This window comes from Diaphorobacter sp. B2A2W2, from assembly GCF_056730635.1.
Genome location: NZ_JBWZOR010000004.1, coordinates 55,878 through 112,041 on the forward strand (window position 1 = coordinate 55,878; position 56,164 = coordinate 112,041).

The 56,164-nt window shown below is 68.8% G+C and carries 51 protein-coding genes (2 of these 51 only partly in view); 16 read left to right on the top strand and 35 right to left on the bottom strand.

Annotation, left to right across the window (positions count from 1 at the left end):
• The 8 genes in view from AC1PPL_RS08955 to AC1PPL_RS08990 are tightly spaced (at most 33 nt apart) and all read right to left on the bottom strand, a layout consistent with a single transcriptional unit that may run on beyond the window.
• A protein-coding gene (locus AC1PPL_RS08955; protein ID WP_479973101.1) for a nucleotidyltransferase family protein crosses the window boundary here: on the bottom strand, nt 1-443 show its 5' portion. Its footprint begins 313 nt before the window's first position; only the first 443 of its 756 coding nucleotides appear in the window; its start codon is at nt 441-443; its stop codon lies beyond the left edge, outside the window.
• Between the two features lie 33 nt (nt 444-476).
• Nucleotides 477-1,196 (bottom strand): two-component system response regulator KdpE, encoded by a 720-nt coding sequence (gene kdpE / locus AC1PPL_RS08960; RefSeq protein WP_103738485.1) that lies wholly within the window; start codon nt 1,194-1,196, stop codon nt 477-479.
• A gap of 6 nt (nt 1,197-1,202) precedes the next feature.
• Complete coding sequence (locus tag AC1PPL_RS08965) at nt 1,203-3,962, bottom strand: DUF4118 domain-containing protein (protein ID WP_047351178.1); 2,760 nt, start codon at nt 3,960-3,962, stop codon at nt 1,203-1,205.
• Nucleotides 3,963-3,974: 12 nt separating this feature from the next.
• Complete coding sequence (locus AC1PPL_RS08970; RefSeq protein ID WP_157497510.1) at nt 3,975-4,118, bottom strand: hypothetical protein; 144 nt, start codon at nt 4,116-4,118, stop codon at nt 3,975-3,977.
• Nucleotides 4,108-4,728, bottom strand: a complete 621-nt coding sequence (gene kdpC, locus AC1PPL_RS08975; RefSeq protein WP_454536557.1) for a potassium-transporting ATPase subunit KdpC — start codon at nt 4,726-4,728, stop codon at nt 4,108-4,110. Before kdpC ends, AC1PPL_RS08970 begins: the two co-directional genes overlap by 11 nt.
• 11 nt (nt 4,729-4,739) lie before the next feature.
• Entirely contained in the window at nt 4,740-6,833 is a 2,094-nt protein-coding gene (gene kdpB, locus AC1PPL_RS08980) for a potassium-transporting ATPase subunit KdpB (protein WP_047351177.1), read from the bottom strand.
• Between the two features lie 7 nt (nt 6,834-6,840).
• Entirely contained in the window at nt 6,841-8,643 is a 1,803-nt protein-coding gene (gene kdpA / locus AC1PPL_RS08985; protein ID WP_047351176.1) for a potassium-transporting ATPase subunit KdpA, read from the bottom strand.
• Between the two features lie 2 nt (nt 8,644-8,645).
• Nucleotides 8,646-8,744 carry a potassium-transporting ATPase subunit F gene (locus tag AC1PPL_RS08990; RefSeq protein ID WP_084002077.1) on the bottom strand — a complete coding sequence of 33 codons (99 nt, stop codon included), beginning with the start codon at nt 8,742-8,744 and terminating at the stop codon, nt 8,646-8,648.
• A gap of 318 nt (nt 8,745-9,062) precedes the next feature.
• On the opposite strand from AC1PPL_RS08990, the gene tkt reads away from it, so the two are divergent.
• From tkt to AC1PPL_RS09005, 3 genes are all read left to right on the top strand, one after another.
• Entirely contained in the window at nt 9,063-11,099 is a 2,037-nt protein-coding gene (gene tkt / locus AC1PPL_RS08995) for a transketolase (protein ID WP_454536556.1), read from the top strand.
• 52 nt (nt 11,100-11,151) lie between these two features.
• A complete protein-coding gene (gene gap, locus AC1PPL_RS09000; protein WP_123675538.1) occupies nt 11,152-12,153 on the top strand; it encodes a type I glyceraldehyde-3-phosphate dehydrogenase in 1,002 nt (333 codons plus the stop codon).
• A 144-nt stretch (nt 12,154-12,297) separates the two neighbouring features.
• The gene (locus AC1PPL_RS09005) at nt 12,298-12,858 is read left to right on the top strand and encodes a DUF924 family protein (RefSeq protein ID WP_047351172.1); all 561 of its coding nucleotides are present in this window, start codon (nt 12,298-12,300) and stop codon (nt 12,856-12,858) included.
• Between the two features lie 97 nt (nt 12,859-12,955).
• On the opposite strand, the gene AC1PPL_RS09010 is transcribed toward AC1PPL_RS09005, so the two are convergent.
• Nucleotides 12,956-13,300: an HPF/RaiA family ribosome-associated protein gene (locus AC1PPL_RS09010; protein WP_015914545.1), complete on the bottom strand. Its 345-nt coding sequence runs from the start codon at nt 13,298-13,300 to the stop codon at nt 12,956-12,958.
• Between the two features lie 172 nt (nt 13,301-13,472).
• Here AC1PPL_RS09010 and AC1PPL_RS09015 point away from each other — a divergent pair, with 172 nt between their 5' ends.
• Nucleotides 13,473-14,390, top strand: a complete 918-nt coding sequence (locus AC1PPL_RS09015; protein ID WP_011807048.1) for a gamma-glutamyl-gamma-aminobutyrate hydrolase family protein — start codon at nt 13,473-13,475, stop codon at nt 14,388-14,390.
• A 57-nt stretch (nt 14,391-14,447) separates the two neighbouring features.
• Here the strand turns inward: AC1PPL_RS09015 and AC1PPL_RS09020 are convergent, their stop codons facing one another.
• The 7 genes from AC1PPL_RS09020 to AC1PPL_RS09050 form a co-directional block, all read right to left on the bottom strand.
• The gene (locus tag AC1PPL_RS09020; protein ID WP_479973102.1) at nt 14,448-14,921 is read right to left on the bottom strand and encodes an FKBP-type peptidyl-prolyl cis-trans isomerase; all 474 of its coding nucleotides are present in this window, start codon (nt 14,919-14,921) and stop codon (nt 14,448-14,450) included.
• Nucleotides 14,922-15,032: 111 nt separating this feature from the next.
• Entirely contained in the window at nt 15,033-16,076 is a 1,044-nt protein-coding gene (locus AC1PPL_RS09025) for a pirin family protein (RefSeq protein ID WP_088888166.1), read from the bottom strand.
• A 268-nt stretch (nt 16,077-16,344) separates the two neighbouring features.
• Entirely contained in the window at nt 16,345-16,773 is a 429-nt protein-coding gene (locus AC1PPL_RS09030) for a VOC family protein (protein WP_312844396.1), read from the bottom strand.
• 42 nt (nt 16,774-16,815) lie between these two features.
• A complete protein-coding gene (locus tag AC1PPL_RS09035; protein WP_424295684.1) occupies nt 16,816-17,217 on the bottom strand; it encodes a hypothetical protein in 402 nt (133 codons plus the stop codon).
• 179 nt (nt 17,218-17,396) lie between these two features.
• Nucleotides 17,397-18,401 carry an SDR family oxidoreductase gene (locus AC1PPL_RS09040; protein WP_015914548.1) on the bottom strand — a complete coding sequence of 335 codons (1,005 nt, stop codon included), beginning with the start codon at nt 18,399-18,401 and terminating at the stop codon, nt 17,397-17,399.
• Between the two features lie 171 nt (nt 18,402-18,572).
• Nucleotides 18,573-19,133: a DUF1439 domain-containing protein gene (locus AC1PPL_RS09045; protein WP_479973103.1), complete on the bottom strand. Its 561-nt coding sequence runs from the start codon at nt 19,131-19,133 to the stop codon at nt 18,573-18,575.
• Between the two features lie 64 nt (nt 19,134-19,197).
• Nucleotides 19,198-19,959 carry a tRNA-uridine aminocarboxypropyltransferase gene (locus tag AC1PPL_RS09050; RefSeq protein ID WP_172208876.1) on the bottom strand — a complete coding sequence of 254 codons (762 nt, stop codon included), beginning with the start codon at nt 19,957-19,959 and terminating at the stop codon, nt 19,198-19,200.
• A gap of 219 nt (nt 19,960-20,178) precedes the next feature.
• Here AC1PPL_RS09050 and AC1PPL_RS09055 point away from each other — a divergent pair, with 219 nt between their 5' ends.
• The 5 genes from AC1PPL_RS09055 (at nt 20,179) to AC1PPL_RS09075 (ending at nt 26,038) form a co-directional block, all read left to right on the top strand.
• Nucleotides 20,179-21,048, top strand: coding sequence for an IclR family transcriptional regulator (locus tag AC1PPL_RS09055; RefSeq protein WP_103738415.1), 870 nt, complete (start codon nt 20,179-20,181; stop codon nt 21,046-21,048).
• On the top strand, nt 21,045-22,196 hold the full coding sequence (locus tag AC1PPL_RS09060) for a thiolase family protein (protein ID WP_015914551.1): 1,152 nt from the start codon (nt 21,045-21,047) through the stop codon (nt 22,194-22,196). The genes AC1PPL_RS09055 and AC1PPL_RS09060 overlap by 4 nt, the downstream gene beginning before the upstream one ends.
• A gap of 5 nt (nt 22,197-22,201) precedes the next feature.
• On the top strand, nt 22,202-22,579 hold the full coding sequence (locus tag AC1PPL_RS09065) for a Zn-ribbon domain-containing OB-fold protein (protein WP_479973104.1): 378 nt from the start codon (nt 22,202-22,204) through the stop codon (nt 22,577-22,579).
• A 181-nt stretch (nt 22,580-22,760) separates the two neighbouring features.
• Nucleotides 22,761-23,747 (top strand): tripartite tricarboxylate transporter substrate binding protein, encoded by a 987-nt coding sequence (locus AC1PPL_RS09070; protein WP_479973105.1) that lies wholly within the window; start codon nt 22,761-22,763, stop codon nt 23,745-23,747.
• A gap of 203 nt (nt 23,748-23,950) precedes the next feature.
• Nucleotides 23,951-26,038 (top strand): acetate--CoA ligase family protein, encoded by a 2,088-nt coding sequence (locus AC1PPL_RS09075; RefSeq protein ID WP_479973106.1) that lies wholly within the window; start codon nt 23,951-23,953, stop codon nt 26,036-26,038.
• Nucleotides 26,039-26,241: 203 nt separating this feature from the next.
• Here AC1PPL_RS09075 and AC1PPL_RS09080 read toward each other — a convergent pair whose 3' ends face one another.
• The 8 genes from AC1PPL_RS09080 to AC1PPL_RS09115 all read right to left on the bottom strand — a co-directional run bounded on the left by AC1PPL_RS09080 (nt 26,242) and on the right by AC1PPL_RS09115 (nt 35,730).
• Nucleotides 26,242-26,940 carry a glutathione S-transferase N-terminal domain-containing protein gene (locus tag AC1PPL_RS09080; RefSeq protein WP_479973107.1) on the bottom strand — a complete coding sequence of 233 codons (699 nt, stop codon included), beginning with the start codon at nt 26,938-26,940 and terminating at the stop codon, nt 26,242-26,244.
• Between the two features lie 14 nt (nt 26,941-26,954).
• Entirely contained in the window at nt 26,955-27,716 is a 762-nt protein-coding gene (locus tag AC1PPL_RS09085; protein WP_479973108.1) for a 3-oxoacyl-ACP reductase, read from the bottom strand.
• A gap of 25 nt (nt 27,717-27,741) precedes the next feature.
• Nucleotides 27,742-28,143, bottom strand: coding sequence for a VOC family protein (locus AC1PPL_RS09090; protein ID WP_123675528.1), 402 nt, complete (start codon nt 28,141-28,143; stop codon nt 27,742-27,744).
• 341 nt (nt 28,144-28,484) lie between these two features.
• On the bottom strand, nt 28,485-29,168 hold the full coding sequence (locus AC1PPL_RS09095) for a hypothetical protein (RefSeq protein ID WP_479973109.1): 684 nt from the start codon (nt 29,166-29,168) through the stop codon (nt 28,485-28,487).
• 5 nt (nt 29,169-29,173) lie between these two features.
• Nucleotides 29,174-30,211, bottom strand: coding sequence for a ParA family protein (locus AC1PPL_RS09100; RefSeq protein WP_479973110.1), 1,038 nt, complete (start codon nt 30,209-30,211; stop codon nt 29,174-29,176).
• Between the two features lie 136 nt (nt 30,212-30,347).
• A complete protein-coding gene (locus tag AC1PPL_RS09105) occupies nt 30,348-32,120 on the bottom strand; it encodes a DEAD/DEAH box helicase (RefSeq protein WP_479973111.1) in 1,773 nt (590 codons plus the stop codon).
• Between the two features lie 309 nt (nt 32,121-32,429).
• Entirely contained in the window at nt 32,430-32,780 is a 351-nt protein-coding gene (locus tag AC1PPL_RS09110; protein ID WP_479973112.1) for a DUF4124 domain-containing protein, read from the bottom strand.
• Between the two features lie 4 nt (nt 32,781-32,784).
• Nucleotides 32,785-35,730, bottom strand: a complete 2,946-nt coding sequence (locus tag AC1PPL_RS09115) for a DNA topoisomerase III (RefSeq protein WP_479973113.1) — start codon at nt 35,728-35,730, stop codon at nt 32,785-32,787.
• A 110-nt stretch (nt 35,731-35,840) separates the two neighbouring features.
• Between AC1PPL_RS09115 and AC1PPL_RS09120 the strand changes: the two genes are divergently transcribed.
• From AC1PPL_RS09120 to AC1PPL_RS09130, 3 genes are read left to right on the top strand one after another with little or no spacing between them, the layout of a single operon-like run.
• Nucleotides 35,841-36,491 carry an SET domain-containing protein gene (locus AC1PPL_RS09120; RefSeq protein ID WP_479973114.1) on the top strand — a complete coding sequence of 217 codons (651 nt, stop codon included), beginning with the start codon at nt 35,841-35,843 and terminating at the stop codon, nt 36,489-36,491.
• Complete coding sequence (locus AC1PPL_RS09125) at nt 36,488-37,345, top strand: biotin--[acetyl-CoA-carboxylase] ligase (protein WP_479973115.1); 858 nt, start codon at nt 36,488-36,490, stop codon at nt 37,343-37,345. The genes AC1PPL_RS09120 and AC1PPL_RS09125 overlap by 4 nt, the downstream gene beginning before the upstream one ends.
• A 59-nt stretch (nt 37,346-37,404) precedes the next feature.
• The gene (locus tag AC1PPL_RS09130) at nt 37,405-38,133 is read left to right on the top strand and encodes an SPOR domain-containing protein (protein WP_479973116.1); all 729 of its coding nucleotides are present in this window, start codon (nt 37,405-37,407) and stop codon (nt 38,131-38,133) included.
• A gap of 128 nt (nt 38,134-38,261) precedes the next feature.
• Here AC1PPL_RS09130 and AC1PPL_RS09135 read toward each other — a convergent pair whose 3' ends face one another.
• The 3 genes from AC1PPL_RS09135 to AC1PPL_RS09145 all read right to left on the bottom strand — a co-directional run bounded on the left by AC1PPL_RS09135 (nt 38,262) and on the right by AC1PPL_RS09145 (nt 41,486).
• Nucleotides 38,262-39,230, bottom strand: a complete 969-nt coding sequence (locus AC1PPL_RS09135; RefSeq protein ID WP_123675520.1) for a tripartite tricarboxylate transporter substrate binding protein BugE — start codon at nt 39,228-39,230, stop codon at nt 38,262-38,264.
• A gap of 333 nt (nt 39,231-39,563) precedes the next feature.
• The gene (locus tag AC1PPL_RS09140; RefSeq protein ID WP_479973117.1) at nt 39,564-40,502 is read right to left on the bottom strand and encodes an N-formylglutamate amidohydrolase; all 939 of its coding nucleotides are present in this window, start codon (nt 40,500-40,502) and stop codon (nt 39,564-39,566) included.
• Nucleotides 40,503-40,520: 18 nt separating this feature from the next.
• Complete coding sequence (locus AC1PPL_RS09145) at nt 40,521-41,486, bottom strand: Bug family tripartite tricarboxylate transporter substrate binding protein (RefSeq protein WP_011807079.1); 966 nt, start codon at nt 41,484-41,486, stop codon at nt 40,521-40,523.
• 110 nt (nt 41,487-41,596) lie between these two features.
• Between AC1PPL_RS09145 and AC1PPL_RS09150 the strand changes: the two genes are divergently transcribed.
• Nucleotides 41,597-42,523, top strand: coding sequence for a LysR substrate-binding domain-containing protein (locus AC1PPL_RS09150; RefSeq protein WP_015914570.1), 927 nt, complete (start codon nt 41,597-41,599; stop codon nt 42,521-42,523).
• 80 nt (nt 42,524-42,603) lie between these two features.
• Here AC1PPL_RS09150 and AC1PPL_RS09155 read toward each other — a convergent pair whose 3' ends face one another.
• From AC1PPL_RS09155 to AC1PPL_RS09165, 3 genes are all read right to left on the bottom strand, one after another.
• Nucleotides 42,604-44,049 carry a sensor histidine kinase gene (locus AC1PPL_RS09155; RefSeq protein ID WP_088888101.1) on the bottom strand — a complete coding sequence of 482 codons (1,446 nt, stop codon included), beginning with the start codon at nt 44,047-44,049 and terminating at the stop codon, nt 42,604-42,606.
• A gap of 79 nt (nt 44,050-44,128) precedes the next feature.
• Entirely contained in the window at nt 44,129-44,803 is a 675-nt protein-coding gene (locus AC1PPL_RS09160; protein ID WP_011807082.1) for a response regulator, read from the bottom strand.
• 49 nt (nt 44,804-44,852) lie between these two features.
• The gene (locus AC1PPL_RS09165; RefSeq protein ID WP_287924337.1) at nt 44,853-45,347 is read right to left on the bottom strand and encodes a MarR family winged helix-turn-helix transcriptional regulator; all 495 of its coding nucleotides are present in this window, start codon (nt 45,345-45,347) and stop codon (nt 44,853-44,855) included.
• Nucleotides 45,348-45,501: 154 nt separating this feature from the next.
• On the opposite strand from AC1PPL_RS09165, the gene recA reads away from it, so the two are divergent.
• Together recA and recX are read left to right on the top strand one after the other, a co-directional pair.
• Entirely contained in the window at nt 45,502-46,623 is a 1,122-nt protein-coding gene (gene recA / locus AC1PPL_RS09170) for a recombinase RecA (RefSeq protein WP_011807084.1), read from the top strand.
• An 81-nt stretch (nt 46,624-46,704) separates the two neighbouring features.
• Nucleotides 46,705-47,160, top strand: a complete 456-nt coding sequence (gene recX / locus AC1PPL_RS09175) for a recombination regulator RecX (RefSeq protein WP_011807085.1) — start codon at nt 46,705-46,707, stop codon at nt 47,158-47,160.
• A gap of 241 nt (nt 47,161-47,401) precedes the next feature.
• Here recX and AC1PPL_RS09180 read toward each other — a convergent pair whose 3' ends face one another.
• The 4 genes from AC1PPL_RS09180 to yajC form a co-directional block, all read right to left on the bottom strand.
• Nucleotides 47,402-49,756: a DUF1631 family protein gene (locus AC1PPL_RS09180; protein WP_479973118.1), complete on the bottom strand. Its 2,355-nt coding sequence runs from the start codon at nt 49,754-49,756 to the stop codon at nt 47,402-47,404.
• Nucleotides 49,757-49,839: 83 nt separating this feature from the next.
• A complete protein-coding gene (gene secF, locus AC1PPL_RS09185; RefSeq protein ID WP_015914575.1) occupies nt 49,840-50,793 on the bottom strand; it encodes a protein translocase subunit SecF in 954 nt (317 codons plus the stop codon).
• A 14-nt stretch (nt 50,794-50,807) separates the two neighbouring features.
• Nucleotides 50,808-52,706, bottom strand: a complete 1,899-nt coding sequence (gene secD / locus AC1PPL_RS09190; protein WP_479973119.1) for a protein translocase subunit SecD — start codon at nt 52,704-52,706, stop codon at nt 50,808-50,810.
• A gap of 94 nt (nt 52,707-52,800) precedes the next feature.
• Complete coding sequence (gene yajC, locus AC1PPL_RS09195) at nt 52,801-53,133, bottom strand: preprotein translocase subunit YajC (RefSeq protein WP_015914577.1); 333 nt, start codon at nt 53,131-53,133, stop codon at nt 52,801-52,803.
• Between the two features lie 390 nt (nt 53,134-53,523).
• Here yajC and AC1PPL_RS09200 point away from each other — a divergent pair, with 390 nt between their 5' ends.
• Complete coding sequence (locus AC1PPL_RS09200; protein WP_123675518.1) at nt 53,524-54,654, top strand: mechanosensitive ion channel family protein; 1,131 nt, start codon at nt 53,524-53,526, stop codon at nt 54,652-54,654.
• Between the two features lie 76 nt (nt 54,655-54,730).
• Here AC1PPL_RS09200 and AC1PPL_RS09205 read toward each other — a convergent pair whose 3' ends face one another.
• Nucleotides 54,731-56,164 carry the 3' portion of an indolepyruvate ferredoxin oxidoreductase family protein gene (locus AC1PPL_RS09205; RefSeq protein WP_479973120.1) on the bottom strand. 2,184 nt of this gene lie beyond the right edge of the window, so the window shows 1,434 of its 3,618 coding nt (coding positions 2,185-3,618); its start codon lies beyond the right edge, outside the window; its stop codon occupies nt 54,731-54,733.

Genomic DNA, 56,164 nt, shown 5'->3' on the forward strand with positions numbered 1-56,164 from the left:
AGATGGGCCAGGGCATCGCCGGCCACGAACCGCTGCACGGCCTGCGCCTCGAAGGTGAAGTCGGGCGCGAACACATCGCCCGCCGCCAGCCAGAACACCGGCCCGAGCTGCGGCAACGCGCGTGCGATACCGCCGGCCGTCTCCAGCGCGCGACCGAAATCCCGGCCTTCATGGGAGTATGAAATTGATAGCTGTTCGCGCTTGTCCTGCTTGCCTTCGACGGCAAAAACATCTGAAAACCGGTGGCCAATCTGCTCGCCCAGCCACGCGGTGTTGATCACGGCGCGCTCGACACCCGCTTCGACCAACGCACGCAGGTGCCACTCCAGCAGCGGCCGCCCGCGCACTTCGAGCAATGGTTTGGGACAGGCATCGGTCAGCGGGCGCATGCGCTCGCCGCGGCCGGCGGCCAGCAGCATGGCGGGGAACTGGGGCATCGTCATGGGCCCGCAGTGTAGGGGCCGCAGCGCCCCCGGTCAGGGCAGCAGGCGGTAGCCCACCGCCGTCTCGGTGAGCAGGTGGCGTGGCTGCGCCGGGTCGACCTCAAGCTTGCCGCGCAGGTGGCCCATGTAGACGCGCAGGTAGTGGCTCTGGTCGCTGTGCGCCGGCCCCCAGACCTCGCGCAGCAACTGGCGCTGGGTGAGCACGCGCCCGGCGTTGGCCACCAGCACGGAGAGCAAACGGTACTCGGTGGGGGTCAGGTGCACCTCGTCGCCGGCGCGGCGCACCACGCGCCGGGCGCGGTCCACCTCCACCGCCCCGGCCTCCTCGCCAAAGCGGAACACCGCATCGGCCGGCGCGGGCGCCTCGCCCGCCGCGGCACGCGGACGCCGCAGGTTGGCGCGCACGCGTGCCAGCAGCTCGCCGGTGCCGAAGGGCTTGGTGAGGTAGTCGTCCGCTCCCGCGTCCAGCGCGGCGATCTTGTCGGCCTCGTCGGCGCGCGCCGAGAGCACGATGATGGGCACGCTGGACCAGCCGCGCACGTCGCGGATCAGCTCCACGCCGTCGCCGTCGGGCAGGCCCAGGTCGAGCACCAGCAGGTCGGGGTGGCGCGTGCCGGCGGCCACCAGGCCCTCGCGCTGGGTGGCGGCCTCGTGCACCAGCCAGCCCTCGTCCTCCAGCGCGCCGCGCACGAAGCGGCGGATCTGGGGTTCATCCTCGATCACGATGGCGGTGAGGCTAGGGGGAGAAGACATAGGATTTCATTCGGTAACGGCGGGCGGCGGACGGCGCGGCAGCTCGATGGTGAACGCCGCACCGCCGCTGCCATGCGCATCGGCGGCGGCGTTCGTGGCCGAGATCTCGCCGCCATGCGCCTGCACGATGGCCTTGCAGATAGCCAGGCCCAGCCCCACGCCGGGCGTGGTGGACTCTGCCTGGCCGCGGGTGAACTTGTCGAACAGCACCTGCTCGCGCCCGCGCAGGTGGGGCGGCAGGCCCGGGCCGTGGTCGCGCACGGTGATGCGCAGCGCCTGCGGCAGCGCGCTGGCCGCCACGACGATGGGCGGCGCGCCGTAGCGCGCGGCGTTCTCCAGCAGGTTGACCAGCACGCGCTCGATCAGCACGGCGTCGAACTCCACCAGCGGCAGCTCGGGCGCCAACTCGGTGCGCACCGCCATGCCGCCCAGGGCCGGCTGCGCGGCGCGGATGGCCGCGCCCACGACCTCCTCCACCGACTGCCACTCGCGCCGCAGCTGCACGGCGCCGCTGGCGCTGCTTTCCAGCCGCGCCATGTCCAGCAGGTTGCCCACCAGCGTGCTCAGCGCGCGCGCCTGGGCCACGATGGCCTGCGCCGCCTGCGCCTGCGCGGGCGACAGCGGCGGCGCCAGCGTGCGCAGCGACTCGGCCAGCCCGATCAGCGCCGTCAGCGGCGTGCGCACGTCGTGCGAGATGGCGCCCAGCAAGGCGTTGCGCAGGCGCTCGGACTCGATGTCCACCACCGCCTGCTGCGCCACCTCGACGTAATGCACGCGCTCCACGGCAATGGCGATCTGGCGCGCCAGGGTTTCCAGCTGCCGCGCCTGCTCGGGAATCACCAGCCAGCGCGGCTGCGCCGGACGCAGCGCCAGCACGCCGCGCACGCGCATGGGCGCCACCAGCGGCACGTAGTGCCAGGGCTGGGCCGACAGGGTGGCCGTGGTCAGGCCCGCGCTCTGGCCCTGGCGGAAGGCCCAGTCGGCCACGCTGAAGTCGAACCCCTCGGGCGGATCGGACGGGGGCACGAGCCGGTCCTGGGCGTCGGTCAGCAGCACCCGGGCCTCGCCGCCGAAATGGCGCTGCACCGCCGCCGCGCCCAGCGCCTCGACCTGGCTGGCCTGCAGCGCCGCCGACAGCTCGCGCGCCAGCTCGAACAGCGACTGCGCGCGCCGCTCGCGCCCCGCCGACACGCTGGCCGCGAAGCGCAGGCCCGCCGTGAGCTGCCCCACCAGCAGGCCTACGCCCAGCATGACGGCGAAGGTCAGCAGGTACTGCACGTCGCTCACCGCGAACGAGAAGGTGGGCAGCACGAAGAAGTAGTCGAAGGCCATGACGTTCATCGCCGCCGCGAGGGCCGCCGGCCCGCGCCCGAAACGCCACGCCACGCCCACCACGCCCAGCAGGTAGAGCATGACGATGTTGGTCAGCTCCAGCACGCCCGACAGCGGCGCGGCCAGCCCGGTGAGGGCCACGCTGCTGCCCACGGCCCAGGCAAAGCCGGGCCAGGTGGCGGCATCCGGCTCCTCGGGCAGTTCTCCACGCGCCGGGGCCGCCCAGGGCGTGCGCGCCAGGCGGCGGGCGCTGTCGGCCGGGGCCACGCTGACCAGGTCCAGCGTGGGCGCGATGCGCGCCAGCCGCAGCGCCAGCGGCGCGCACCAGCGCCCGGCCCAGCGGCGCCAGCCGGCGCGCGCGCGGCCACGGCCCAGCACCAGCATGGCGCAGTTCAGGCGCTGCGCCTGTTCGGCCAGCGCGGGCGCCACCTGCTCGTCGCTCAGTACGGCGGTTTCCGCGCCCAGCTCCTGCGCCAGGTGCAGCACGGCCAGGATGCGGTCGCGCGCGGCATCGTCCAGCCGCGCCAGGCGCGGCGTTTCCACGTAGACGGCATGCCAGCGCACATTGAGCTGGCCCGCCATGCGGGCCGCCGCGCGCACGGTCTGCGCCGCGTCCTGCTCCGGCCCCACGGCCGCCAGGATGGCGCCCGAGGTGTTCCACGCCGGGGGTGCGCCGCCCCCCGGCGCGCCGCTCTCGCCCGACTGCTCGATGCGCCAGCCCCGCACGTCGTCCTCGACGTGGTCGGCCGTGCGGCGCAGGGCGATCTCGCGCAGCGCGATCAGGTTGCCCTTGCGAAAGAAGTTCTGCGCCGCGCGCTCGGCCTGCTGGGGCAGGTAGACCTTGCCGGCGGCCAGCCGCGCCGCCATTTCGTCGGGCGTGGCATCGACCAGGGTCACCTCGTCGGCCTCGTCCAGCACGCTGTCGGGCACGGTCTCGTTCACGCGGATGCCGGTGATGGCGCCCACCGTGCCGTTCAGGCTCTCCAGGTGCTGCACATTGAGCGCGGTCCACACGTCGATGCCGGCGGCCAGCAGCTCCTCCACGTCCTGCCAGCGCTTGGCGTGGCGCGAGCCGGGCGCGTTGCTGTGCGCCAGTTCGTCCACCAGCAGCACCTGCGGGTGGCGCAGCAGCGCGCCGTCCAGGTCGAACTCGCGCAGCAGCTTGCCGCGGTAGTGCCGCTCGCACGGCGGCAGGGCCTCCAGCCCCTCGACCAGCGCGGCGGTCTCGCTGCGGCCATGGGTTTCGACCACGCCGATCACCACGTCGCGGCCGGCCTCCCGTTCGCGCCGGGCCGCGCTGAGCATGGCCCAGGTCTTGCCCACCCCGGCATTGGCGCCGAAGTAAATGCGCAGGCGGCCACGCTGCGCGCGCACCTCGTCGGCGCGCAGTTGCGCGAGCAGGGCGTCGGGGTCGGGGCGGCTGGCTTCGGGCATGGCGAGGGCAGGTTAACGCATGGGCGGTGCCGGGCGGCCACCGCGGGCGGGGCGGCGCCGGCGGCGCTGGCCCCGGCTCACCAACACCCAGGCCAGCAGCACGGGCACACCGAGCGCCGCCAGGGCGCACAGCAGGTGCAGCCAGTCATCGGCCATGGGCGGCGTCCAGCGCCAGGTTGAGCGCCAGCACGTTCACGCGCGGCTCGCCGATCAGGCCGAACAGCAGCGGCTGCTCCGTATGCTGCCCCACCAGATCCACCAACTGCTGCGGCGCCAGGCCGCGCAGGCGGGCGATGCGCGGCGCCTGGTACAGGGCGGCGGCGGGGCTGATGTGCGGGTCCAGCCCGCTGGCCGAGGCGGTGACCAGATCGGCGGGCACGGGCGCCTGGTTGCCGGGGTCGGCCGCGCGCAGGGCTTCGATGCGGGCCCGGACCGCGTCGACCAGGGCCGGGTTCAGCGGGCCCTGGTTCGACCCCGAGGAAGCCGCCGCGTTGTAAGCCATGGGCGCCGTGGCCGACGGCCGGCCCCAGAAATGGCGGGGGTCGCTGAAGGACTGGCCGATCAGCGCCGAGCCCACGACGGTTTCGCCCTGCACGACCAGGCTGCCCGCCGCCTGCTGCGGGAACACGGCGCGCGCCGCGCCGGTCACGGCCAGCGGGTAGACGATGCCGGTCAGCACGCTCAGCAAGGCAAACAGGGCCAGCACCGGGCGCAGCAGCGCGTGGCGCTGGCTCGGGCCTTGGTTGGGGTTGAGGTTGTTGTTCATCTCCGGCTCCTTCACACCAGGCCGCTGGCGGCCAGCAGCATGTCAATCAGCTTGATGCCCACGAAGGGCACGACCAGCCCGCCCAGTCCATAGACCGCCAGGTTGCGGCGCAGCAGCGCAGATGCGCCGACGGGCCGGTAGCGCACGCCCTTGAGCGCCAGCGGGATGAGCACGACGATGATCAGCGCGTTGAAGATCACGGCGCTCAGGATGGCCGAGGACGGGCTGGCCAGATCCATGACGTTCAGGGCGCCCAGGTGCGGATAGGTGCCCATGAAGATCGCCGGGATGATGGCGAAGTACTTGGCCACGTCGTTGGCGATGGAGAAGGTGGTGAGCGAGCCGCGCGTCATCAGCAGCGCCTTGCCGGTCTCCACCACCTCCAGCAGCTTGGTGGGGTTGGAGTCCAGGTCCACCATGTTGCTGGCCTCCTTGGCGGCCTGCGTGCCGCTGCCTATGGCCACGGCCACGTCGGCCTGGGCCAGCGCGGGCGCGTCGTTGGTGCCGTCGCCGGTCATGGCCACCAGCCGGCCTTCGGCCTGGTACTGGCGGATGAGGCGCAGCTTGTCCTCGGGCGTGGCCTCGGCCAGGAAGTCGTCCACACCGGCCTCGGCCGCGATGGCGGCGGCGGTGAGCCGGTTGTCGCCCGTGATCATCACCGTACGGATGCCCATGCGCCGCAGCTCGGCGAAGCGATCGCGGATGCCCGCCTTGACGATGTCCTTGAGCTCCACCACGCCCAGCACGCGCGCGCCCTCGGCCACGGCCAGCGGCGTGCTGCCCCGGCGTGCCACCGCGTCGGCGGCCTGGACCACCTCGGGCGGCAGACGCCCGCCCAGCGCCTCAACATGGTGGCGCAGCGCCTCGACGGCGCCCTTGCGCAGCAGAACCCACTCACCCGCCCCGCCCTTCGCGGCCGGCAGGTCGGCCCCGCTCATGCGCGTCTGGGCCGTGAAGGGCACGAACAGGGCCCCCGGCACCGGCTGCGAGGTCACGCCCTCGCGCCGCGCCAGCTCGACGATGCTGCGCCCCTCGGGCGTTTCGTCGGCCAGCGAGGCCAGCAACGCCGCCTGCGCCAGCTGCGCCTTGTCGACGCCCGGCGCGGGCAGGAAGGCACTGGCCTGCCGGTTGCCGTGGGTGATGGTGCCGGTCTTGTCCAGCAGCAGCACGTCCACGTCGCCCGCGGCCTCCACGGCGCGGCCCGAGGTGGCGATGACGTTGGCCTGCATCATGCGGCTCATGCCCGCCACGCCCACAGCCGACAGCAGGCCGCCGATGGTGGTGGGGATCAGGCACACCAGCAGGGCCACCAGCGCCGTCAGCGACACCACGGTGCCCGCGCCGGAAGCCTGCACGCTGAAGACCGAATAGGGCAGCAGCGTCACGGTCACCACCAGGAACACGATGGTCAACGCCACCAGCAGGATGGTGAGGGCGATCTCGTTGGGCGTCTTACTGCGCTTGGCGGCCTCCACCATGCCGATCATGCGGTCCAGGAACGACTCGCCCGGGTTCACGCCAATGCGCACCACCAGCCAGTCGGACAACACCCGCGTGCCACCGGTCACGGCGGAGAAGTCGCCGCCCGACTCGCGCACCACCGGCGCCGATTCGCCGGTGATGGCGCTCTCGTCCACCGAGGCCACGCCTTCGATCACCTCGCCGTCGAGCGGGATCATGTCGCCGGCCTCGACCAGCACCACGTCGCCCTTGCGCAGGTCGGTCGCCTGCTGGGGCAGGAAGCCGCTGTCGCGGTGTACGCCCTTGAGCTTCTTGGTCCAGGTGTCCTTGCGCAGGCTGCGCAGCGACGCGGCCTGGGCCTTGCTGCGCCCCTCGGCCAGGGCCTCGGCAAAGTTGGCGAACAGCACGGTGAACCACAGCCACACCGCCACCGCCAGGACGAAGCCGGCGCCCATGCCTGTGTCGCCGGGAGCGTTGAGCGTGTTCAGCCACAGCAGCGTGGTGAGGATGCTGCCGACATAGACGACGAACATCACCGGGTTGCGCCACTGGGCGCGCGGGCTGAGCCTGGCGAAGGCGCCGCGCAGCGCCGGCCGCAGCAGGGCGGGATCGGCAAGCGAAAGATTTTTTTGCATCGAAGTCATGGTTGACTCACTTCCAGAGCATCAGGTGCTCGACCACCGGCCCCAGGGCCAGCGCCGGCACATAGTTCAGCAGGCCCACCAGCAGCACGGTGCCGACCAGCAGCACCACGAACAGCGGGCCGTGCGTGGGCAGGGTGCCGGAGGTGACCGGCAGGCGCGGCTTGCCCGCCAGCGCCCCGGCCAGGGCCAGAACCGGCACGATCACGGCGAAGCGGCCCAGCCACATGGCCACGCCCAGCATGGCGTTGTAGAAGGGGGTGTTGGCCGACAGCCCGGCGAAGGCGCTGCCGTTGTTGTTGGCCGCCGAGGTGAAGGCGTACAGCACCTCGGAGAAGCCATGGGCCCCGGGGTTGGCGACGCCGGCGCGCCCGGCCGTGGTGCTCACGGCCACGGCCGTGCCCAGCAGCACCACCAGCGGCGTGACGAGGATGATGAATGACACCAGCTTCATCTCGAACACCTCGATCTTCTTGCCCAGGTACTCGGGCGTGCGGCCGATCATCAGGCCGGCGATGAAGACCGCCAGCACGGCGAACACCAGCATGCCGTACAGCCCCGAGCCCACGCCGCCAAAGACCACCTCGCCCAGCTGCATGAGCACCAGCGGCACCATGCCGCCCAGGGGCGTGAGCGAGTCGTGCATGGCGTCCACGGCGCCGCACGAGGCGGCGGTCGTCACGGCCACGAACAACGCCGTGCCGGAGATACCGAAGCGCAGCTCCTTGCCTTCCATGTTGCCCAGGGCCGGGTCCACCCCCAGCGCCGTCAGCAACGGATTGCCTGCGCGCTCCGCCCAGGTGACGGCCACCACGGCGGCCACGAAGATCACCGCCATGGCGGCCAGGATCGCCCAGCCCTGGCGGCTGTCGCCCACCGCCCGGCCGAAGGCGAAGCACAGCGCCGCGGGGATCAGGAAGATCGCCAGCATCTGCGCCAGGTTGGCCAGCGCCGTGGGGTTCTCGTAGGGGTGGGCCGAGTTGGCGTTGAAGAAGCCCCCGCCGTTGGTGCCCAGCAGCTTGATCGCCTCCTGCGAGGCCACGGGCCCCATGGGCAGCGTCTGCGTCTGCGTGCGCAGCTCCTGCACCACCGGCTGGCCCGCCGCGTCGAGCAGCGGCTGGCCGTCGGCGCCGGTCTGCGGCGCCAGGTAGGTGGTGGCCTCGACGGTCGCCACCCGGTGGTAGCCATCGAAGTTCTGGATCACGCCCTGCGACACGAAGAAGAGGGCGATCACGAAGGCGATCGGCATCAGCACCCACAGGGTGATGCGCGTGAGGTCCACCCACACATTGCCGACGGCGCCAAAACGCGTCCCCGCGGCCGGACGGCCCTCGCCCCGCCCGGCAAAACCACGCACCAGCACAAAGGCCACTGCAATGCCGGTGGCCGCCGACAGGAAGTTCTGCACCGCAAGGCCCAGCATCTGGCTGAGGTAGCTCATGGTGCTCTCGCCCGCGTAGCCCTGCCAGTTGGTGTTGGTCACGAAACTGATGGCCGTGTTGAACGCCGAGTCGGGCGCCACGGCGCCGAAGCCCTCGGGGTTCAGCGGCAGCCACCCCTGCAGGCGCTGCAGGCCATAGAGGGCCAGCGCACCCAGCGCGTTGAAGACCAGCAGTGCCAGCGCGTAGGCGCGCCAGCCCATGGATTCGTCCGGACGCACGCTAGCCAGCCGGTACAGCGGCGCCTCGGCCCGCAGCAGCCAGCGCGGCAGGCGCCCGTCGATAAGGGCCGCAAGCCAGCGGCCCAGAGGCCAGGCCAGCAGGGCCAGCAATGCCAGAAACAGGGCCAGCAGGCCCCAGGAAGAGGTGTTCATGGTCAGAACTCCTCGGCGCAGACCAGCGCGAACACAAGGTAGGCCATCAGGAGGACGGCCAGCAGCCCTCCCAGGCCGTAAAGAACTTCGAGCGCCATCACACCGGCTCCCCGCGCGCCCGTCCCAGGCGATCCAGGCCCACGGCCAACTGCGCCACTGCCAGCCAGAGCAAGCCCAGCCCGGCAACCCATACGATGTCCATACAACACACTCCTGCCAATCCAAACAGATGACAGGCAGTCTCCCGAAGGGCGCATCAAAACGGGGTAGAAAGGCCTCGGCGGCCTGTAAAAAAAGTGTCAATGGCCGGCAGGCCGGGCCACCGGCGCGGTCGCCCAATTCGCGGCTGGTGGGCAGGGGGGCCGCCTGCCCGGTAAAATTGCAGGTTTACCCTTACAGCCCCTTCCGGAACCGCCCCGATGGCCAATTCTCAACAAATGGCGAATGCGATCCGCGCACTCGCAATGGATGCCGTTCAACAAGCCAACTCGGGCCATCCCGGTGCCCCCATGGGTATGGCCGACATGGCCGTGGCGTTGTGGGGCCAGCACCTGAAGCACAACCCCACCAACCCCCAGTGGATGGACCGCGACCGTTTCGTGCTGTCCAACGGCCACGCGTCGATGCTGCTGTACTCGCTGCTGCACCTTACGGGCTATGACCTGCCCCTGCAGGAGCTGAAGAACTTCCGCCAGCTGCACAGCAAGACCGCCGGCCACCCCGAGCACGGCATCACCCCCGGCGTGGAGACCACCACCGGCCCGCTGGGCCAGGGCGTGACCAACGCCGTGGGCTTCGCGCTGGCCGAGAAGCTGCTGGCCGCCGAGTTCAACCGCGAAGGCCACGCCGTGGTGGACCACCACACCTACGTGTTCCTGGGCGACGGCTGCCTGATGGAAGGCATCAGCCATGAGGCCGTGGCTCTCGCCGGCGCGTGGAAGCTCAACAAGCTCATCGCGCTGTACGACGACAACGGCATCAGCATCGACGGCCAGGTGGCGCCCTGGTTCATCGACAACACCCCGCAGCGCTTCATGGCCTGCGGCTGGAACGTGATCGACGCCGTGGACGGGCATGACGTGGAAGCCGTGGCCGCCGCCATCGGCCAGGCCAAGGCCAGCGCCGACAAGCCCACGCTGATCGTCTGCAAGACCGCCATCGGCAAGGGCAGCCCCAACCGCGCCAACACGGCCAAGGCCCATGGCGAGCCCCTGGGCGCCGAGGAAATCAACCTCACGCGCGCTGCCCTGGGCTGGTCGCACGAGCCCTTCGCGATCCCCGAGTCGGTGTACGCCGACTGGGATGCCAAGGCGGCCGGCCAGGCCGCCGAAGCCGAGTGGACGCTGCGCTTTGCCGCCTACGAGGCCGCCTACCCCGAGCTGGCATTCGAGCTGTCGCGCCGCATGGCTGGCGACCTGCCCAAGCACTTCGCCCAGGTGGCGGTAGACACCGTGGTGGCCGCGCACACCAAGGCCGAGACCGTGGCCAGCCGCAAGGCCAGCCAGATCGCGCTGGAAGCCTTCACCGCCGCACTGCCCGAGCTGCTGGGCGGCAGCGCCGACCTGACCGGCTCCAACCTCACCAACACCAAGAGCACGCCCGCGCTGCGCATGGAAGCCAACGGCGCCGTGGCCAAGACCGAGGCCGGCCAGGTGGGCCGCCACATCAACTACGGCGTGCGCGAGTTCGGCATGGCGGCCATCATGAACGGCCTGGCGCTGCACGGCGGCTTCATCCCCTACGGCGGCACCTTCCTCACGTTCAGCGACTACAGCCGCAACGCCATCCGCATGGCCGCGCTGATGAAGCAGCGCGTGATCCACGTGTTCACGCACGACTCCATCGGCCTGGGCGAGGACGGCCCCACGCACCAGTCGATCGAGCACGCCGCCAGCCTGCGCCTGATCCCCGGCCTGGACGTGTGGCGCCCCGCCGACACGGCCGAGACCGCCGTGGCCTGGAGCGTGGCCCTGTCCAACCGCGACAAGCCCACCGCGCTGCTGCTGTCCCGCCAGAACCTGCCCTACGCGTCCAAGAGCGACCTGGGCGACATCTCGCGCGGCGCCTACATCCTCTCCGAGCCCGCCGCCGTGGGTCTGAAGAAGAAGGCCCAGGCCGTGATCATCGCCACCGGCTCCGAAGTGCAGCTGGCCCTGGCCGCGCAGCAACTGCTGGCCGCCAAGAAGATCGCCGTGCGCGTGGTCTCCATGCCCAGCACCACCACCTTCGACCGCGAGGACACCAAGTACAAGCGACTGGTGCTGCCCGCCGGCACGCCGCGCATCGCCGTCGAGATGGGCGTGTCCGACTTCTGGTGGAAGTACGGCTGCGCCGCGGTGGTCGGCATCGACACCTATGGCGAGTCGGCCCCGGCCGGCGTGCTGTTCAAGCACTTCGGCTTCACGGCCGAGAACGTCGCTGACACGGTGCTGGCCGCGCTGCAGCGCGCGCGCTGATCCCTCCCGGTTCTCGTTTTTTGCAATCCATCCATCCCTAGAGGCTCACACCATGACGATCAAGATTGGCATCAACGGCTTCGGCCGCATCGGCCGCAACGTACTGCGCTCGGCCGTGCAGAACTTCTCCGACATCGAAGTCGTTGGCATCAACGACCTGCTGGAGCCCGAGTACCTCGCGTACATGCTGCGCTATGACAGCGTGCATGGCCGCTTCAAGGGCGAGGTCTCGGTCGAGGGCAACACGCTGATCGTCAACGGCAAGAAGATCCGCCTGACGCAGGAGCGCGACCCCGCCAACCTGAAGTGGAACGAAGTCGGCGCCGACATCGTGATCGAGTCCACCGGCCTGTTCCTGGACAAGGCCAGCGCCGAGAAGCACATCGCTGCCGGCGCCAAGAAGGTGCTGATGTCGGCCCCGTCCAAGGACGACACGCCCATGTTCGTGTTCGGCGTGAACCACGCCACCTACGCCGGCCAGGCCATCATCTCCAACGCGTCCTGCACCACCAACTGCCTGGCCCCCGTGGCCAAGGTGCTGCATGACAAGTGGGGCATCAAGCGCGGCCTGATGACCACCGTGCACGCCGCCACCGCCACGCAAAAGACCGTGGACGGCCCGAGCAACAAGGACTGGCGCGGCGGCCGCGGCATTCTGGAAAACATCATCCCCAGCTCCACCGGCGCCGCCAAGGCCGTGGGCGTGGTGATCCCGTCGCTGAACAAGAAGCTGACCGGCATGTCCTTCCGCGTGCCCACCTCCGACGTGTCGGTGGTGGACCTGACGGTGGAGCTGGAGAAGGAAGCCAGCTACGACGAGATCAAGGCCGAGATGAAGGCCCAGTCGCAGGGCGCGCTGAAGGGCGTGCTGGCCTATACCGAGGACAAGGTGGTGGCCACCGACTTCGTGGGCGAGACCCACACCTCGGTGTTCGACGCCGACGCCGGCATCGCCCTGGACAAGACCTTCGTGAAGGTCGTGGCCTGGTACGACAACGAGTGGGGCTACTCCAACAAGTGCCTGGAGATGGTGCGCGTGATGGCCGGCAAGTAAGCCGCAGCCTCCGCCGCTCACAGAGAACGCGCCTTCGGGCGCGTTTTTTATGTCAAATATGCCTCTGGCGCTTATCCATCAAGCGCAGGTAGCTATTTATTCAATAGCAAAGCACGCCCACGGCCGGCACCCCATACTTGCGGCATGACCACCTCCCCCGCCCTCCCCACCGCCGCGGACGTGCTGCGCTTCTGGTTCGACGAGGCCACGCCGCAGCAATGGTTCGCCAAGGACGCCGCGTTCGACGCCGCCATCCGCACCCGCTTCGCCGCGCTGCATGCGCAGGCCGCGCAGGGGGAGTTGTGGCACTGGCGCGGCGATGCACAGGGCCGCCTGGCGGAAATCCTGGTGCTCGACCAGTTTTCGCGCAACCTGCACCGCGACACCCCCGCCGCCTTCGCGCAGGACGGCATGGCCCTGGTGCTGGCGCAGGAGGCCTTGGCACAGGGTCTGGACGCGCGGCTGGAGCCTGCGCAGCGCGCCTTCCTGTACATGCCCTACATGCACAGCGAGTCGCCGCGCGTGCAGGAAGAATCGGTGCGCCTGTTCACCGCGCTGGGCAACCCGGGCAGCCTGCACTTCGCACATGCGCACCGGGACATCATTGCGCGCTTTGGCCGCTATCCGCACCGCAACGCCGCGCTGGGCCGCGCCAGCACGGCCGAGGAGCTCGCCTTCCTGCAGCAGCCGGGCAGCAGCTTCTGAAGGCAAAAGGCCGCAGGAGCCAACGCCCCTGCGGCCTTGTTTATGTTGCAGCGCCCTACTGTCGGGCGCCGGCAGCTATTGCATCAATAGCGCCCGCTCACTCCGCCGTGCGGATGGTGTCGCGGCCGTTGCGGTCCTTGGCGCGCTCGATGTCGTCGCCCAGCGCGCGCACCAGCTTCTCCACGGCCGCCGTGAAAGCATCGGCCACCTTGGCCGCCTCGGCACGCGCTGCCACAGGCTGGCGGCCAGCGGGGCGCACCTCGATCACGCAGCGCTTGTCGGCCGCGCCGGACTTGCCACCGTCCACGTCGGACAGGAACACCTCCACGCGCGTCACGTGCTCGCGAAAGCGCGCCAGCTTGGCGGTGGCTTCTTCCTGCACCCAGCGGGCCAGCGATTCGCCGCCCTGGATGTGGTCGTCGGTATGCACCTGGATCTGCATGTTTTCTCCTTCGTGAAGTGGATGGGTCGATGGGGCGGACGGTAGCGCCCCTCGTCTTCATCATGCCCCAGTAAGCGCCTGCACGCTTGATTCGCATCAAGCAAAACGCACAGCCGCGCTCTGCGGCTCGTTCCTACAGCGTGCGGGCAAGCGCGGTGTTACAACTGAGCCGATGACTGTCCTGCCGCCCTGGCTACAGCCCGACCGCATGCCGTCGGTGACGCCCTCCCAGCCGCGCCTGAAGATCGGCCTGTCCGCGTGCTTTTCGCATGCGGACCCGGGCCGGCCGCTGTTCACCAACAAGACCCTGCAGTACGTGGAGCAGTCCATCGCGCACTGGATCATGTCGGCCGGCGCGCTGGTGGTGATGGTGCCCTGCCCGACGGGCGAGACCGCGCGCGGCGACGTCACGCTCAAGCACTATGCCGAGTGGCTCGACGGCGTGGTGATGCACGGCGGGGCGGACGTCTGGCCCGGCAGCTACGGCGAGGTGCCGCTCAAGGACGCATGGCTGGGCGATCGCGTGCGCGACCTGTACGACCTGGCGGTGGTGGAGGCCTTCGAGCAGGCCGGCAAGCCCATCTTCGGCGTGTGCCGCGGGCTGCAGCTCATCAACGTGGCTTTTGGCGGCACGCTGTACCAGGACATCGAGACCCAGCACCCCGGCGCGCTGCAGCACCGCAACCCGAGCACCTACGACCAGCACTTCCACGAGGTGGACATCGTGCCCGGCACGCGGCTGGCGCGGCTGTACCCGGAGCAGCCGCGCGTCACCGTGAACAGCATCCACCACCAGGGCATCAAGAACCTGGCGCCCGGCTTCGACATCGAGGCCTGGAGCTACCCCGACGGCGTGCCCGAGGCGATACGCCGCAACCCGAGCCACGGGCGCGGCTACATCGCGGCGACGCAGTGGCACCCGGAGTTCCGCGCCAGCGCGGCCGTCACGCTGGACGACTCGCCGCTGCTGCACGACTTCCTGGCCGCCTGCAGCCGGGCGCGCGTGCTGCCCCGGCCCGGCCACAGCCCGCTGCAGATCCGCGACCGCGCGGAGCGCCTGCTGCGCCGCGCATTGCTGCGCAGGCGTTAGCCCAAATGACCGCTGGCGCTTGATAGACAAGCGCTGACAGCTATCAATAACGCAGCATCAATGGTGGTGCCCGTGCCCGCCATGCACATGGCGGTGGGCGATCTCCTCGGCCGTGGCGGCGCGCACCTCGGTCACCTTGCAGGCAAAACGCAGCGCCTTGCCGGCCAGCGGGTGGTTGCCGTCCAGGTGCACCACGGGGCCCTTGATCTTGACCACGTGGAACATCTGCGGCTGGCCGTCGGCGTCGGGGCCCTGCAACTGGCCGCCCACCTTCACGCCGGGCGGGAACTCACTCTTGGGGATGGTGCGCACCAGGCTCTCGTCACGCGCGCCGAACGCGTCCTCCACCGCCAGATCCAGCGTGACGGCATGGCCCGGGGCCTGGCCTTCCAGCGCGGCCTCGACCTTGGGGAAGATGTTCTCGTAGCCGCCGTGCAGGTAGGCCACATTGCCGGCATCGAGCGGCTTGCCCGTGGCGGGATCGGTGACGCGGTAGCTGAGCGTGACGGCGGTGTCTTGGGTAATGTTCATGGCTTGGTTTCCGTGGAGGGCGGCGGCGCGGGCAGGCGCCGCCGCAAGGCCGCCATTGTCCCGCACACGCCAAGGCCACGCGGGCGGCCGGGCCGGCCGCCGTGCAGGCGTTCAGGCCTGCGGCACCTCGTCCTGCGCGCTGCCCGGGTGGCGCGCAAAGCGCCGGGGGGCGCTGCCGTGCACCGGGTCGCTCGCGTCCCAGGGCCAGCCGCCGAACTGCGTGCGGCGAAAGTCCTGCATGGCCTGCATGATTTCCTGCTGGGTGTTCATCACGAACGGGCCGTACTGCACCACCGGCTCGCCGATGGGACGGCCCTGCAGCAGCAGGCATTCCACGGTGTCGCCGCCGGTGTTGACCAGCTCCAGCGCCCGATCGGCCGCCACCTCCAGCGCCGCGTGGCCGCCCTGGGGCTCGCCGGCGATCGAGAGCCCTTCGCCCACGAACCAGTACAGCATGCGGCGCGTGCCCTGTCCGCGGGCCGCCGGCAGCGTCCAATGCGCGCCGGGCTCCATGCGCAGCGTCCAGATGGCGACGTCGGCGTCCGCCTGCGCGGCCCAGGACTCGGGGGGCGGCGGCAGCGGCGCACCGGCGCCGTCCAACGCGCCGGCGACCACCGTGACCGTGGTGCGCAGGCCGGCCGCGTCGGCATGCTCCAGGCGCGGGATGCGTTCGTTCCACAGCATGGTGAAGTGCGGCTGCACCATCTTGTGGCGCGCGGGCAGGTTCAGCCAGATCTGGAACAGCTCCAGCGGGTTGGGCGCGTCGGTGTTCAGCAGCGGGAACATCTCCGAATGCATGATGCCCGCGCCGGCGGTGACCCACTGCACGTCGCCGCCACCGAAGCGCGCGGCCGCGCCCAGCGAGTCGGCATGGTCGATCAGGCCCTTGCGCACCAGCGTGACGGTCTCAAAGCCCCGGTGCGGGTGGCCGGGAAAGCCGGGCACGTGCTCGCCGTGGTACATCGAAAAGCCGTCCTTGCGGCTGAAGTCGCTGCCCATCTGGCGCCCCTCCAGCGCCACCGCCTGCACGCCCATGGCGCCGTTGCCGGCGGGATAGGCGTCGTCATGATGGGCGCAGAACAGGAACGGATCGAGCGTGGGCCACAGTGGTCCCAGGGGCTGGGATTGCAGGACGGGACTGGCGCGGGTGTTCATGGGGTTCCTTTCCAAGGCCGGCGCGGCGACACGGCGCAGGCACTGTGCATCATGTGGGGACGGAAGGCCATTTGCCCAGCGGGCGCCGGCGCGACACTGCGGCCCATGCGTGGAACGATGGCAGCCCAATCTTCGAGCAAAAACCGTCGCAAAGGCAGTCGGGGTGAGCGCTGGCAGCTACTTTTTCATGAGCAACCTGGCGCCCTGTATGCGGGCCCGCAGCTCCCTCGGCGACGGCCCGCCGGCCCGGGGCACCTGCCTCGCGCCTTCAGCCCGGCGCGGAGTCCGCCAGCACCATCCACGACACGCCAAAGCGGTCGTTGACCATGCCGAACGCGGGCGAAAAGAAGGTCTTGGCCATCGGCGCCACCACCGTGCCGCCGTCGGCCAGCGCGTCGAACCTGCTGCGCGCCTCCACCTCGCTGGCCACCGAGAGCGTGAGCGAGATGCCGTTGAACACCGGGTGGCCGCCCGCCAGGCCGTCCGAGGCCATGAGGGTCGTCTCCCCCACGCGCAGCTCCGCATGCATGACCTTGTCGCCGGGCACGGCGGCCGACGCGGAGCATTCGCCCGCGGGCGGCTCGGGGCTGTCCCGAAAGCGCATCAGCAACTGCGTCTGCGCGCCCAGCGCCTGGGCGTAGAACGCCAGCGCCTCTTCGCAGCGGCCATCGAACATCAGATAGGGTTGGACTTGCATCGCGTTCTCCGCACAAAGGGCCGTGGGGTTGAAAGGCACCGCCTACGCCGCCGCGTCGATGGCGGGCCGGGCCTGTCCGCGCGGGTCCAGCGCCACCTGGATCTGCGGCGCCCCGCGCACGTCGGGGCGGGCGCGGTCGCCCAGGTCCTGCAGCGCGGTGAACTGCCCGTCCAGGTACAGGAAGGTGATGCTGGCGGCGATGTGGGCCAGCGCCTGCCGCGCATCGTCAAAGCCTTCGGCCTCCACGCGCCCGTCGCCATCCAGCTGGTAGGCCCAACCCTGCGCCTGCGGTGCGAGGGCGCCCAGGTCGATGAGCTTGTCGCGCACATTGCTGGCGTACACGCGCCCGCCCGACGCGTACAGCGTGAAGGTGTGGGCGGGGTGGCTTTCGGCCGGCGGTGGCGCGGCGTCGGTGGCGTCGGTGTGGGAGGGGCGAGAGGTCATGGCGGCGTCCTGGCGGTGGCAGGTGGGATGCCGCGCCACACATGGTGCGGCCCCGGCAGCGCCATCGTAGGCAGCCGGCCGCGCGCGGGCTGTAGGAAAACGCCGGGCGCTGCTGCTTTGCATAAAAAAGGCCTGCAGCGCCCGTCCATCAAGCGCTGACAGCTATGCAAATAGGAGCATCAACGCCGTCCGCGTCCCCACCACCAGCCCACCGCCAGGCCGACCACACCGAGCACCGCCACCACCGTGGCCGATCCCGCCATGCGCTGACGATGGCCGCCGTCGATGGAGGTCTGGTGCGAGGGGGCAAACAGATTGCCTTGGGTGAGCGGCGCGGGCGCTGCGCGGCGCAGCCCCAGGTCGCTGAACCAGCGCATGGCGCGCGCCGTGCCCTGCGGCGCCAGCGCATGCGCCACACGCCCGGGCATCGCGCCCAGGCCCAGCCAGGTGACGGCGCGCGGCTGGGCCGCATCGGCCAGGTCCACGATGGCCTGGGCCACCGCGCGCGGGTCCACCATGGGCAGCGGCGGGCGGATGCGCCGGCCCGTGTAGTTGGCGCCGTGCGACAGGCCCGGCGAATCGACGAACGTGGGCGCCACGTCGCACACATGCACCTGGGGCAGGTCGACCACCTCGGCGCGCAGGCTTTCGGACAGGCCGCGCAGGCCGAACTTGCTGGCCGTGTAGGCGGCCGCGTAGGGCGCGGGCACCCAGCCGCCCAGCGAGATCAGGTTCACCAGCAGGCCGTGGCCCTGCGCGCGAAAGCGCGTGAGCGCCGCGTGCGCGCCGTGCACGTGGCCCAGCAGGTTGGACTCGATCACGCGGCGGTGCGCGGCCAGCGGAACATCGTCAAAGCGCCCCACGGCTCCCACGCCCACGCCGTTGATCCACACATCGATGCGCCCGAAGTGGCGCACCGCCTTGTCGGCCAGGGCCTGCACCGCGTCGGCGTCGGTCACGTCGGTGGGAATGCCCAGCGCCTGCCCACCCTCGGCGCGGCAGGCCAGCGCCACAGGGGCCAGTGTGTCAGGGTTGCGCGCGGCCAGCACCAGGCGCGCGCCGCGGCGCGCAAACGCCAGCGCCGTGGCGTGGCCGATGCCGCTGGAGGCGCCGGTGATCACCACCACCGGATTGGGCGAGGACGCGAATACGCTGGACGGGCTGGCGGGCAAAGCTGTGGTCATGGTGCGGCGGGCCGCGCAGACGCTGCGCGGCGCAACGAAGGGCAAAACCCTATTTGTAACCGCGCTGGCGGCGCAACGGCGTAGGACAGCCGCCCTCGCGCGGCGCATTTGCATCCAAACAGCCCGCAGCGCTTGCGTATCCAGCGCGAAGCGCTATGAGTAGCGCAGCATTCACGACAGCGGCTTGGTGCCGAAGCGCACCAGCAACCCGCGCGGAGTGACGGTGATGCTCTCGGGCTGCAGGCCCATGCCGTCGGCCAGCGCCAGGTCTTTGTCGCGCAGCTGGTGCAGCACCACCTCGCGCAGCGACTGGTCGGCCAACTGCTGGCCGTAGCGCTGCAGCATGTCGGCGGCAGAGGGCTGCACACCGTCCAGGCGCAGCGCGTTCACATGCAGGTCGTGCGCGCGGATGGTGCGGTCGGTGGGTTCGTAGCGCAGGCCGAAGTCCACATCGAACGCGCCCGTGTATCGCCGCGCCTGCAGCAGCGCGCCGCTGGCCGCCACGTCCAGCACGGCGTTGAGGCGGTTGCGCTCGGGCAGCAGCGTGAGTTGCGGTGTCTGCAACTGCAGGTCCAGCAGCCCGCCCAGCGGGTAGCTGCGCGGGAAACGCTCGGCCAGCGCCTGCTGCAGCTGCTGGGTGCTGATGGTGTAGCTGGGCTGCGCGCTGGCACAGCCGGCGGCCAGTGCCAGGGCGGCGGTCAGTACGTGCGAGAGGGCGAGTCGGCGGTGCATGGCGTTGTCAGCGAAAGACTTGGCATTGTGCGCAGCGCCGCGGCCCGCGGTGCAACCAACTGCGTCAACCGGTGTGCTGCGGGCCGGCCAGCGCGCGCAGCTGCTGGTGCGCAGCGCTGTCCAGGTCCACGGGGCGCTGGTGCTTGGCCAGCAGGTAGCGCTCGCTGAACACGTCCAGCCAGGCCAGCAGCAACGCGGCCGCGTGGGTGTCGCCCGCCTGCGCCAGGCACAGCGCCGCCACCTCGGCGGTGCAGAAATGGTCGCTGCGCTTGGAGCGGCGCAGCCGGTAGCGCGAGGCCTCGTCGCTGTGCAGGCTCAGCACCGGGAAGCGGTCCAGATAGGGGCTTTTGCGGAACATCTTGCGCGCCTCGGGCCAGGTGGCGTCCAGCAGCACGAACAGCGGGCGCGGGCCCTGCGGCGCAGCGGCGGGCGCAGCCGCGTCGGCCTGTGGCGCCACGGCCTGCACCACGCGCGCGGCCTGGGCGAACTCACCCGGGAACACCACGTAGGGCTGCCACTGCGGGTCGGCCAGCAGCGCCAGCAAGGCGGGATCGACCTCGGTGCGCGCCCAGCCAAACGCGTGGGTGTCGGGCACCAGGTCGGCGATCAGCCAGCCCGTGTTGCTGGGCTTGAGCGGCTCGGTGTCCGCCATCAGCAGGCACATACCCGCGCGCACCGCGGGCTGCGGGCGCAGCGCGCACTGGCAGTGGCTCAGCGGCAGGCGGCAGCCCTCGCAACGCTCGCGGCGCGAGCCGCCGCGCGCCAGGAACGGCTTGGCGCTGCGGGCCAGGCGCGCGGCGCGCAGCAGGGAAACGGCATGGGGCATGGAAGGGCGGCGTGCGCCGCAACGGGCGCGCACAAGGGTCGGCAAGGCGGCGATTGTGGGGCATGCGCGCGGCGCGGCCGCCGCTTTCATCAGGGTAAGCCCTCGCATCGCGGCGCAACTGTTTTAGCCATTGAAATTTAAAACACGGTCTTTGACCAACCACCGCACCCACGCCTAAATTTCATGACAAATCACGTTTCATCCAAAGAAACACGCACCATGCCCCCCACCCCCTCCAGCGCACGCCCCAAGGCCGTGGTGAACCACCTGCCCGGTGGCAGCACGTCCACCGTGGAGCGCGCCATGCGCGTGCTGCGGGTGATGTCCGAAGGCGGCAACGCGCGCCTGACCGACATTGCCGCCGCGGCCGAACTGGACAAGGCCACCACACTGCGCCTGCTGGAGGTGATGGTGCGCGACGGCTTCGTCGCGCGCGATGCGCAGAGCAAGCAGTTCTCGCTGGGGCCCGAACTCATGGTGCTGGGCGCGGCCGCGCTGCGGCGCTTTGACCCGCGGCCGCTGGCGCGCCCCAGCCTGCTGCGGCTGGTGGGCCAGTTCGAGGACAGCGTGGTGCTGTCCATCCCCAGCGGCGTGGAGTCGCTGTGCATCGACGTGGAGGAAGGCACCTACCCCATCCGCGCCAACTACCTGCGCGTGGGCAGCCGCCGCCCGCTGGGCGCCGGGGCCGGCAGCCTGGCGCTGCTGGCCTGGATGCCCGAGGCCGAGCGCGAGGCGGCGCTGGAGATCCTCGCCAACCAGATGAGCCGCTACCCGCGCATCACGCCCGCGCTGCTGCGCGAGCGCATCGCCGACGCGCGCGAACGCGGCCACGTGGTGCTGCTGGACGTGGTAGTCGAGCGCATGGGCGGCATCGCCGTGCCCGTACTCGACCCCGAGGGCCGCCCCGTGGCGGCCCTGAGCATTGCCGCGCTGAACGAGCGCATCCTCGCGCGGGAAGCCGCCATGGCCCAGGCGCTGATGCGCGAATCCACCGTATGCCAGGTGCGCTGGTCCGAGGCCGTGCGCACCAGCCGCCGCCAGGCCGGCGCAGCCTCCCCCTCAAGAACCCTCCCGGAGACCCCGCGATGACCCCACCCTCCCCCGCCTACCTGCGCGGCGCGGGCAGCACACCCTTTGGCCGCCACGAAGGGCGCGGCGCGCTCGACCTGATGGCCGGCGCCGCGCACCAGGCGCTGGCCAGCGCCGGCCTGGCACGCGCCGACATCGACGGCGTGCTGTGCGGCTACGCCACCACGCTGCCGCACCTGATGCTGTCCACGCTGTTCTGCGAGCGCTTCGCACTGGCGCCGCACTACGCGCACAGCATGCAGCTGGGCGGGGCCACGGGCGCGGCCATGCTGATGGCCGCGCGCGAGCTGGTGCGCTCGGGCCGCTGCCGCAACGTGCTAGTAGTGGCGGGCGAGAACCGCCTCACGGGCCAGTCGCGCGACAGCTCCATCCAGACCCTGGCCCAGGTGGGCGACGCCGACTACGAGGTGCCCAACGGCGCCAGCGTGCCCGCGTACTACGCGCTGATGGCCTCGGAATACATGCACCGCACGGGCGTCACCAGCGCCGACCTGGCCGAGTTCGCCGTGCTCATGCGCGCCAACGCCGCGCGCCACCCCGACGCGCACCTGCGCACGCCCATCACCCATGCCGAGGTGCTGGCCGCCAAGCCCATCGCCGCGCCGCTGTCGCTGCTGGACTGCTGCCCCATTTCCGACGGCGCCATGGCGTTCGTCGTCTCGGCCGAGCCCGGCCCGCACGCCCCGGTGCGCCTGGCGGGCGCGGGCCAGGCACACCGCCACCAGCACCTCACCGCCATGGCCGACGTGATGCGGTGCGGCGCATCCGATGCCGCCGCCCAGGCCTTTGCCGAGGCCGGCCTGAGCCCTGCGGACATCGACTACCTGGGCATCTACGACTCGTTCACGATCACGCTGGTGATGCTGCTCGAAGAGATCGGCTTCGCGCCGCGCGCCGGCGCTGCCGCACGGGCCCGCGCGGGCGACTTCGCGCCCACGGGCGCGCTGCCGCTGAACACGCACGGCGGCCTGCTGTCGTTCGGCCACTGCGGCGTGGCCGGCGGCATGGCCCACACCGTGGAGGCGTGGCGGCAGATGACGGGCCAGGCGGGCGAGCGGCAGATCCGTGCGCCGCAACGCGCCTTCATCCATGCCGACGGGGGCGTGATGTCGTCCCACGTGAGCCTCATTCTTTCAACGGAGGGCTGACCGCCATGACCTCGCTGGCAACCTCTTTCAACGACGGCCTGCGCGCGGGCGTGGTGCGCTTTCAAAGCTGCGCCGCCTGCGGCCATGCCCAGACCCTGGCGCGCTACGCGTGCCAACGCTGCGGCCACGAGGGGCTGGACTGGCGCGCCGCCGCCGGCACCGCCACCGTGCGCGCCACCACGGTGGTGGCGCGCGCGCCCTCGGAGGACTTCCGCGCGCTGGCGCCCTACACGCTGGTGATCGTGCAGCTCGACGAGGGCCCGCGCCTCATGGGCCACGCGGCCGCGGGCGTGCAGATCGGCGAGCGCGTGCGCGCCGAATTCTTCGAGCACCTGGGCCGGCCGCTGCTGCGCTTCGTGGCAGATGAAGCAACACCCCCCTGAGACGCTTCGCGTCCTCCCCCCGCTCTCGCATTGCTGCGCAACGCGGGCAGGGGGACGCAGCCCTCGCTGCGGGGCGGCGCGGCCGGCCCAGGCCCTTGCTCGGCTGCCCTGGTTTCGGTTGCGCCAATTGCATCGGCCGCGCTTTTCATCCATCGACTGAAAGATCACAAGGAGACAAACCATGCCATTCACCTCTTTACACCGCCGCCGCTTCACGGGCCTGGCCTGCGCCGCGCTGTGCGCCGCCGCCACGCCCTTTGCCTGGGCCAGCGACTACCCGAACAAGCCCGTGAAGCTGGTCGTGCCCTACCCGCCCGGCGGCCCCACCGACATCGTGGCGCGCGTGGTGGCACAGAAGCTCCAGGAGCAGATGGGCCAGCCCTTCGTGATCGACAACCGCCCCGGCGCGGGTGCCAACATCGGCGCCGAAGCCGTGGCCCGCAGCCCCGCGGACGGCTACACGCTGGTGGTGGCCACCACGGCGCATGCCATCAACCCCTCGCTGTTCACCAAGCTCAACTACTCCATCACCAAGGACTTCGCGCCCGTCTCGCAGCTCACCAGCGGGCCGCTGGTCATCGTGACCCACCCCGCCACGCCCGCCAACAACGTGAAGGAGCTGATCGCGCTGGCCAAGTCCAAGCAAGGCGGGCTCAACTACGCGTCGTCCGGCAACGGGCAGTCCACGCACCTGTCGGCCGAGCTGTTCAGCGCGTCGGCCGGCGTGAAGATGGCGCATGTGCCGTACAAGGGCAGCGCGCCCGCACTCACCGACGTGATGGGCGGCCAGGCGGACCTGATGTTCGACACCATGCTCTCGTCCATGCCGCACGTGAAGGCCGGCAAGTTGAAAGCGCTGGCCGTGACCAGCAGCCAGCGCTCGCCCAGCGCGCCGGACATTCCCACGGTGGCCGAGTCCGGCCTGCCCGGCTACGAGGCCATCGCCTGGAACGGCGTGCTGGCGCCCGCGGGCACGCCCAAGGAGGTGGTGGACCGCCTGAACGCCGAGCTGAAGAAGGCGCTGGACAACCCCGAGGTGAAGCAGCGCTTTGAGGCCCAGGGCTTTGCCGCCGCCTGGAACACGCCCACCGCCTACGCCGGCTTCTTGCAGGCCGAGGTGGACAAGTGGGGCAAGGTGGTCAAGGCCTCCGGCGCCCGGATTGACTGAGGCCCGCTGAATGGCCGCGCCGCGCGCCACACGCTCGCCCCGCTGGGCGCTGCGGTGGCGGCGCGGCCGGCTTCAGGCCCCGGGCGGGTTGCCGCCGAGCTGGCGTGTGCTGGCTGCCTGCGCCGCGCCCCTGTCCCTGCCATTGCATTCCACGCCCCTGCCAGCGGCGGGGCGACTGAACGCCCAACGTCTCGCAACCCATCATGTCTGACCTTCTTACCTCCGCACTCAACCCCCGCTCGGTCGCCATCGTTGGCGCCTCCGAGAACATCCACAAGATCGGCGGCCGGCCCATCCACTACATGCAGCGCCACGGCTACCGGGGCACCATCTATCCCATCAACCCGGCGCGCGAGGAAGTGCAGGGCCACAAGAGCTACACCGGCCTGGCCGCGCTGCCCGAGGTGCCCGACCTGGCGCTGATCGCCGTGGGCGGCGACAAGACCGTCGCCGCGGTGGAGGAATGCGCCGCGCGCGGCGTGAAGTCCGCCGTGGTGATCGCCTCGGGCTTTGGCGAGACGGGCCCCGCCGGGCGCGAGCTGCAGGACCACATGGTGGCCACCGCGCGCGCCGCCGGCATGCGCCTGTACGGCCCCAACACGCAGGGCCTGGCCAACTTCGGCACGGGCGCCATCGCGGGCTTTTCCACCATGTTCATCGAGGTGCCGCCCATGGACGGCCCGGTGGGCATCGTGAGCCAGAGCGGCGGCATGAGCGCCATGGCCTACGGCCTGCTGCGCGGGCGCGGCCTGGGCGTGCGCCATGTGCACGCCACGGGCAACGAGGCCGACGTGACCGCGTCCGAGATGGCCTGGGCCGTGGCGCACGACCCCGACGTGCGACTGCTGCTGCTGTACCTGGAGAACATCGCCCACCCCGAGATGCTGGCCGCCACCGCCGCCTACGCGCGCGAGCGCGACCTGCCCATCGTCGCGGTGAAGGCCGGGCGGTCAGCCAGCGGGCAGAAGGCCGCGTCGTCCCACACGGGCGCGCTGGCCAACGAGGACCGCACGGTGGACGCGTTCTTCAAACACCACGGCATCTGGCGCGTGCGCGACCCGCATGAGCAGGCACGCGCCGCGCACGCCTACCTGAAGGGCTGGCGCCCCGAGGGCCGCCGCCTGGTGGTGATCAGCAACTCCGGCGCCAGCTGCGTGATGGGCGCCGACGCCGCCGAAGACATGGGCCTGTCCCTGGCGGAGCTGAGCCCCGCCACGCAAGCCGAAGTGGCCTCCAAGCTGCCGGGCTTTGCCACCGCCAGCAACCCCATCGACGTCACCGCCGCGCTGCTGTCCAACAGCGGCCTGTTCGGCGACGTGCTGCCCGCCGTGGCGCAGGACCCGGCGGCGGACCTGTTCTTCCTGAACATTCCCGTGGCCGGCGCGGGCTACGACGTGGACCGGTTCGCCCGGGACGCCGCGGCCTTCGAGGCCACGACGGGCAAGCCCGTGGCCGTGGCCGCGTGGCAAGAGAGCGTGGCGGCCCCCTTTCGCGCGCACGGCATCGCCACCTTCCCCAACGAGGGCGAGGCCATCGCCGTGCTGGCCCAGGTGGCCGGCCACACGGAACGGATGCGCCAGCCGCGCGCCACGTGGCCCGCATTGCCCCACGTGCAGGTGCCTGCCGGCGCACAGGGCTTTCTGAACGAGGTGGACAGCCTGGGCCTGCTGGCGCGCCACGGCGTGCCCACGGTGCCCATGCACCTGTGCCGTACCGCCGACGAGGCGCGCGCAGCGTTTGACGCCATCGGCGCGCCCGCGGTCGTCAAGGCCTGCTCGGCCGAGGTGCCGCACAAGTCCGAGCACGGGCTGGTGGCCCTCAGCGTGCAGACGCGCGAGCAGGCGGCCGAGCTGTTCGAGCGCTTCTGGGCCAAGATGGACGCGATGGGCGTGCAGCGCGACGGGGTGATCGTGGCGGCCACGCGCAAGGGCCAGCATGAGTTCATGGTCGGCGCGCGCATGGACCCGATCTTTGGCCCCGTGGTGGTGGTGGGCGACGGCGGCAAGTACGTGGAGGCGCTCAAGGACTGCGCCGTGCTGCTGCCCCCGTTCTCCGAGGCTGACGTGCAGGCCGCGCTGCGCACGCTGCGCATCGCCCCGCTGCTGGATGGCGTGCGCGGCGAGCCGCCGCTGGACGTGGCCGCCCTGTCGCGCATCGCCGTGGCCGTGGGCCAGGTGATCGCGGGTGCCGGCGGCGCCATTGCATCGCTGGACCTGAACCCGGTGATGGTGGGTGCCGCCGGCCAGGGCGCCGTGGTGGTGGATGCGCTGGTGGAAGCATCAAAAGCATAGCTGCTCGCGCTTGCCACATAAGCGCTAGAGCCGTTTTTGACCATGAACCGGCGCACTGGCCGGGGCGCGGCGCACGTCCATCCTGGTGCGTGCGCTTGCGCCGCGCCGGGCCGGATGCGTGAGGGCTCACCGCGCCACGCGTGCGCCCTGGGTGGGGTGAGCCTCCAGCGGGTCAGCCCCGCGCCGGGATGCCCCGCGCCGGATTAGCCCCGCGCCGGAATCTCCAGCCCTCGCTGCACGGCGGGGCGTGCCACGAAGGCCCCCAGCACGCGCTGCACCTGCGGGAAGGCGTCAAAGCCCACCAGATCGCCCGCGCCGTAGAAGCCCACGAGGTTGCGCACCCAGGGGAACACGGCGATGTCGGCGATGGTGTAGTCGCTGCCCATGATCCAGTCGCGGCCCGTCAGGCGCTGCTCCAGCACGCCCAGCAGGCGCTTGGACTCGGCCACGTAGCGGTCGCGCGGGCGCTTGTCCTCGTAGTCCTTGCCCGCGAACTTGTGGAAGAACCCGAGCTGCCCAAACATCGGCCCCACGCCGCCCATCTGCCACATCAGCCACTGCAGCGTCTCGTAGCGCGCGGCGGCGTCCTGCGGCAGAAAGCGCCCGGTTTTCTCGGCCAGGTAGACCAGGATGGCGCCGGACTCGAACAGCGCCAGCGGTTGGCCGCCGGGGCCGTTGGGGTCGAGGATGGCGGGGATCTTGTTGTTGGGGTTGAGCGCGAGGAACTCGGGCGAGAGCTGGTCGTTGGTCTCAAAGCTCACCAGGTGCGGCTCGTACGGCAGCCCCGTCTCTTCCAGCAGGATCGACACCTTCACGCCGTTGGGCGTGGGCAGCGAATACAGCTGCAGCCGGTCGGGGTGCGCGGCGGGCCATTTGGCCGTGATGGGGTGGGTCCATGCCATGGGCAACTCCTTTTTCAATCCTTGACGAGGCCGCAGTCCACCACGAGGTTCTGCCCCGTCACGGCGCGGCCCCAGGGCGAGAGGAAGAACAGCACCGCGTCGGCAAACTCGGCCGGCGTGGTCACGCGGCGCAGCGGGGTCATGCTGGCGATCAGGTCGAACACCGCCTCGGGCGTGGCACTGCTGGCGTCGGTGGTACGCAGCAACCCGCCCGACACCATGTTCACCGTGATCCCATCCGGCCCCAGGTCGTGCGCCGCCGTGCGCGTGAGCGACAGCAGCGCGGCCTTGGCCGCCGTGTAGTCGTGGTACGGCACCACCGGGTTCTGGAACAGGTTGGTGCCCACGTTCACGACACGCCCGAAGCCCTGCGCGCGCATGCCGGGCAGCGCGGCCTGCATGGTGTTGAGCGCGCCCTTGACCGCGCCCTCGATCTGCTGGCTGAAGCGCTCCCAGGTGATCTCGCCCAGCTTGGGGCGCGCATCGCCGTCGAACGAGAACTGCGCCAGCGCGTTGTTCACCACGGCGCTGATGGGGGCGCCGGTGCGCTCGCGCGCGGTGGCAAACAGGCGCTGCACGGCGGCGGCGTCGGTCACGTCCGCCTGCAGCGCGATGGCGCGCGGGCCCAGCTCGTCGGCCAGCGCCTGGGCGGCGGCATCGCTGCGGTGGTAGTTGACGACCACGCCCGCGCCCTCGCGCGCCACGGCGCGCGTGATGGCCTGGCCCAGGCCCCGGGCGCCGCCCGTGACCAGCACCCATTGTTCAGACAAAAGCATGCATAAATCCTAGTGAAACGCGCCGTCAGGCGGCCTTGGCTTCCTTGGGCGGGCGGTGCAGCACGCACAGCTTGTTGCCGGCCGGGTCGCGCAGGTAGGCCAGGTACAGCCGCCCGCCCGGCGCATGCTCGCGCCAGCCCGGCGGGTCTTCACACGTCACGCCGCCGCTGGCCACGCCCGCCGCGTGCGCCGCATCCACCTGCTCGGGCGACTCGGCCGCAAAGCCCGTCGTGGCGCCGTTACCAAAGCAGGCCGGCTCGCCGTTAATGGGCGCGGAGATGGCAAAGGTGTTGCCCGCGTGACGCCAGAAGGTGCGGCCCTTGGGGTCGGTGAAGCCAGGCTTGCAACCCAGGGCGCCCAGGAAGGCGTCGTAGAACTGCTTGGATTGGTCGGGGTTGCTGGCTCCCAGCATGACGTGGCTGAACATGGGGGGTGGGTCTCCTTGGTGTGAAACGCGCGAGTCAGCCCGAATGGGCATGTGCGTAGCGGCACAAGGCCGCGCGAAGGATGGTAGCGGGCAAAGGGACAAAGTGCAGGAGTGCTGCCAAAGTCAACGATTGGCTCTGTCGGCCAGGAGCGGTCTGTGGCGGCAGATGAAAGCGGACGCTCAACGCTCAGATTAACCGGCGCTCAACCCAAAGGCGGAGGGCACCAATACTGGCCATAAAAAATGCCGATGGCATGGCCAGTGTTGGCATTCGCGTTGAACCGTCAGTTAGCCAACATATTGCCTTTGTAGAAAGGCATAGGCCGTTGCCATCCCAAAACCTAGGGATAAAAGATTTCAACTCCATCCATATAGGGAGTAAGCGTCGCACCCGATAGCGCGACAATCAGGTTTTGAAGCCAACGATGCTTGGCCAATTCGTGCTCATTTCCTTCGAGGAAGGATTTTTCTGAATCATATATGGATTTTGCGAGAGAATGACACTCCGCCGATGATTTGCCAACAATATTCAGGAAATAAATTCCGTTTTCTTTGCAGATTAGTTCTTCATTATTTATTTCAATTGTTGCGGCTTCAAGCTTTTCGCCTGGCTTCATCATCTCAATGATGTTCTTGTCAATGACAATTCTAGGGTAAATTGCTTGTTTTTGCTCTATTTCGTAAGCAATCGGAAGTGCGTGACTGTAAGTGAGTGATCCGGATTTGAAGTGTGGCGCAAATGATATCCCACCTCTGATGAATAAACCATTCTTAAGAAATGATCTGTGAACACGCACGAGTGTCCGTAGAAATTCCGGAAATGGTGTTGATGGGTGCGTGCTGACGATGATTGTGTCGCTAATGGCTTGATAACTAATTTCAGTTTCATTGATACCATTCAGCACGGATAGCGCAGATTCTAGTTTTTGTTTGAAGTCTTCCTTGCCATTGTGGCGGTCATCGTTGATTTTGTTTTTGTAACCAAGGACATCAAGTAGGGAAACGAATGTGTAGGGGATTGCCATACGATTTACTCCATCGCTGCAGCAATTTTTCCAATTTCTGATTTGTATTCATCCATCCGGGTCACCCAATCGGCCCACACAGCACCACGGTAATAATCACCATCCGATGATGCGTGCACAGTATCGGGTTGCGCAATATCAAATATTGCTTTTCCTACAATCTGTGCTACAGGAGCCATTGCTCCGACGTCACGAATTGATGCGACAAAGGGATTGGAAAGCAGGGATTGCTGATTGGGTAACAACTTTTTCCCTGATCCAGATAACAGCAAGTTGACGATGCCATCTTTAATAAGCTGTTCCCATTTTAAGTACGACCCCTTCTTTTTCCCGGCTCGGTGAATTTTATAGTTATTTACAATCGCGCCGTAAAATTTTGGCGTGGTAAATGGCGCCTTGATACCATAGGGGTCAAATGTAGCGATGATTAATTCATGCCGGGTGAGCCATTCGTTCATGATCGATCCCATACCTTGTATTGCTTGGTATGAAAATCTGTCTGGGGCAGTCGGAATGAATACACCGTCGCATGAAAGGATTGTCATGCGGGTGATTGATCCGGCGCTTGGGCCAACATCGCATAGTATGTAGTCGAATCCATGCAGGGCGCCCAAATCTCTGAGCATTCTACTCATTACTGCATACGTGTTTTTATCGTGTATTGACTCGGTGACTGCCTGAGATATTGCGATGGAGAAATACTGCTCAGCTCGTGAGAAGTTGATGTCGCCACGCAAAATACTTAGATTTTTATATATTGGCGATGGGGTAATGTCTATATCTTTGACATCAACTCTCGCTCTGTCGCCATCAAATCTCGGCTGGAGTGCTTCGTATATGCTGGTTCCCGGCAGGGGGAGGTCGGGGTCATCGAAATTGTCTGCAGAACAAAAGAACAACTCCGTGCAGTTGCATTGCGGATCGCAATCCACTAGTAATACTTTCTTTTCTTGGACTTGCGCCAGATATACGGCCATATTGAATAGTGTGGTTGTCTTCGCAACGCCGCCTTTGTTGTTGTACAGGGAGACGATTTTCGTCATTTGAGTTTCCTTTTTATTTTGTTTGGTCTTGTTGGAGGCAGGTATGGCCTATGTTGTCTAACAAATAACCGGATTGTAGAGTTACGCTCAACGTCGCTTTCGGGCCGCAACCGGCCGCCGACCCTCTATTCAGAATTTATAAAACCAACAATCTCTGCATAGCCCGCGTCGTGGCCACATAAACCACCCGCGCCTCCAATATGGATTCCTGGTTTTCTGCGGCTTTTGCATCCGGGCCTTTTTCAGCCATCACCGCCACCACAGGCCACTCCAATCCTTTGCTCGCATGCATCGTCATCACCTTGATGGCGTCTTCTTCCGGCTTGTAATCGCCTGAGCGCTTGCGCACCCTGTGCGGCAGCCCCTTGCGCGCCAGAGCCGTGGAGCATTCATCCATCTCCTTGTGATGCCGGCACAGCACGGCCATGTCACCCCAGGCGTGGCCCTGAGCGTGCTGGTCGGCCAGCAGTTCGGCCATGCGTGCCACCCGCTCGGGTAGGGTGGGCAGGTCGATGACGATGGGCTCGGGGCCTTCGCGGCCGCAGCTCAGGGGTTGCAGCAGGGGGATGCCGTCGTCGCCACCCTCGGCGTCTTCGGGTTTCAGCAGGTCGCCCGCCATGCGGTGGGCCAGCTGCAGGATTTGCCGCGTGTTGCGGTAGTTGATCTTCAGGATGGTGGTGCGGCCGGCGGCCTGGATGCCCACGCTCTTCAGGCTGAAGTTCTTTTTCTTGGTGCGGTCGTAGATGCTTTGCGCGTCGTCGTACAGCAGCAGCAGGCTGTTGGTGGTGGGGTCCACCATCTGCGTGACCAGCTTGAGCCATTCGGGCGCGAAGTCGTGCCCCTCGTCGATGAGGATGGCGTGGTACTGGCCTGCGGGGATGTGGCCCGCGTCCACGCCGTTGATGACGCGCTGCACGTACTCCTGCATCAGCTTGTCCACGGGCCAGCCGCGTGTGTTGTCTGGCAGCAGGTGATAGGCGACGAGTTGGTCGCGGCACCATTTGTGGAAGTGGCGCACGTGCACGCGCTCCGCCAGCCCCTTGGCCTGCATGCTGGCGGCCAGCTTCACGGCCAGCGGCTCGTTGTAGCAAAGGATGAGGATGGGCTTGCTGCCGGGCGTCTGCGTTTGTGCCAGGTGCTCGGCGCGGTAGCCCAGGATCATGGTCTTGCCGGAGCCCGCCACGCCGTGGATCACACGGTGGCCGTCGCCCAGGCTGCGGGCCAGCTGCTCCTGCTGCAGGTCCATCACGCGCATGATGTCGGGCAGGCAGGCGTCCTCGTCGTCGCCTTGCGCGCCCGTGCCGAACAGGCTTTGCTGCTGGGGCACGCGCACTTCGGGAAAGAGAATCCAGCGCACGCGGTCAAGCTGCGGCAGCGTGATGGCGCCCTTGCCGAAGGCGTGGGGGAACATGGCCCACAGCCGCTGCTGGAAGGCTTCGGCGTCCACGTCCTCGTACATCTCGTCCTTGCAGATGGCGAGGTGCGGGGGGATGGCCTCGCCCAGGCCGGCGCCCTCGAACTGCTTGCGCGTGATGTTGGTGAAGACCACGCCATGGCCCCAGGGGAAGGCCAGCTTGCCTTGGTACGGCCCCGCGCCCTGCACGAGCTGCGGGTCGCGCTCCAGCGCGTTCACCACCTGAATGGCGCAGTGCCGCGCCTGCTGCAGTGGGCTGATGACGACCTTGAGCTGCCCGTCGGGCGCGATCTCGAAGCGCTCGCGCGTGGCGCTGCGGATGGTGTCCAGGCGCCAGTCCTTTACCTCCAGGATCAGCGCACCCCGGCGCGGGTGCAGCACCACGAAGTCGGGCCGCGTCTGCTTGGGGCCAATGGGCACGTCCCACCACAGCAGGTAGTCGTCTTCGAGTTTCTGTTCCAGCCGCTCGGCCAGCCTGCGTTCACCCGACTGCATGCGCCCCGCGCATGAGCCAAGTGCGGGTATCAACGTCGCCATTCCTCCCCCGCCCGTCCTATTTGTTTCGGATTGAAACCTTATAGGCGGCGAAGCTGATTCCAAACTGACGAGAACCCCGAGCCAGCGGCATCCGGCTGGATGGGGGCACGGTGCGCGGCCTAAGACGAAAACAGCCCCTAGCGCTTATGCAGTAAGCGCTAATAGCTATTTAATCAGGAGCAATTTGAATACAGGGCGTCAAATGCCCGACAGACATGGCGCTGCACCCAACGCAGCAGGGGAGCACCACACCCCGGCAAAGCCCGCTCAGCGCGCCGGCAGGGACGTGACCGCCCCGTCCACCGTCTGCTCCCGGCTGCCCCGCGGGCACGGCTGGTCGGTGTAGATCACGCGGCCATCGGATTGCTGGCATTTGCGCGGCTGCGCCAGGGGCGCCGACGCGGCGCCGGCCGCGCCCTGTGCGGCGGGCGTGGGCCGGCCGGCCTTGTCGCGCGGCAGGGTGTCGGGGCCGGGGCGGGTGATCTTGCGCCACATCTGCGCGGCCCAGGGGGCGGCGTGGGGCGTCCACTGGTCGGCCGTCCACCACGCGGCGGCGGCGCCGGCAATGACGACGGCGGCCAGGCCGCCCCAGAAGATGCGCTCGCCGCGGCTCAGCATGGCGTCAGGCCAGGTGCTGGCCCAGGATGCCGGCCAGCTCGAACATGCCGACGCGGTCCTTGCCGAAGACGGCGCGCAGCTTGTCGTCGGCGACGATGGTGCGCTTGTCCTGCGGGTCCTGCAGGTTGTGGGCCTTGATGTAGTCCCACATCTTCTTGACGGCCTCGGGGCGCGCCACGGGTTCAGTGCCAATCACGGCGGCCAATTGGGCGCTGGGCGCCTTGCCGGCGGCGGTGCTGGCCTTGCGCGGGGTCTTGGCGGCCGTGGTTTTGGCCGCGGCCTTCTTGGCGGCGGCCTTGGTGGCAGGTTTAGAGGCTTTTACGGCTCCAGCGCCCGTCCCACGTGCGCTGGCAGCTCCTGTTTTTGCAGCAGCCGTCTTGCGCGGCGGGTATTTGGATTCGCGCTGCTCGAACTCGAAGTTGACCTTGCCCGCCTCTTTGTCCCAGGCCAGGAAGGCCTTGAACGCGCGGCGCGTGCGCATGCTGACGAACTTGTCCAGCAGGTCGGTCTTGCCGGTGGCCAGCAGCTTTTGCATCTGCGCGCGCTCCACGGGCTGCTGCAGGATGACCTTGCCGCTCTTGAAGGTGCACGACGGCGTGGGCTGCTGGGCGGTGGGCACCGATTTGCTGCACACGTAGTTGCTGCCGTGTTCGTACACGGGGGCGCCGCAGCTGGGGCAGGCACCTAAGCTTTCCTGGCCGGCAAAGTCCACGATCTCGCCCGATTCCTCGGCGTTTTTGTCGTCGCCAAAGTCGAATTCGAGCTTGTAGTTGCCCGCCTCTTCGTCGCGGGCGATGGTGACTTCGGCCACGAAGGGCCAGCCGGCCTTGGAGCGGAAGCCCTCCAGCGGGCCGATGCGGCGGTCGCGCAATAGCTGCTCGGCCTCGGCGGTTTCAAACGTGCGGCCCGCGGGCGACTTGGTGAACGAGAAGCCGCAGCCCTCGCCCGCGCCGTTCGCGCCCGTGCAGGCGTAGCGGCGGTAGTTCTCCTTCACCACGCCGCCGCAGTTGGGGCAGGGTGTGGACAGGGTGGCGTAGTCGCCGGGAATGGTGTCGCGGTCGTATTCCTTGGCCTTCTTGACCAGCTTCTCGGTCATGGCCTGGATTTGCTGCATGAAGGCTTCGCGGCTCAGCTGGCCCTTTTCCATTTGCGCGAGCTTGAATTCCCATTCGCCCGTCAGGTCGGCGCGGCACAGCTCCTGCACATCCAGGCCGCGCAGCAGCGTCATGAGCTGGAAGGCCTTGGCCGTGGGGATCAGCTCGCGGCCTTCGCGCAGCATGTATTTTTCGGTCAGCAGGCCTTCGATGATGGCCGCGCGCGTGGCCGGCGTGCCCAGGCCTTTCTCCTGCATGGCTTCGCGCAGCTCGTCGTCGTCGATCTGCTTGCCGGCGCTTTCCATGGCACCCAGCAGCGTGGCTTCGGAGTAGCGCGCGGGCGGCTTGGTCTTCAGGCCCTTGGCCTCGGCGAACTCGGTGTGGGTCATCTCGCCGGGCTTGACGGGCACCAGCGGCTGGCCCTTGTCGCCGGCCTTGCCGTCTTCAACCTCGTTGGCGGCTTCCTTGCCGTAGATGGCCAGCCAGCCGGGCTTGACCAGCACCTTGCCCTCGGTCTTGAACGAATGGCCCACCACCTGGCTGATGCGCGTGGTGACCTGGTATTCGGCACTGGGGAAGAACACCGCCATGAAGCGGCGCACCACCAGGTCGTAGAGCTTTTGCTCGGCCTCGGACAGGCCGCTGGGGGCCTGCGTGGTGGGGATGATGGCAAAGTGGTCGCTCACCTTGCTGTTGTCGAAGATGCGCTTGGACGGGCGCAAGTAGCCGTCGTCCAGCGCCTGCTGCGCGAACGGCGCCAGGTGGCGCATGCCGCTGCCGGCCAGCATGCCGAAGGTCTGCCTGGCCACGGGCAGGTAGTCCTCGGGCAGCGCGCGCGAGTCGGTACGCGGGTAGGTCAGCGCCTTGTGGCGCTCGTACAGGCTTTGCGCCAGCGCCAGCGTGGTCTTGGCGGAGAAGCCGAACTTGCCATTGGCCTCACGCTGCAGGCTGGTCAGGTCGAACAGCAGCGGCGATGCCTGGGTGGTGGGCTTGCTTTCCTCGGTGACGGTGGCGGCCTTGCCGCGCACGGCGTCGGCGATGTCCTTGGCCTGGTGGTGCGACCAGACGCGGTCGGCGCGGGCCTCGGGGTCGTCGCTCTTCTTCCACTTGGGGTCGAACCACTTGCCCAGGTATTCGCCGGCCTCGGCATGAAAGCCCGCGTGGATTTCCCAGTAGTCGCGGCTGACGAACTTGCGGATTTTTTCCTCGCGCTCCACCACCAGCGACAGCGTGGGCGTCTGCACGCGGCCCACGGTGGTCAAAAAGAACCCGCCGTCGCGCGAGTTGAAGGCCGTCATGGCGCGCGTGCCGTTGATGCCCACCAGCCAGTCGGCCTCGGAGCGGCTGCGCGCGGCGCTGGCCAGGCCCTGCATCTGCTGGTCGCTGCGCAGGTTCTCGAAGCCGTCGCGGATGGCCTGGGGCGTCATGCTCTGCAGCCACAGGCGCTTCACGGGCTTGCCCAGCCCGCCCTTGGCGCCACCGGCGTACTGTTCGATCAGGCGGAAGATCAACTCCCCCTCGCGGCCCGCGTCACAGGCGTTGACCAGTTCGGTCACGTCCTTGCGCTTGGCCTGCTTGACCACCGCGTTCAGGCGGCTCTTGGTCTTGTCCACGGGCTTCAGGTCGAAATACGGCGGGATCACCGGCAGGTGGGCAAAGCTCCACTTGCCGCGCTTGACGTCGAATTCCTCGGGCGCCTGGATCTCCACCAGGTGGCCCACGGCGCTGGTGACCACGTAGCGCTCATTCTCGAAATGGTCCTCGTGCTTCTCGAACTTGCCGGCAACCGGCGTGAGGGCGCGCACGATGTCCTGCGCCACCGAGGGCTTTTCTGCAATTACCAGTGTTTTGGTCATTTTGTGGGTCTCTTACGCCATACCGCGCCCTGCTGGCGCTTCTACAATCCGCCTCACACGCGCGCACGCGCACGCATGTGTGCACACATTCAAAGTAACAGAGTTTCCCCATGCCCCGCACCGCTTCCACCGCCGCCCCCACGCCCGCCGCCGGTCGGCGCATCCAGACCCGGCGCTCGGGCGTGCATGGCAAGGGTGTGTTCGCCGTGCAGGACATTGCCGAGGGCGAGGTCCTCGTCGAGTACACGGGCGAGGTCATCAGCTGGCAGGAAGCCCAGGACCGCCACCCGCACGACCCCGCGCAGCCCAACCACACCTTCTACTTCCACGTGGATGAAGACCGCGTGATCGACGCAAAGTTCGGCGGCAATTCCTCGCGCTGGATCAACCACAGCTGCGACCCCAACTGCTTTGCCGACGAGCAGGGCGGCCGCATCTTCATTACCGCGCTGCGCAACATCCGCGCGGGCGAGGAACTGAACTACGACTACGGCCTGATCATCGAAGAGCGCTACACGCCCAAGCTGAAGGCCGAATACCCCTGCTGGTGCGGCAGCAAGAATTGCCGCGGCACCCTGCTGGCGCCCAAGCGCGGCTGGGCGCCGCCGGGCCTGGCGCCCCAACCTCCCACGGAGAAAGCCAGGAAGGCCCCAAAGACCCGCAAGGCCGAGGAAGCCAAGGGCAGTGACAAGGCCGACAAGGCCGGCAAGCCCGCCAAATCCGTGAAACCCCGCCAGGGCCGCAGGAGCGCCCAGCGGTGAGCCCCGCCGCCACCCCCGTGCGCTGGCCGGCCGAGGCCCTGTGGGAGGCGATTGCGCCGCTGCTGCCCGGCTTCACCGTAGAGGTCTTGCCCAGCATCGACTCCACCAACAGCGAGCTCATGCGCCGCGCGCGCGACGGCCGGCTGGAGCCCACGCTGCTGGTGACGGAGGAGCAGACCGCCGGCCGCGGCCGCCTGGGGCGCGACTGGCACAGCGCCGCCACCTACCGCGACACCGGCGTGGTGCCCGCGCTCACGTTTTCGCTGGGCCTGCCGCTGGCGCCGCACGACTGGTCGGGCCTGTCGCTGGCCGTGGGCGTGAGCGTGGCGCAGGCGCTGCAGCCCGTCCTGCCCTCCGAAGGCAGCGGGCACCCGCGCGTCCTGCTCAAGTGGCCCAACGACCTGTGGCTCCAGGATGGGCGCAAGCTCGGCGGCATTCTGGTGGAGACGGCCACCGTGACCGCGCCCGGCGCGGCCGTGCCGCCGCTGGTGGCGGGCCAGAGCCGCTACGTGGTGGTGGGCATCGGGCTGAACGTGTTGCCCGTGCTGGCCGACGGGCTGCGCACGCCTCCCGCGTGCCTGCGCGAGGTGGACACCACGCTCACCGCGGCCAGCGCGCTGCAGCGCATCGCGCCGCCGCTGGTGCATGCGCTGCTGGGTTTTGCCGAGCATGGCTTCGCCCCCTTCCAGGCGCGCTTTGCGCAGCGCGACCTGCTGGCCGGGCGCGCCGTCACGCTGAGCGACGGCACGCAGGGAACGGCCCACGGCGTGACCGAGGACGGCACGCTGCTGGTGCACACCGCGCGCGGCATGCAGCCCGTCACCAGCGCCGAGATCAGCGTGCGCCCGCAATGACCGCCACGCCGCGTTCCCAGCGCTTTTTGCGCGCCCCCCGCACCCTGAAGGACTGAGCCATGCTGCGCCTTGCCGTCGTGCTTCTGCTGCTGGCCAACGCCGGCTACTACGCCTGGTCGCAGGGGCTGCTGCGCGGCTGGGGCCTGGCGCCGGTGGATGAGTCCGAGCCGCAGCGCATGGAGCAGCAGATCGCCCCGCAGAACCTGCGCCTGCTGCCCCAGGGCGGCAAGGGGGCCGCGTCGTCCGCGGCACCGGCGGGCCCGGCGTCTTCCGCGCCGGCCTCGGCACCCGCCAGCGGGGCGGCGGCGTCCCCCGCAACCGCCGCCGCGCCCGCGGAGCCCCCGGCCTGCCTGCAGGCGGGCGCGTTCGACGCGCGCCAGGCCGACGCGCTGCGCCAGGCGGCGGCCGTCTTGCCCGAGGGCAGCTGGACCCTGGAGCCCACGCCGATCACGGGCCGCTGGATGGTGTACATGGGGCGCTTTCCCGACGAAGAGGCGGTGGCCAAGAAGCGCGCCGAGCTGCGCGCGCTCAAGATCCCCTACGACCGGCCCGGCGCGGCACTGGAGCCGGGGCTGTCGCTGGGGCGCTTTTCCACCGAGGAGGCCGCGCAGCGCGGCATGGCCCTGCTGGCCAACCAGGGCGTGCGCACCGCGCGCGTGGTGCAGGAGCGCGCCGACGCGCCCGGCTTCATGCTGCGCCTGCCGGCCGTGAACGACACGCTGCGCACACGCCTGGACACCACGCTGCAGCCGGCGCTGGCCGGCAAGACGCTGCGCCCCTGCGCCTGATCCCTGGCACGCCGCCAGCGCGGTTTGCCGACCGCCGTGGCCTGCGCGGCATGGCGCGCGGCAGCCTTGATGGATGGCGGCCTTCGCGCCGGCAGCGCCGCTGCCGGCCCGCCGTCAGCCGTCAGCCGTCAGCCCGCGTCCAAGCTGATCTGCGCAAAGCGGCTCACGCGCCGCATCTTGTCCACTTCCTTCTGGATCTGGGCCCCGAATTCCGCGGGCAGCGAACCCGAGGGGAACAGCCCGTGGTCGGCCAGCGCCTTGCGCACGGCGGGCTCCTCCAGCGCCTGTGCGACGGCATTGCGGCGCGCGCGGACCACGACGGCGGGCGTGCCGGCGGGTGCCACCAGACCGAACCACGACGGATCGTTATTGGTGAACAGGCTCAGCTCGGCATAGGTAGGCACCTTGGGCAGCACGGCCAGGCGCTGATTCCACGACACGGCCAGCGCGCGCAGCTTGCCCGCCTGGATATGAGGCAGCGACGACGCCACCTGGTCGCAGTACACCTGCACCTTGCCCTCCAGCAGGTCGGCCACGGCGGGCGCCGCGCCGCGGAAGGGCACGTGCTTCATGGACGTGCCGGTGGTGCTTTGCAGCAACTCGGCCCACATGTGGCCGATGGTGCCCGCACCGGGCGTGGCATAGGTGATCTTGCCCGGCTGGCTCTTGAGCAGCTTGATGAACTGCTCGAAGTTTTGCGCCGGCACGCTGGGGTGCACCACCAGCACGCCCGGAGCCTTGACGATCTCGGTCACCGCCGCGAAGTCCTTGATCGCATCGTAGGGCAGCTTCTTGTACACGGCGGGGTTCACGCCATGCGTGGAGAGCGTGGCCACGCCCAGCGTCATCCCGTCGGCCGCGGCCTTGGCCACCGCCTGCATGCCGGTGGCGCCGCCCGCGCCGGGCAGGTTGTCCACCTTCACGGGCATGCCGAGGATGCGCGACAGCGGCGCGGCCAGCACACGCGCGGTGATGTCGGTGGCGCCGCCCTGCGGGAAGGGGACCACCAACCGCAGGGTGCTGCTGGAGGCCTGGGCGCTCGCCAGGCCGGGGATGGCGCCAGCGGCCGCCAGTGTCAGGATGTCTCTACGCTGCATGCAATGCTCCCTCAAGGTTGGTCTTTGGTAACAAACCATTCTGGTAACCCCGCGGGCCGCTGACCAATGAGCATTGCGACACATCTCATTCCAATGCGGAATGCACTGCCGGCGCACACCGCGGCGGCGCCCGGTGGCCGCCGCGAAAGAATCCCGCATCCACCCTTGCCTGGTAAGCGCCAGCAGCTATGTTTTTTATCGCCACTGGCCTGCACAAGCGCGTGGAATGACAAAGGCCCGTCCATGGGAACGGGCCTTGCGTTGGGAACCTCGGTACAGCCGACCGCGGCCCCTTCGCTGCCGAGGCCGCCGCCTGAATGCCGCCGCCAGCGATCAGCCGCGCGGGTCGGTCGCCAGCAGAGACTCCACCAGCGCGCGCAGGTCGGCGCGCAGCCGGTCGAACCCTGCCGGCAGGATGTCCAGCGTCTGCTCATCCATGTAGAGCTTGCGGTTGATCTCCACCTGGATGCTGTGGCGGTGCTGCGCGGGGTTGCCGTAGCGGCGCACCAGTTCCACACCCTTGTAGGGATGGTTGTAGTCCACGCTGTAGCCGCGCTCGCGCAGGAACGCGCAGATCTGCTGCGACAGCGCCGGGCTGGCGGTGGCCCCGTCGCGGTCGCCCACGACGAAGTCGGCATGGTGCAGGCCCGGGTAGAGCGTGGCGTGGCTGGCGGCCACGGCGGGCATGGAGTGGCAGTTGAGGTGGATGCTGTAGCCATGGCGCGCGTGGGCGGCGTCGATCTCGGCCGCCACCGCCGCGTGGTAGGGCCGCCAGCAGCGCTCGATGCGTGCACGCACCTCGTCCACGCCCAGCGGACGGTCGTAGATGGGCTCGCCCTCGTCGGTGAACTTCCAGATCAGCCCCTTGCCCAGGCGCACCTTCTGCAGCACCACGGGGTCGGTGGTGACCGGGTCGGGCCAGGGCGCGTCCAGCAGGGTGGCGTCCAGTTCGGTGGTGTCGCGGTTGGCGTCCAGGTAGATGCGCGGGAAGTGCGCCTCCACCCAGCCCACGCCCAGCCCGGGCGCGAAGGCGTAGAGCTTTTCGACGTGGGTGTCTTCCGCACGGCGCAGCACGGGCAGGTCCAGCGCAGCGCGGAAGTCGGCGGGGTAGACGGTGCCGCTGTGCGGCGAATCCAGCACCAGGGGCGTGCGCCCCGCGATGCAGGAGACCATGCGTGCGGGTGACGCAGCGGGCGGCGCCGCAGGGGCGCCGGCTGCGCCGGGCTCGGCCTGCAGGTACTGGCTGTGGATCAGTTTCAGCACTGCTTGCATAGGCACACTCCGTGGAAATCAATCCAGTTTGATCTTGGCATAGGCTGCCACCTGTTTCATCTTGTCAATTTCACGCGCGATCTGCGCGGAGAACTCGGCGGGCGTGGTGCCCGACGCATACAGCCCCTGGGCCGCCAGGCGATCGCGCACCGCCGGCTCCTTGAGGGCCTGGGCCACGGCCTGTTGCACGCGCTGCACCTGGGCCGCGGGGGTGGATTTGGGCGCCACCAGGCCGAACCACGACGCATCGTTGGCCTGCTTGTAGCCCAGCTCGGCATAGGTGGGCACGTCGGGCAGCACGGCCAGGCGTTCGTGCCAGGACACGGCCAGGGCCTTGAGCTTGCCGGCCTTCACGTGCGGCAGCGACGAGGCCACCTGGTCGAAGTACACCGGCACCTGGCCGCCCAGCACGTCGTTGGTGGCCGGACCCGCACCGCGGTAGGGGATGTGCACCATGCTGGTGCCCGTGGCGCTCTTGAACAGCTCACCCCACATGTGGCCGATGGTGCCGTTGCCCGGCGTGGCGTATTCCACCTTGCCGGGATGGGCCTTCAGGTGCTTCACGAGGTCGGCGAAGTCCTTGACGGGCAGCACCTTGGGGTTGACCACGATGATGCCGGGCGCCTTGACGATCTCGGTCACGCCGACGAAGTCCTTGATGGGGTCGTAGGGCAGCTTGCCCAGCACGGCCGGGTTCACGCCGTGGGTGGACAGCGTGGCCACGCCGAAGGTCAGCCCGTCGGTGGCGCGCGCCACCTCGGCCATGCCGATGGAGCCGCCCGCACCGGCCTTGTTCTCGATCACCACCGGCTGGCCCAGCAGGCGCTGCAGGGGTTCCTGCAGCGAGCGGCCGGCAATGTCGGTGGCGCCGCCCGGCGGGAAGGGCACGACGATGCGCAGGGGACGGCTGTTGTCCTGGGCGAAGGTCATTCCAGAAACTACAGAGGTAACCGCCAGCGCGGCAATCAGTTTGCGACGTTGCATGGACTCACTCCTTTGATGGTGCACGAAAGATAAACGAAGGGGTGCGGACGGAAAAGCAATAGCTGTGCCTGTTATCATTCCATTGTGGAATGTTTTGATCGGCAAACCCCATGATCCTGCGCCGCCTTCACCCGCCGCTGCACCTGCTGCGGGCGTTCTGTACCGTGGCCCGCTTCGGGGGCATCTCGCGCGCGGCCGAGGCGCTGCACCTCACCCAGAGCGCGGTGAGCAAGCAGGTGCAGGAGCTGGAGCGTTGGGTGGGCGTTCCGCTGTTCGAGCGCAGCCGCAAGCGCCTGTCGCTCACACCCGCCGGTGAGCGCTACGAAAAGGCCGTGAGCGCCCTGCTCGCCCGCTTGGAGGCGGCCACGCTGGAGCTGATCACCAGCGGCGACGAGGGCGGCGCGCTGCACCTGTCGGTGCTGCCCACGCTGGCCGCCAAGTGGCTGATTCCGCGCCTGCCGCAGCTGCGTGCGCAGCACCCGCAGATCACGCTGCACTTCGTGCCCTACGTGCACGGCTACGACTTTGCCGACCCCGAGCTGGACTGCTCCATCCTGTTCGGCGACGGGCACTGGCCGGGCGCACGCGCGCACTACCTGACGGGCAACGACGTGGCCCTGATCGGCCCGCGCGCCGGGCTGGCCGGCGCGCCGCCCCTGCACAGCCCGCAGGACGTGGCACGCCACACGCTGCTGCGCCACGTGAGCGTGCCCGGCGCTTGGCAGCACTGGGCCGAGGCGCACGGCGTGAACGGCCTGGACCCGCTGGCCGGCCCGCAGTTCGACCAGTTCCAGACCATCATCCGCGCGGTGTCGGTGGGCATGGGCCTGGCCCTGGTGCCGCGCTGCCTGGTGCAGGACGAGATTGCCGCCGGCACGGTCACCGAGCCGCTGCCCGGCGGCGGCTACACGAGCGACCTGGGCTACTGGCTGTGCTACCCCGAGTCGCGTGCGCAGCTGGCCACGCTGGTGCGCTTTCGCGACTGGCTGCTGGCCCTGGCGGACCCCGCAGCGGGCACGGCCGCACCGGCTGCTTGAATCCACCTCAAAATGGCCTCCAGCGCTTTCCCATCAAGCGCGAGCAGCTATTTTATCGATAGCATCGGACAGCGGCAGCGCTATGGCCCCGATTCGCGTGCCGCGAACCGCACGCTGAAGCGCGCGCCGGGCATGGCCGCGCCGGGGCGCACGTCTTCCAGTTCCACCTCGGCGCCGTGCTGGCGCGCGATCTCGCGCACGATGGGCAGGCCCAGGCCGGAGCCGTCGGCGTCCGTCCCCAGCGCGCGGTAGAAGGGCTGGAAGACCAGTTCGCGCTCAGCCTCGGGCACGCCGGGGCCCGAGTCCTCCACCTGCAGCAGCAGCACATGGCTGAACGGGTCGGGCAGCACGCGCGCGGTGATCACGCCGGGCTGCTGCGCGCTGGACGGGGTGTAGTTGATGGCGTTGTCCACCAGGTTGCGCACCAGTTCCTTCAGCAGCGTGGGGTTGCCGTCCATCCACACGCCATTGGTGCCGGGCTCGACGCCGTCGTAGCCCAGGTCGATGTGCTTGTCCATGGCGCGCGGCACGCTGTCGCGCACCACCTCGATCACCAGCCGCGCCAGGTCCAGCGGCTGGCGCTGCACCACGGCGCTGCCGCCCTCGGCCCGCGCCAGCGCCAGCAACTGGTTGACGGTGTGCGTGGCGCGGATGGACGAACGCCCGATCTGCTTGAGCGACTGCTTGAGCTCCTCGGTGCTGGTGCCCTCGCGCTGCGCCAGGTCGGCCTGCATGCGCAGCCCGGCCAGGGGCGTCTTGAGCTGGTGCGCGGCGTCGGCCAGGAAGCGCTTTTGCGTGGCCATGGATTCCGACAGGCGCCGCAGCAGGTCGTTCACCGAATCCACCAGCGGCGCCACTTCCATCGGCACGGCCTTGTGGTCCAGCGGCGAGAGGTCGTCAGGCTTGCGCGCGCGGATGCGCTCCTCCAGCTGGTGCAGCGGCTTGATGCCGCGCGCCAGTGCCAGCCAGACCAGCAGCACCGCCAGCGGCAGGATGACGAACTGCGGCAGCATCACGCCCTTGATGATCTCGGTGGCCAGCACGCTGCGCTTGGCGCGTGTCTCGGCCACCTGCACCAGCGCGGCGGGCGCATCGGGCAGCGGCACGCGCACCCAGATGTAGGCCACGCGGATGTCGATGCCGCGCAGCTCGGCGTCGCGCAGCCGCACCTCGCCGGAGAACGCCTGCTCCTCGGGCGGCGGGCGCGGCAGGTCGCGTTCGCCCGACAGGTAGTCGCCCGTGGGCGAGAGCACCTGGTAATAAACGATGTCGGACTCGTCGGCACGCAGGATCTCGCTGGCGGGCTGGGGCAGGTTGAACAGCACCTTGCCGTCGTGCACCGTGACGAGCTGCGCCAACGCATGGGCGTTGTACTCCAGCGCGCGGTCGAAGGGCTTGTTGGCCAGGCCCTGGGCCACCAGCCAGGTCAGCGCCAGGCTCACCGGCCACAGCAGCAGCAGCGGCGTGAGCATCCAGTCCAGGATTTCGCCGAAGAGGGAGCGCTGCTCGCGCTGGAAGATTTTCAAGGTGGTGGGTGTTTTTGGCCGCTAGCGCTTATGCATCAAGCGCAAGCAGCTATCAATAACAGAGCATCCACAGGTGCCGTCAGCCGGGGATCTTTTCCAGGCAGTAGCCCAGGCCGCGCACGGTGGCGATGCGGATCGGCCCGCGCTCGATCTTCTTGCGCAGGCGGTGGATGTAGACCTCGATGGCGTTGTTGCTCACCTCCTCGCCCCACTCGCACAGGCGCTCCACCAGTTGCTCCTTGCTCACCAGGCGGCCGGCGCGCTGCAGCAGCACCTCCAGCAGGCCCAGCTCGCGCGCGGACAGCTCCACCATCTTGCCGTCGATGGTGGCCACGCGGCCCGCCTGGTCGTACACCAGGGGCCCGTGGCGGATGGCGCTGCTGGTGCCGCCCATGCCGCGGCGCGTGAGCGCACGCACGCGCGCCTCCAGCTCCGACAGCGCGAACGGCTTGGCCATGTAGTCGTCGGCGCCCAGGTCCAGGCCCTTCACGCGCTCGTCCACGCTGTCGGCCGCCGTGAGGATCAGCACCGGCAGCGCCGAGCCGCGCCCGCGCAGGCGCTTGAGCACCTCCAGGCCGTGCATCTTGGGCAGGCCCAGGTCGAGGATCAGCAGGTCGAACTCGTTGTTGGTCAGGAGCGCGGTATCGACCTCGGTGCCGCTGGCCACATGGTCCACCACGGCGCCCGAGCCGCGCAGCGTGCGCAGCAGCCCGTCGGCAAGCACCTGGTCGTCTTCGGCGATGAGGATGCGCATGGGGTGTCTCTCCTGGTTGTCGTGCGCCGGCCTGCGCTCTATCTGAATTCTAGGCCGCCGTGCCCTCGCCGCCGGCATAGGCCTCCAGACCCAGCGCGACCACCGTGGCCACGTCCTGCCCCACCTCGGCGCGGAACTCGCCCTCGGCCTGCGCCACCGCCGCGCGAAACGCCTGCAGCCACGCCAGTCCCGTGGGCGTGAAGCGCACCAGGCGCGCACGCGCATCGCGCGGATCGGGCTCGCGCGTGACCAGACCCCAGGCCGCGCACTGCTCCACCAGCGCGGCCATGGACTGCTTGGCCATGCCCGCGCGCTCGGCCAGGTCGGTGAGGCGGTCCCCCTGCAGCGACAGATGCCGCGTGATGTGGATGTGCGCGGCGCTCACCTGGTCGCGCGCCGCGAGGTTGGACAGCGCCAGCGGCACCTGCACGTCGCGCGCCATGAGCTGCAGCACACGCGCATCGAAGCGCCGCATGGCATGGCCCAGCAGGCGGCCCAGGTGGGTCTGGCGCCAACGGTCGTCGGAGCTGGGGGGAGCGGTCATCCGCATATTGTCAGCCAAACTGACCAAAAATTGATTGGATAACGCATCAACCGCCCATAAACTACTGTTCAAGCATCCAGCCTGTCATTGGAAACAGTTTCCAGGCAGGCACACGATTTCACCGTGACCCCGACCCGACCCGAAGGAGCATTTCATGGACGCCACCGTCAAAGGCAACGCAACCGCCGTCAACAGCGAAAAGGCCAAGGCCCTGCAAGCCGCCCTCGCGCAGATCGAAAAGCAGTTTGGCAAGGGCACCATCATGCGCCTGGGCGAGGGCGAGGCCATTGAGGACATCCAGGTGGTCTCCACCGGCTCGCTGGGTCTGGACATCGCCCTGGGCGTGGGCGGCCTGCCGCGCGGCCGCGTGATCGAGATCTACGGACCGGAAAGCTCGGGCAAGACCACGCTCACGCTGCAGGTCATCGCCGAGATGCAGAAGCAAGGCGGCCAGTGCGCTTTCGTGGATGCCGAGCATGCGCTGGATGTGCAGTACGCCAGCAAGCTCGGCGTTCAGCTCACCGACCTGCTCATCAGCCAGCCGGACACGGGCGAGCAGGCGCTGGAGATCGTGGACAGCCTGGTGCGCTCGGGCGCCGTGGACCTGATCGTGGTGGACTCGGTCGCCGCGCTCACGCCCAAGGCCGAAATCGAGGGCGAGATGGGCGACGCCCTGCCCGGCCTGCAGGCACGCCTGATGAGCCAGGCACTGCGCAAGCTCACCGCCACCATCAAGAAGACCAACTGCATGGTCATCTTCATCAACCAGATCCGCATGAAGATCGGCGTGATGTTCGGCAGCCCCGAGACCACCACCGGCGGCAACGCGCTGAAGTTCTACGCCTCGGTACGCCTGGACATCCGCCGTACCGGCACCATCAAGAAGGGCGACGAGGCGATCGGCAACGAGACCAAGGTGAAGGTGGTGAAGAACAAGGTCTCGCCCCCGTTCAAGACGGCCGAGTTCGACATCCTGTTCGGCGAGGGCATCTCGCGCGAGGGCGAGATCATCGACATGGGCGTGAACGCGCGCATCCTGGAAAAGAGTGGCGCCTGGTATGCCTACAACGGCGAGAAAATCGGCCAGGGCCGCGACAACGCCCGCGAGTTCCTGCGCGAGAACCCCGGCCTGGCCGTGGAGATCGAGAACAAGGTGCGCGAAAGCCTGGGCATCGCACTGCTGCCCACGGGCCACGCGAGCCCGGCGGCCGACCTGCCCGAAGACAAGCCTGCGCGCGGCAAAAAGGCCGACAAGACGGGTGAGATCGAAGCGTAACCGCGCACCGGGGTTTTTGAGCGAAATCTGCCTCCAGCGCTTGGCTATCAAGCGCTGGAAGCTCTTTTTTCAATAGCATTCATGGGATTCACCGCCCTCTCCCTCAAGGGCCGTGCGCTGCGCCTGCTCGCCCAGCGCGAGCATTCGCGCAGCGAACTGCAGGCCAAGCTGGCGCGCCACGTGCAGGAGGGCGACGATCTGCCGGCGCTGCTGGACGAGCTGCAGGCGCGCGACTTCATCAATGCAGAGCGCGTGGCCGAGTCTGTGGTGCACCGCCGCGCGGAGCGCTTCGGCACCCAGCGCGTGCTGCAGGAGCTGCGGCGCAAGGGGCTGGACGAGGATTTGGTGCGCAGCACCGCCGCCCAGCTGGCGGGCACCGAACTGCAGCGCGCCCGGGCCGTGTGGCGCCAGCGCTTTGGCGACCAGCCCGCCGACACGCCGCAGGAGCGTGCGCGCCAGATGCGCTTTCTGGCCACGCGTGGCTTCGCCGCCGACGTGGTGCGCCGCGTGGTGCGGGGTGGTGATGAATGGGAATAGAACGGGGCTTGGCGCGCTGCTGTTCAGCGTCAAAAGCTATTTCATCCATAGCAGCTGTCGACGCGCAGTCCGCCACCGGTCGCACCCCGCAACGCCGCGCCGTCGTGCAATGCCAGGCCGCGCAATACGCGCGATGGCTTCAGCGCCGCCACGGACATGCCAGAGGCTTGAGGCTTGAGGCCCGCGGCGCGGCTGTGCGCAGCCGGCCCCCGTTGTGCGCGTTGGGCCGCTGCGCGACCACTCAACCCAGCAGGCGCTCCGGGTTGGCGTCCAGCTTGGTGAGCGCATCGCGCGTGGCGCGCAGCGTGAGGCTCTCCTCCTCCTGCGCCACCAGCAGGCCCGCCTGCAGGTAGGCCCCCAGCCGGCGCAGCTGGATGAGGTAGCTGCCGCCATCGCGCGTGGCAAACAGGTGCAGCTGCTTGCGCTGGCTGTGCCAGGCGTATTGCACCTGCGTGGACGCGCCGTTGTGGTCCAGCGTGAACCACGTGCCCAGCGGCAGCTGCTGCGCCCAGGCCACCATGTCGTCCTGCACAGGCGCACCGTTGTCGGCGATGACGTGGATGGACGAGGCGTCGATGCCCAGCAGCATCTCGATGTTGTCCGCACTCAGCGGCATGTCGCCCAGCGCCTCGTCGCCGATGTAGTCCTCCAGGTTCGCCAGGCGTTTGGCCATGGCATCGATGTGCGCCTGCGGGATCGAGGCCGTCTTGGAGAGGAAAGCGTCGGCCAGCGTGTCGGTGATTCCCTTGATCTGTGCGTCCTGCTCGGGCCCCGCCACGCCGATCAGCGCCAGCCCCTGGCGCAGGCTCTGCAGCAGCGCCGGCAGGTTCTGGATGACCAGCGCACGGTCGGCGCGGTTGGGCTTGGCGCCCGCCGCCCACACCAGGTCGGCCGCGGCGCGCTTGAAGGCGGCGGTACTGGCATGCTGGGCCCCGTCGCGCACGGCCGACATCGCCAGCACCTCGGCCCATGTCTTGAACAAGAACTCGCGGATTTCGTCGCGCACCGGCATGTCCTTGAGCAGCGCGCGCAGCTCGATGGTGTACTGGATCGCCAGTGTCTCGCGCTGCTCCACCTGCTGGGCCACGCTGACGATGCGCGAGGTGCCCTGCTTCTCGGTGAGGAATTTGGCGAGGAATTTCTCGAACTCGTCATGCACCAGCTGGAACACGCGCTGGCCGGTCTCGGGGTACTGCTCGATCACCTGCACGATGCGGCGGATCTCGGCCTCCAGCGCGCTGCCGTTGATGGAACTGGCGTCAAAGCCCAGCACGCAGGCGCCCATGCGGTCGATGAGCTGGCGCGCGGGGTGCGTGAGGTTGCTGAAGAACTCGGGCTCGGCCAGCGCCACGCGCAGCACCGGCACCTGCAGGCGTGCAAACCACACGCGCACCGAGGGCGGGATGCGGTCTTCGCTCAGGATGCTTTGGAACATCAACGCCACCACCTCGATGATGGCCTTCTCGCTGGCGGTACTGGCCTTCTTCTTGAACTCCACGGACCGCTCGCGCACGGCGCTCGCCACGCGGACCACGGCCTGTGGGCTGTAGTCCTCGACCAGCGTGGCCACGTCGCTGTAGTAGCTGTCGGCCGAGACGCGGTGCGCCGCCAGCGCATGGGCCAGCGCCGCGGACGCGGGGGGTGCCTTGACCATGTCGTAGCCCGTGGTGGGCTGCGTGAGCAAGCGCCGCAGCTGCATCATCACGCCCTGGGCGCGCTGGCGCGCGCGCACCAGCGGGCTGCCCATGCCGGCCATCGCCGGCTGCCCGCGCATGCCGGGGGGCGGGGGCATGAAGGCCGACGCCGCCTGGCGCGTGGGGGCAAATTCCGTGGGCCGCCCCAGCGCGGCGCGCGACTGTTGCAATGCCTGCGAGGCCAGCCCCACGGGACCGGACGCGGGCGGCGGCTCGCCGGGGCTGCCGGTGTTGGGGCCGGCGGCCGCGCGGCGCACGCGGGCGCGCAGGTCGTCCTGCGCCACGACGCCCTGTTCGTCGTACAGCTTCACGAGGGCCTGGTACTGCGCCAGCGCCAGCGCCGCCAGTTCGCGCTGCAGCGGGTCGATCACCATCTGCAAATGGTCGCGCTGCAGGCCCACCTCCAACCACTGCTCGACCAGATGCAGGCACAGGGTTTCGGGGCGCAGGATATCGGTGCTGGCCAGCTCGCGGCCTTCCAGATGCTGTGTGCGCTGCCGCGCGGCATCGAAGGGAGCGGCCACATGCTCGGTGAGGGTCAGCGCCATGCGCGAGGCGATGATCTTGTTCTCCAGCACGTCGTCGCCCAGCAGTTCAAGCCCATCGAACGCCTTCGACGCGTTGAGGGTGCCGCGCCCCGTGACGGGCGGCGGCGCCAGGCTTTCACGCCAGGCCCGGCCCAGGTGTTCCACCCAGGTCTTGCGGTGGGCCTGATGGCCCATCCAGGCATCGCGCCGCAATTGCATGTCGCGCTGCGTGGCGGTCTGACCCATCAACTCGGTCAGGAAGTCATGGACTGTTTTGTCCAGCGCCGACAGGCCGGCGCACAGCCCCTCCACGAAACGCTGGCGGGCCAGGTGGGCCAGCCGTCGGTGGGCAGTGGAAGTGGGCGAAAAATCCATAGGGCTCCGATATTAGCCCCAGCCGCTGTCGCGCCCCGGCCTTTGCATCGGCACGCGGACAAGGCGGCTGCGCACGCGCATCGTCAGACCACGGCGCCGGAGTTCGGGTCGGCCGGGTCGCCTTCCTTGCGGGTCGGCGCCTTGACCAGGTCTTCGCGTTTGACGCCCAGCCACATGGCGATGGCCGCGGCAACGAACACCGACGAGTAGATGCCGAACAGGATGCCGATGGTCAGCGCCAGTGCGAAGTAGTGCAGGCTGGGGCCCCCGAAGAAGAACATGGACAGCACCATGGCCTCGGTGGAGGCGTGGGTGATGATGGTGCGGCTCATGGTGGAGGTGATGGCGTGGTCGATCACCTCATGCGTGTTGAGCTTGCGGAACTTGCGGAAGGCCTCGCGGATACGGTCGAAGATCACCACCGACTCGTTCACCGAATAGCCCAGCACCGCCAGCACTCCGGCCAGCACCGACAGCGAGAACTCCCACTGGAAGAACGCAAAGAAGCCCAGAATGATGACCACGTCGTGCAGGTTGGCGATCACCGCTGCCACGCCGAACTTCCACTCGAAGCGGAAGGCCAGGTAGATGACGATGCCCAGCACCACCATGCCCAGCGCCATGAGGCCGCCGTGCACCAGTTCTTCGCCCACCTGCGGGCCCACGAACTCGGTGCGCCGCAGCGTGACCTCGGGGTCCTGCGCCTTCAGCGCGCTCAGCACCTGCTCGCTTTGCTGGGCCGAGGTGACGCCCTTTTGCACGGGCAGGCGGACCATCACGTCGCGCGAGGTGCCGAAGTTCTGCACCACCACGTCGGCATAGCCCAGGCCCGCGACGGTGTCGCGCACCTTGCCGATGTCGGCCGTCTGCGTGTAGGCCACCTCCATGACGGTGCCACCCGTGAACTCCACCGACAGGTGCAGGCCCCGCGTGACCAGGAAGAACACCGCCAGCGCGAAAGTGATGAAAGACACCGCGTTGAGCACCAACGCGTACTTCATGAACGGGATGTCTTTTTTGATGCGGAAAAACTCCATGGTTTTCCCCTTTCTTAGTTGCTGTTGCCGCGGGCAGCCACCGAGCGGTGCTCATCGCCCTCGGGCTTCCACACCTGGCCGATGGACACGCTCTTGAGCTTCTTCTTGCGGCCATACCAGAGGTTGACCAGGCCACGCGAGAAGAACACCGCCGAGAACATGCTGGTCAGGATGCCGATGCAGTGCACCACGGCAAAGCCGCGCACCGGCCCCGTGCCGAAGGCCAGCAGCGCCAGGCCCGCAATCAGCGTGGTGACGTTGGAGTCCAGGATGGTGGCCCAGGCGCGCTCGTAGCCGGTGGCGATCGCCGCCTGCGGGGCCACGCCAGCGCGCAGCTCCTCGCGGATGCGCTCGTTGATCAGCACGTTGGAGTCGATGGCCACGCCCAGCGCCAGGGCCATGGCGGCGATGCCGGGCAGGGTCAGCGTGGCCTGCAGCATCGACAGGATGGCGATCAGCAGCAGCACGTTCACGCCCAGCGCGATCGTGGAGAACACGCCGAACAGCATGTAGTACACGCACATGAAGGCCGCGATGGCCACCATGCCCCAGACCACCGACTGGATACCCCGGTCGATGTTGTCAGCACCCAAGCTCGGGCCGATGGTGTATTCCTCGATGATCTCCATGGGCGCGGCCAGCGAGCCGGCACGCAGCAGCAGTGCGGTGTCGTTGGCCTCGGCCGTGGTCATGCGGCCGGAGATCTGCACGCGACCACCGCCAATCTCGCTGCGGATCACGGGCGCGGTCACCACCTCGCCCTTGCCCTTTTCGAACAGCACGATGGCCATGCGCTTGCCCACGTTCTCGCGCGTGATGTCCTTGAAGATGCGCGAGCCCTTGGCGTCCAGCGTGAGGTTCACGGTGGGCTCCTGGGTCTGGCCGTCGAATCCTGGCTGCGCGTCGGTGAGGTTCTCGCCGGTCAGCACGACCTGCTTCTTCACGATCACGGCCTGGCCGTTGCGGTCCAGGTATTTCTCGGCACCGAACGGCACGGGGCCCGTTCCCATTTCGGCTGCGCGCGCCTCGGTGCCCTCGTCCACCATGCGCACTTCCAGCGTGGCGGTGCGGCCCAGGATGTCCTTGGCCTTGGCCGTGTCCTGCACGCCGGGCAGCTGCACCACGATGCGGTCCAGGCCCTGCTGCTGGATCACGGGCTCGGCCACGCCCAGTTCGTTGATGCGGTTGTGCAGCGTGACCATGTTCTGCTTCAAGGCCTGCTCTTGCACCTTGCGCAGGGCTTCGGGCTTGATGGTGGCGCGCAGGCGCATGCCGTCGCCGTCGGCGCTGCTCACGACCGCCAGGTCCTGGAACTGGTCGGCGATCAGGTTGCGTGCCGCCGTGAGCGTGGCCTCGTCGCGCACGCGGATGTCCACGGCCTGCCCTTCGCGGCCGATACCGCCGTGCCGGATGTTCTTCTCGCGCAGCGCGCTGCGCAGGTCGCCTGCGTACGACTCGATCTTCTTCGTGATCGCCGCCTGCATGTCCACCTGCAGCATGAAGTGCACGCCGCCGCGCAGGTCCAGGCCGAGGTACATGGGCCGTGCATGCAGCGCGCTGAGCCAGTCGGGCGAGCGCGACACGAGGTTCAGCGCCACGATGTAGGAAGGATCGCTCGGGTCGGGAATCAGGGCCTTCTCGATCGCGTCCTTGGCCTTGAGTTGGTTGTCCGGCGTGTCAAAGCGCGCGCGCACCGAGTTGCCGTCGAACACGATGGAATCCGAGGCCACGTTGGCGGCTTTCAGCGCGTCCTCGACGCGCTGCTGGACCGCGGCGTCGACCTTCAGCGTGGCCTTGGCCGACGACACCTGCACCGCAGGCGCCTCGCCAAAGAAGTTGGGCAGGGTATACAGGGCCCCAATGAGCAACACGATCACCAGGATCGCGTACTTCCAGACCGGATAACGGTTCATGATCGCGCTCTTCAATCCATGCGGGGCAGCGGCCGCGGGATGCGGCGCAGCACTGCCCTCATAACAAGGCCCGTAGGCCTACAGCTGGGACGGTTTACTTGACCGTGCCCTTGGGCAGCACCTGGGCCACGGCGCTGCGCTGCACTTGCACCTGCACGCCAGGCGCAATCTCCAGTTGCAGGTAGCCTTCGCTCAGGCCCGCCACCTTGCCCAGCAAGCCGCCGGCCGTGGCCACTTCGTCGCCCTTGGCCAGCGCGTCGATCATGGCGCGGTGCTCCTTCTGGCGCTTCATCTGGGGACGGATCATGATGAAGTACAGCACCACGAACATCAGCACCAGCGGCAGCATGCTGGTGAGCGATCCCATCAGGCCGGCCTCGGCGGCTGCGGCGGGGGCGGTCTGTGCAAAGGCAGAAGAAATCAACACGGGAAGGACTCCACTGGTAGTAATAGGTGCAAAGGGGCTCCGCCGGGAGGCGCCAGGGCCTGCGGGCGGTGAGCCGGCCATTGTATGCGGGGGGCTGCCGGCCAGGGCTGCGCGCACCGGCGGCCGGCGGGCTGAGGGCGCCCTCTGGGATTCAGCATCAAAACACTTTGCAACGCCCGTCCAGTGAGCGCAAGCAGCTATCACATATATAGCATAAAGCCCCGGACCAGGGGCGGTTAATGCATCCGATGCGACGCGCCCATCGTCGGCCTGGGCCTACGCCGGCGCCTGGCAGGGCTTCGTAGCATGCCTGTGTGCCGCCCGCGGCGGCCGGCGCCGCGGCGCGGCCCTTCCCTCCCACCCCCCGTGTCAAGAAAGGAAACGCTTTCCATGGATTTCGCATCGGTATCCGCCTGGCTGGAGACAGAGTGGTTCTGGGGCATGTCCGCTGCCGAAGTATTGGCGGCGGCGGCCACGGCCATGGGCATCTACCTGGCGCTCACGCTACTGCTGCGCTGGGCCGTCGCGCATGCCGACCGCAAATCCGGCGGCGGCGATGCCGGCGCGGCAAGCCTGCTGGCGCAGGTGCTCGCCGGAACCAGCCGTCTGCTCATCCTGCTGGCAGCACTGCTGGTGGGCACCGGCATGCTGGACCTGCCTGGGCGTTGGCATGACCGTGTGAGTCAGCTCTGGTTCCTGGCCGTGGCGGTGCAGCTGGGGCTGTGGGGCACGCGCGCCATCAGTCTGGGGGTCGAGCGCTACCGGCGCCACCATGGCGCCGCGGGCACGGGGCAGATCAGCGCCTCGGCCACGCTCATGTCCTGGGGGCTGCGCACGCTGGTGTGGGCCACGGTGCTGCTGGCCATCCTATCGAACCTGGGGGTGAACATCACCGCCTTCGTGGCCAGCCTGGGCGTGGGCGGCATTGCGGTGGCGCTGGCAGTGCAAAGCGTGCTGGGCGATCTGTTCGCCTCCATGGCGATCGCGGTGGACAAGCCCTTCGAGGTGGGCGACTTCATCGTCGTGGGTCCCATCGCAGGCACCGTGCAGCAGGTGGGCGTAAAGACCACGCGCATCCGCGCCCTGAGCGGGGAACAGGTGGTGATGAGCAACACCGAGCTGCTCAAGCAGACCATCAACAACTATCGCCACATGCGCGAGCGCCGCATCGTGTTTGGCTTTGGCGTGGCGCAGGACACCTCGCCCGCGCAGGCGCAGGCCCTGGCGCAAGCGGTGCGCGACATCATCGAGGCCGAACCGCAGCTGCGCTTCGACCGCGCTCATTTCAAGGGATTTGGCGCCAGCTCGCTCGATTATGAAGTGGTCTACATCGTCAAAGACCCGGGCTACAACCTCTACATGGACCTGCAGCAGCGCATCAACCTGGCGTTGCTGGGCCGGCTGCAGGCACTGGGCATGCGGCTGGCGGTGCCGGTCAGCCGCGTGCAGCTGGCCGACCCGCCGGCCGGGCAGGAAGGCCCGTCCAGTGTGGCCGGCATGCCCATTCCTCAGAACGCGTGAACGACCGCGTTGCCCTCGGGCAGGCCGCGGGCGGGCTCAGAAGGAATAGGCGGGCATGACAGGCCCGCCCACCGTCTCAGGCCACTTGGCGGGGCGCACCCGCGTGTGGGGCACGCCAGCGGTCCATGAGCGCGAACCACTTCTTGCGCGCGGCCTGCAGGTGGCGCTCCTTCACATGGCCGTAGCCGCGGATGTCCTCAGGGATACGCGCGATCTCCACCGCCAGCGCCAGACGCTCGGCCGTCAGGCCCTTCAGCAGTTCCTCGATGCAGGCGCGGTATTCGCGGATCAGCGCGCGCTGGGTCTTGCGCTCCTCGGTCCGACCGAAGACATCGAGCGCCGTGCCGCGCAGTCCCTTCATGCGAGCCAGCACGCCGAAGGCCTTGCGCACCCAGGGCCCGTAGCTTTGCTTGACCAACTCACCCTTGTCGTTGTGCTTGGCCAGCAGCGGGGGCGCCAGGTGGTGCACCAGCTTGTAGTCGCCTTCGTACATCGCGGCGATCTTGTCGGTGAACGCCTTGTCGGTGTGCAGCCGCGCCACTTCGTACTCATCCTTGTAGGCCATCAGCTTGAACAGGTAGCGCGCCACCGCTTCGGTGAGGCGCGTGCCCTGGCCCAGTGAATCCTCGGCCGCGCGCACCTTGTCCACGAAGGCCTGGTACTCGGCCGCATAGGCGGCGTTCTGGTAGTCCGTGAGGAAGTCCACACGCTTGGCGACCATCTCGGCCAAGCCGGGCTTCTTCACGAACTGGATCACCTGCGCGGCCTGGAACAGCGCCTGCACCTCGGCCAGGTTGTGCGCGCAGCGGCGTCCCCATTCGAAGGCAGCCTTGTTGTTCTCCACCTGTACGCCATTGAGCTCCATGGCGCGCATGAGCGCAGCGTGGGACAGCGGCACACGGCCCTTTTGCCACGCATAGCCCAGCATCAGCGGGTTGGTGTAGATGCTGTCACCCAGCAACTGGCTGGCCACCTGCTCGGCGTCGAACACACCCAGCAACTCGGCGCCCACGGCCTGTGCGATGGCGGCCTCGCAGCCGTCGGCCGGGAACTGCCAATTGGGGTTGTGCACAAAGGCCGCGGCCGGTGTGCCGTGGCTGTTGAGGGCGACAAAGGTGCGCCCCGGCTGCATGGCGGCCAACGTGGCCTTGTTCGCGGCAACGATGGGGTCGCAGCCGATCACCAGGTCCGCCTTGGCCGTGTCCACCTTGGTGGTGTGGATGGCCTCGGGGCGGTTGGCGATCTGCACATGGCTCCAGGTGGAGCCACCCTTTTGCGCCAGGCCCGCCGCGTCCTGCGTGATGACGCCCTTGCCCTCCAGGTGCGCGGCCATGCCCAGCAGGGACCCGATGGTGATCACGCCCGTGCCGCCCACGCCAGCCACGACGATGCCCCACGCGGCTTCGGCCGCCGGCAGCACCGGCTCGGGGATGGGCGCCATCGTGGACAGGTCGCCCTTCTTCTCCTTCTTGGGCTTCTTGAGCTGGCCGCCCTCGACGGTGACGAAGCT

Bases quoted from the DNA above. Each gene is read 5' to 3' on its own strand.
- kdpE (WP_103738485.1), bottom strand. From the start codon at position 1,196: ATGTCTTCTCCCCCTAGCCTCACCGCCATCGTGATCGAGGATGAACCC.
- AC1PPL_RS08965 (WP_047351178.1), bottom strand. From the start codon at position 3,962: ATGCCCGAAGCCAGCCGCCCCGACCCCGACGCCCTGCTCGCGCAACTG.
- AC1PPL_RS08970 (WP_157497510.1), bottom strand. From the start codon at position 4,118: ATGGCCGATGACTGGCTGCACCTGCTGTGCGCCCTGGCGGCGCTCGGT.
- kdpC (WP_454536557.1), bottom strand. From the start codon at position 4,728: ATGAACAACAACCTCAACCCCAACCAAGGCCCGAGCCAGCGCCACGCG.
- kdpB (WP_047351177.1), bottom strand. From the start codon at position 6,833: ATGACTTCGATGCAAAAAAATCTTTCGCTTGCCGATCCCGCCCTGCTG.
- kdpA (WP_047351176.1), bottom strand. From the start codon at position 8,643: ATGAACACCTCTTCCTGGGGCCTGCTGGCCCTGTTTCTGGCATTGCTG.
- tkt (WP_454536556.1), top strand. From the start codon at position 9,063: ATGGCCAATTCTCAACAAATGGCGAATGCGATCCGCGCACTCGCAATG.
- gap (WP_123675538.1), top strand. From the start codon at position 11,152: ATGACGATCAAGATTGGCATCAACGGCTTCGGCCGCATCGGCCGCAAC.
- AC1PPL_RS09005 (WP_047351172.1), top strand. From the start codon at position 12,298: ATGACCACCTCCCCCGCCCTCCCCACCGCCGCGGACGTGCTGCGCTTC.
- AC1PPL_RS09010 (WP_015914545.1), bottom strand. From the start codon at position 13,300: ATGCAGATCCAGGTGCATACCGACGACCACATCCAGGGCGGCGAATCG.
- AC1PPL_RS09015 (WP_011807048.1), top strand. From the start codon at position 13,473: ATGACTGTCCTGCCGCCCTGGCTACAGCCCGACCGCATGCCGTCGGTG.
- AC1PPL_RS09020 (WP_479973102.1), bottom strand. From the start codon at position 14,921: ATGAACATTACCCAAGACACCGCCGTCACGCTCAGCTACCGCGTCACC.
- AC1PPL_RS09025 (WP_088888166.1), bottom strand. From the start codon at position 16,076: ATGAACACCCGCGCCAGTCCCGTCCTGCAATCCCAGCCCCTGGGACCA.
- AC1PPL_RS09030 (WP_312844396.1), bottom strand. From the start codon at position 16,773: ATGCAAGTCCAACCCTATCTGATGTTCGATGGCCGCTGCGAAGAGGCG.
- AC1PPL_RS09035 (WP_424295684.1), bottom strand. From the start codon at position 17,217: ATGACCTCTCGCCCCTCCCACACCGACGCCACCGACGCCGCGCCACCG.
- AC1PPL_RS09040 (WP_015914548.1), bottom strand. From the start codon at position 18,401: ATGACCACAGCTTTGCCCGCCAGCCCGTCCAGCGTATTCGCGTCCTCG.
- AC1PPL_RS09045 (WP_479973103.1), bottom strand. From the start codon at position 19,133: ATGCACCGCCGACTCGCCCTCTCGCACGTACTGACCGCCGCCCTGGCA.
- AC1PPL_RS09050 (WP_172208876.1), bottom strand. From the start codon at position 19,959: ATGCCCCATGCCGTTTCCCTGCTGCGCGCCGCGCGCCTGGCCCGCAGC.
- AC1PPL_RS09055 (WP_103738415.1), top strand. From the start codon at position 20,179: ATGCCCCCCACCCCCTCCAGCGCACGCCCCAAGGCCGTGGTGAACCAC.
- AC1PPL_RS09060 (WP_015914551.1), top strand. From the start codon at position 21,045: ATGACCCCACCCTCCCCCGCCTACCTGCGCGGCGCGGGCAGCACACCC.
- AC1PPL_RS09065 (WP_479973104.1), top strand. From the start codon at position 22,202: ATGACCTCGCTGGCAACCTCTTTCAACGACGGCCTGCGCGCGGGCGTG.
- AC1PPL_RS09070 (WP_479973105.1), top strand. From the start codon at position 22,761: ATGCCATTCACCTCTTTACACCGCCGCCGCTTCACGGGCCTGGCCTGC.
- AC1PPL_RS09075 (WP_479973106.1), top strand. From the start codon at position 23,951: ATGTCTGACCTTCTTACCTCCGCACTCAACCCCCGCTCGGTCGCCATC.
- AC1PPL_RS09080 (WP_479973107.1), bottom strand. From the start codon at position 26,940: ATGGCATGGACCCACCCCATCACGGCCAAATGGCCCGCCGCGCACCCC.
- AC1PPL_RS09085 (WP_479973108.1), bottom strand. From the start codon at position 27,716: ATGCTTTTGTCTGAACAATGGGTGCTGGTCACGGGCGGCGCCCGGGGC.
- AC1PPL_RS09090 (WP_123675528.1), bottom strand. From the start codon at position 28,143: ATGTTCAGCCACGTCATGCTGGGAGCCAGCAACCCCGACCAATCCAAG.
- AC1PPL_RS09095 (WP_479973109.1), bottom strand. From the start codon at position 29,168: ATGGCAATCCCCTACACATTCGTTTCCCTACTTGATGTCCTTGGTTAC.
- AC1PPL_RS09100 (WP_479973110.1), bottom strand. From the start codon at position 30,211: ATGACGAAAATCGTCTCCCTGTACAACAACAAAGGCGGCGTTGCGAAG.
- AC1PPL_RS09105 (WP_479973111.1), bottom strand. From the start codon at position 32,120: ATGCAGTCGGGTGAACGCAGGCTGGCCGAGCGGCTGGAACAGAAACTC.
- AC1PPL_RS09110 (WP_479973112.1), bottom strand. From the start codon at position 32,780: ATGCTGAGCCGCGGCGAGCGCATCTTCTGGGGCGGCCTGGCCGCCGTC.
- AC1PPL_RS09115 (WP_479973113.1), bottom strand. From the start codon at position 35,730: ATGACCAAAACACTGGTAATTGCAGAAAAGCCCTCGGTGGCGCAGGAC.
- AC1PPL_RS09120 (WP_479973114.1), top strand. From the start codon at position 35,841: ATGCCCCGCACCGCTTCCACCGCCGCCCCCACGCCCGCCGCCGGTCGG.
- AC1PPL_RS09130 (WP_479973116.1), top strand. From the start codon at position 37,405: ATGCTGCGCCTTGCCGTCGTGCTTCTGCTGCTGGCCAACGCCGGCTAC.
- AC1PPL_RS09135 (WP_123675520.1), bottom strand. From the start codon at position 39,230: ATGCAGCGTAGAGACATCCTGACACTGGCGGCCGCTGGCGCCATCCCC.
- AC1PPL_RS09140 (WP_479973117.1), bottom strand. From the start codon at position 40,502: ATGCAAGCAGTGCTGAAACTGATCCACAGCCAGTACCTGCAGGCCGAG.
- AC1PPL_RS09145 (WP_011807079.1), bottom strand. From the start codon at position 41,486: ATGCAACGTCGCAAACTGATTGCCGCGCTGGCGGTTACCTCTGTAGTT.
- AC1PPL_RS09150 (WP_015914570.1), top strand. From the start codon at position 41,597: ATGATCCTGCGCCGCCTTCACCCGCCGCTGCACCTGCTGCGGGCGTTC.
- AC1PPL_RS09160 (WP_011807082.1), bottom strand. From the start codon at position 44,803: ATGCGCATCCTCATCGCCGAAGACGACCAGGTGCTTGCCGACGGGCTG.
- AC1PPL_RS09165 (WP_287924337.1), bottom strand. From the start codon at position 45,347: ATGACCGCTCCCCCCAGCTCCGACGACCGTTGGCGCCAGACCCACCTG.
- recA (WP_011807084.1), top strand. From the start codon at position 45,502: ATGGACGCCACCGTCAAAGGCAACGCAACCGCCGTCAACAGCGAAAAG.
- recX (WP_011807085.1), top strand. From the start codon at position 46,705: ATGGGATTCACCGCCCTCTCCCTCAAGGGCCGTGCGCTGCGCCTGCTC.
- AC1PPL_RS09180 (WP_479973118.1), bottom strand. From the start codon at position 49,756: ATGGATTTTTCGCCCACTTCCACTGCCCACCGACGGCTGGCCCACCTG.
- secF (WP_015914575.1), bottom strand. From the start codon at position 50,793: ATGGAGTTTTTCCGCATCAAAAAAGACATCCCGTTCATGAAGTACGCG.
- secD (WP_479973119.1), bottom strand. From the start codon at position 52,706: ATGAACCGTTATCCGGTCTGGAAGTACGCGATCCTGGTGATCGTGTTG.
- AC1PPL_RS09200 (WP_123675518.1), top strand. From the start codon at position 53,524: ATGGATTTCGCATCGGTATCCGCCTGGCTGGAGACAGAGTGGTTCTGG.